This is a genomic window from Pseudonocardia kunmingensis (assembly GCF_006716445.1).
GTDB lineage: Bacteria > Actinomycetota > Actinomycetes > Mycobacteriales > Pseudonocardiaceae > Pseudonocardia > Pseudonocardia kunmingensis.
In genome coordinates this window covers 57,672-114,461 of the sequence record NZ_VFPA01000001.1, presented here as the reverse complement: position 1 = coordinate 114,461, position 56,790 = coordinate 57,672, and the positions used below count along the sequence as shown (strand labels likewise).

The window sequence follows — 56,790 nt, the reverse complement described above, 5'->3', positions numbered from 1 at the left end:
TAGACCCAATACTTCTCGCCGTTCAGCCCGCTGTACGCGATGACCTTGAGGTTGCCGACGCCCGCCGAGACGCGGTCGCCGCAGATGGGGGACAGGGCGTGCATCAGGGTGTCGGCGACGACGTTGCCGGGACAGAACCGGGCGATCGTCGCGGCGGGGAAGACCGGGTTGGCCATGCTGCCGCGCTCGGCGACGATCCGGACCGGCCGGACGAGCCCGGAGTTCTGCGGCATGTCCTCGTGAGTGGCCTGGTCGAGCAGGATCGAACGCAGCGTCACGTAGACGGCGATGTCCACGGTGCCGACGAAGGGCATGTTGATGGCCTTCTCCGCGACCTGCGGTGCGGTGCCGGTCAGGTCGACGGTCAGCGTGTCGCCCTCGATGGTGACGGCCACCTTCACCGGCAGCAGCCTGCGCTCCGGGTCCGGGTCGTCGGCGAACCCGTCGACGTACCCGGTGGCGCGGTAGACGCCGTCGGGCAGCCCGGCGATCTGGTCGCGCAGGACGCGCTCGGAGTAGTTCATCAACTCCTCGCACGCGTCCTCGACGGTCGCCCTGCCGTACTGCTCGAGCAGTTCCACGTAGCGTCGGGCGCCGACGCGTGCGGCCGCGATCTGCGCCTCCATGTCGCCGACCACCATGTCGGCGCTGCGGATGTTGTCGCGCAGCAGCTGCCAGATGCCCGCGTTCGGCTCGCCGCGCTCGTAGACCTTCACGGCGCGGAACTGCAGCCCTTCGGCGTAGGCGTCGGTGGCGTCGACGATGCCCACCGAACCCGGCACGAGCGCGCCGAGGTCGAGGTGGTGCGCGGTCGTGACGCTGTACCCGACGAGTGCGCCCTCGTGGAAGATCGGCACGCAGAAGGCCACGTCCGGCTGGTGCGAGGCGCCGTGGAACGACGAGTTGTGCATGATCACGTCGCCCTCGTGCCAGGTCTGGCCCCGCTCGGCGAGGATCTGCTCGATCCCGCGCACGTAGCCGGGGATCGGCCCGAGCTGCAGCGGCGTCGACAGCGGGCACTCGCAGACCTGCCTGCCCCGCGCGTCGAGGATCGCGGCGCCGAAGTCCTCGGACTCCCGGATCACCGACGAGTACGCCATCCTGCTGAGCTTGTGCCCGACCTCGAGCACGATGCTCTCCAGGGCGCCCGCGATGACCCGGGTGGTGATCGGGTCGAGGGCCCGCTCCAGTGCGGTGCCGCGCGGGTACTCGATGACGTCGACCTGCTTCGCGCTCACCGCTCACCTCCGACGTGGATCAGGATGTCGCCGGTGCCGAGCACTTCGGCGTGTGCGCCCGGCGGGACGACCGTGGTCGAGTCCATCTGCAGCACCACGGCGGGTCCCTCCAGGACCGCGCCCGCGCCGAGCTTCGAGCGCTCGTAGAACGTGGTCGGGAGTGGCCGCAGCTCGCCGTCGACCGTGAACAGCGCCGGGTCGGTGGCGACCACCGCCGTGCTCGCGTCGGGGTCCGCGGCGACGGAGAAGGCCGGCAGCTTGGGCAGCCTGCCCCGCGCGATGACCCGCACGTTGATCAGCTCGATCGGGCTGTCTGGGAACGCGTGGCCGTACTCCTCGGCGTGCAGCTCGTGGAAGCGCTTCCAGCAGCGGTGCACCGCCTCCTCGTCCAGCGCCCCGTCGTCGAACGGGACCCGCAGCTCGTAGCCCTGGCCGAGGTAGCGGCAGTCGGCGTAGCGCTCGAAGGACATGTCCTCGGCGGCGACCCCGTCGGTGACGAGGTGGGTCCGCGCCTCCGCGGTCAGCTCGGTGAGGACGGCGTCGAGCTCGGTGCCGCGTACGTCGTCGCCGAGCAGGAACATCGTGCGCAGCAGGTCGTACTTGAGGTCGCCGGCGAGCAGACCCATCGCCGAGGTGATCCCGGGATAGCGGGGCACGAGGACCTCGGGCAGCCCGAGCGACGCCGCGACCTCCGCCGCGTGCAGCGGCCCGGCGCCCCCGAAGGCGACCAGCGTGAACGCGCGCGGGTCCTTGCCCTTCTGGATCGTGCGGGTGCGGATCGCGTTGGCCATGTTGTGGTTGACGATCGTCAGCACGCCCGCGGCGGTCCGCTCCGGCGTCATGCCCAGCGGCTCGCCGAGCGCCCGCAGCGCCTCGATCGCCGGCTCGGGGCGCAGTGCGGTCGACCCGGCCAGTGTGCGGTCGGTCCGCAGCCTGCCGAGAACGAGGTTGGCGTCGGTGACCGTCGGCTCCGTGCCGCCCTGCCCGTAGCAGGCCGGGCCGGGGACGGCGCCCGCGCTGCGCGGGCCGACCCGGAACGCGCCGCCCCTGTCCACGTGGGCGACGCTGCCGCCGCCCGCGCCGACGGTGTGGACGTCGATCATCGGCACCACGATCGGCAGCCCCGCGATCCAGGTGTCCCGCGGTGCGGACTCCATGATGCTGCGGCCGGTCACGATGCCGATGTCGGCGCTGGTGCCCCCGACGTCGAAGGTCACCAGGTTGTCGCGGCCGCACGCGCTGCCCACGTGGGCACCGGCAAGGACCCCCGCAGCGGGCCCGCTCATCAGCAGCGTCACCGGGTACTCGGCGGCGAAGCGCGGGGTGGCGGCACCGCCGTTGGAGCGCATAATGCGCAGCTCCGCGTCGAGCCCGGCGTCGGCGAGGCGCGAGCCGAGCCTGCCGATGTAGCGCTGCACCGTCGGGCCGACGAACCCGTTCACGGCGGCCGCGGTGAAGCGCTCGTACTCGCGGAACTGCGGCGAGACTCCCGAGGAGGTCGTGACGAAGGCGGCGGGGAACACCTCCCGGACCAGCTCGGCGGCGCGCCGCTCGTGCTCGGGGTTGCGGTAGCTGTTGAGGAAGGCGATGACCACCGACTCGACGCCCTGGTCGGCGAGCTCCGCGGCGGCCCTGCGCACCTCGTCCTCGTCGAGGGATGTGATCACCTCGCCGCGGGCGTCGATCCGCTCGTGCACGACCTTGCGGTGCCTGCGCCGGATGAGCGCCTGGTCCTGCCACGGGATCTGCTGGCGGATCGAGTAGTGCAGGGGTCGCTGGTGGCGGGCGATGTGCAGGACGTCGCGGAACCCGGCGGTGGTGATCAGCCCGGTCGACGCGCCGTCGTGCTGGAGCAGTGCGTTGGTGGCGATCGTGGTGCCGTGCGCGAGGAAGTCGAGGCGGGCGCCGGCCACCGCGGCGGACACCCCGTCGACGAGCCCCACGGAGTGGTCGTGCGGCGTGCTCGGGACCTTGTGGACGGCGATGTCGCCGCTGGCGGTGTCGAAGGCGATGATGTCGGTGTGGGTCCCGCCCACGTCGACGCCGGTGATCTTCATGCACGCGTCCCTTCCGGCCGATCTTTCGCCCAGGCTAGGAAGGCGGACGGCGCTCACCTATGGCCCTCGGGCCAGGACGGACCCCGATTCGTTGGCACATGGGCCAACGCTCAGCGGATCTCGGTGCCGGTTCCCGAAGGTGTTCACCGCTGAGGGCCGCGCGTGTCCTGTGCTCATGCAGGGGCGGGATGGAGGGTGGGGCCTCGTGCGGCCGACGGTGCGGGCCCACGTGTGCTGCGGTCGATCGGCGTGACCCCCACCCGCACCGACCTCGTTGTCGCGGCGCTCCGCGAGATGATCAACGGCGAGCGTTCCCTCCTCCGGGGGCGTGCGCAGCACTACCCGGGCAACGACTCGGACTCGCGCCGCAAGATATCGAGCACGCCCGCGGGCTGCACGAGCGGATCGGCTCGCCGATCTTGGTGCCGGGCAGCTGCAACTGGACCGCTGCGGAGCTCGACCCGCAGTGGACGATGGACGGGGTTTCGACCAGGCCGCGGTCGCAGCACTACATCGACACCTTCACCGAGCTGCTGTGTGAACCATGGCTACTCGTGAAGTACTCGGCGGGCATGCACCGGCGCGGCCTCGTCTGCAGGTGTCTGTCCGGCGCTCGAGTTCACACGTCAGACCTCAAAGTGAAGGCCGAGTGCGTGCATGCTCGCGTCAAGCAGATCGGACATTGCCGCCGACTCGTCGTCGAGCCACACGTCGTGGGCGGCGAGCCCGATGGCGAGCGCCGCCCGCGCGACGGTCCTGGGGAGCAGGTCGTCCGGTCGCTCACCGGCGCCCGCGTTCACGTCCGGGGTCAGGGCGGGCGCCGGTGGCGGGGTCGAGCTCGCTGGACCGGACCACCGACCCGTCCTCGCGCATGTGGAGGTCGAGCACCCGCTGGGTGTGCGCCCTGGCGATGTCCGCGTACCGCGCTTCGCCGGTCACCCCGTGAGCCCACAGCAGGAGCGGGGTGGCCTGCAGGGAGTCGATGCTCGCCGCCGCGGAACCGACAGCATGCGACTCCTCGGCCTGCGGGCCGAGCGCCACGCTGCGAAAGAAGCCGAAGCCCTTGAAAGCCGTGGTCCGGTCAGCCCGTTCCGACGTGCGCGCGCACCAGGCGCGGGCCGCGTCCCGGTAGCGGTCGTCCCCGGTCTGCGCCGCAGCAGACCAGAGCATCCCGGGCCACGCGCCGCCGGTCCAGTCGCCGTCCTCGGTGCAGAACCACTCACCCGTCGTGGGGTCGGCCCAGTGCGGGAAGCCGGGGAGCTCCGACCCGAGCATGTCGTCGACCCGGGCGAGCATCTGCGCGCGGGCCTCGCCCCAGTCGACCGCCGGCACCTCCGTCCGACCGCGGCTCACGTGACCGCACCGACCTTCCGCAGAGCGTCGACCTGCTCGCGGGAGTAGCCGGCCTGGCCGAGCACCTCGTCGGTGTGCTCGCCGTGACCCGGCGGCACCTGGCGGGTTCCGGCCGCTCCGGAGCTGTATCGGATGGGGTGCTTCAGCAGCCGCACCGTCCCGGCCTCCGGGTGGTCGATCTCCTCGACGGGGTCCAGGTGGGTCACGAGCGGGTCGTGGTCCACCTCGTCGTAGTCGTTGACCGGGGCGCACCAGACGCCGTGCGCGCGCAGCAGGTCGAGCAGCTCGGCCCGGCGGAAGGAGCGGAGCAGGGGGGCGAGCGCGCTGTGGATCTCGTTGCGTTTCGTGAGCGCGACCTGCGGGTCCAGGTGGTCCGCGAGCTCCTGGGGGTCGCCGAGTGCCTGGCTGACGGCGCCGACCGGCGACACCGACAGCGCCACGTACCCGTCCTCGACCTCGTAGAAGCCGTAGGGGGCCTGGTGGAACGACGACGCGAGGTCCGTCGACGGGCGCTCCACCGTTCCGCCGTTGAGGTGGTAGGTGTACGGCTCGAGCTGCAGGTCGAGAGCGGCCTGCACCATCGTCACCTCCACCCGCTGGCCCTCTCCGGTCGCGCTGCGGTGGTGCAGCGCGGCGAGGATGCCCATGGCGAGCAGCGAGGCGCCGTGCTGGTCGACGATCGCGGATCCCGCGGCGACGGGCGGCCCGTCGCTGCGGCCGGTCGCCGCGGCGAGGCCGGTGGTGGCCTGCAGCAGCAGGTCCTGCCCCGGCAGGTCCCGGTACGGGCTGTCCGACCCGTAGCCGGAGGCGCAGGCGTACACCAGGTCCGGCTTCAACCGGCTCAGCTCCGGGTGGTCGAGCCCGAGCTTCTCCATGACCCGCGGTCGGAAGTTCGACACGACCACGTCGGCATTCCGGCAGAGCTCGCGGGCCACCTCGAGCCCTTCCGGCCGCTTCAGGTCGAGGCTGACGCTGCGCACGTTGCGGTGGGCCAGCATGAAGAAGCTGCTGACCCCGTTGACGTAGGCGTCCGCGCCCGCCCACCGCCGCTCGTACGGTCCGGCAGGCGGTTCGATCTTGACGACGTCGGCGCCCATGTCGGCGAGGTACTGCACCGCTGCCGGCCCGAGCAGGAACTGCGTGAAGGCGATGATGCGCACGCCCTCGAGCAGCTTCAGGGACTGGTCCACTGGTCCTCCTCAGGAGCTGACGGTCGGTCGGTCGGCGGCAGGGCTGGGTCGGCGGGCCCCGAGGGCGTCGCGCGCGATGATGACGCGCTGGATCTGGTTGGTGCCCTCGTAGATCTGGGTCAGCTTGGAGTCGCGGTAGATCCGCTCGACCGTGGACTCCTTCGTGTAGCCGAACCCCCCGTGCACCTGGACGGCGTTGCTCGCGGTGCGGACGGCGACGTCGGAGGCGAAGAGCTTGGCCATCGACGCCTCGGCGGCGAAGGGCAGGCCCTGGTCCTTGAGCCGGGCGGCGTGGTGGACGAGCAGGCGGGCGGCCCCGGTCTCGGTCGCCATGTCCGCCAGCATCATCTGCACGGCCTGCTGGTCGCCGATCGGCCGCCCGAAGGCCTCCCGCTCCTGCGCGTACGCGAGGGAGGCCTGCATCGCCCCGGTCGCGAGGCCGAGCGCGAGGGACGCGATGACGATCCGCCCGTTGCTGAACGAGCGCAGCACGCTGGGGAGGCCTTCCCCGGGGACGCCCAGCACGGCGGACTCCGGGACGCGCGTCCCGTCGAGGACGATGCCGGCGGTGGCGAGGCCCCGCATCCCCATCAGCTCGTCCTTGTGCCCGACGACGAACCCCCGGGAGGGGTCGCCGTCGGGGCTCTTCTCCACGAGGAAGGTGGTGAAGCCGCGCTTGCCCGCCGCGGGGTCGGTCCTGGCGAGCACGACCGCCACGTCGCCGACCGCGCCCGCGGTCATGAAGGCCTTCGTCCCGCTGATCACCCAGCCGTCGCCGTCGCGCTCGGCCCCCGTCCCGATCCCGCTCACGTCGGTGCCGGCGTTCGGCTCGGTCACCGCGATGAGGCAGATGCGCCTGCCCGCGGCGATCGCGGGCACGAGCCTGCGACGCTGCTCGTCGTCGCCGGCGCGCGTGATCAGCTCGCTCTGCAGCTTCGCCAGCAGCACCGCGTTGGCCACTGTGCCCGAGGCCGCGGCGAGCTCCTCGAGCACGAGGCACATCGAGACCTCGTCCATGGCCGCGCCGCCGAACTCCTCGGGCAGGGTGATGCCGAGCAGGCCGATCTCGGCCATCTCGCCGTAGAGGTCCCACGGGAAGGCGTCGTCCCGGTCGATCTCGGCGGCCCGCGCCGCGACGCGCTCGGTGGCGAACCGCCTGGCGAGGTCGCGCGCGCTGCGCTGGTCCTCGGTCAGGAACACCGACGATGCCACGTCAGACCCGCTTCAGGATGTGGGTGGCGGCGGAGACGAGCTCCCCGTCCTGGTTGAACACCTTGACGTCGGACGTGCACCGCTGCTCCTGCTCGTCGACGTCGGCGACGGTGTAGCGCACGGTCAGGGTGTCGCCGATGAACACCGGCTTGATGAAGCGCACCCGGTCGTAGCCGTAGGAGACGGTCGGGGGGTTGCCCAGGCTCTCGATGAGCTTCGACGAGCACGTCGACATGAAGGCGATCGACAGCACGCCGTGTGCGATGCGCTTCCCGTACCGGGTGCCGCTCATGTACTGCTCGTCGACGTGGTTGGGGCTGAGGTCGCCGCTGATCCCGGCGAAGCCGTAGACGTCGGCCTCTCCGACGGTCTTGCTGAAGGTCGTTTCCATTCCGACGGTCGGCTGCTGCACGTTGTGCTCCTTTTTCTCCGTAGCTGGGCAGACGTCACCCGTCGGGCGACGTGAAATGACGGTGGGGCGGGACGCCCGGCCTCAGGGACGCCGGCTGCTCTCCCGCACCTCGAGGTGGTAGGCGAACTGCCGGACGGGCGCGGCGACCTCTCCGGTCGCCATCTCGAGGATGACCTCCATCGCCGCGCGCCCGAACTCGTACTGGGGGAAGCTGACGGAGGTCAGCCGCGGCGAGACCAGCGACGAGATGGGGATGTCGTCGCAGCCGACCACCACCACGTCCTCGGGCACCCGCCGCCCGTGCTCGGTCACCGCCTGCACCGCCCCGATCGCGGTGTAGTCGTTGAAGGCCATCACCCCGTCGAACTCCACGCCCTCGCCGAGGGCGGCCCGGGCCGAGGAGTAGCCGGCCTCGACCGAGAAGTCACCCGTCCGCACGAGCCGCGGGTCGAGCGCCAGCCCGTGCCGCTCGACGGCCTGCCGGTACCCGCGCAGGCGCTCCTTGTTGATGAGCCAGGTGGGCCGCCCGGCGAGGCACAGGATCCGGGTGCTGCCCTGCTCGACGAGGTGGTCGACGGCCAGCTCGATCGTGCCGGCGTCGTCGACGCGGACCGACGGGCAGTCCAGGCGGTGCGGGCCGATCGCGACGACGTGGATGCCGTGCCAGGGGAAGTCGGTGAGGTGGGCGTCCTCGTCGATCCCGCCGCCGGCAAACACGATCGCCTCCACCTGCTGGTCGGCCAGCAGCTCGACGTAGGAGCGTTCCTTCGCCGGCTGGCGGTCGGTGTTGCACAGCACGACGGTGTAGCCGGCCTCCTGCGCCGCGTCCTCCAGACCGCGGGCGAGCTGGTGGAAGTAGGCATCGGCGATGTCGGGCACCAGCAGGCCGATCGCCCGCGTGTGGCCCTTGCGCAGCGCCACGGCGAGCGAGTTCGGGCGATACCGCAGGTCCTTCGCCGCCGCCAGCACGCGCTGCTTCGTGGCCTCGGAGATCGCGACGTCCTGACCGCGCAGCACCCGGGAGACGGTGGTGACCGACACCCCGGCCCGCTGCGCGACCGCCTTGGCGCCCTTCGCGGGGGCGTCCGGTGCGGGATCGGTCACGACCGGGCACCGGCCGGGAGCAGACCGGCTTCGGAGAGCGCGCGCCGCAGGTCGGCACGTTCGGCCTCGGTGACCGGGACCAGCGGCGCCCGCACGGTGGGCGTGAGCTCGGCGCCGAGCATGACGAGCTGCTCCTTCATGCGCGCGTACATGTTGGGCATCGGGTCCCGGTAGACCACTGCGGTGAGCGTCTGGAGCGGACCGTAGACCTCCCGCGCGCCGGCGAGGTCACCTGCGGCGACCCTCTCGTACAGCTGCGCCTGCAGCCCGGCGACCACGCTGCCGTGACCGGACAGGATGCCGTCCGCGCCGAGCGCCAGCGTCGGCAGCAGGTTCGTGCTGAAGCTGCTCAGCATGGTGACCTCGTGGCCCGCCGACCGCGCGATCCCGAGGTTGCGCTCGTACACGCGGATGTCCAGGCTCCACTCCTTGATCGCCACCACGGCGTCGAGGGTGCAGATCCGCTCCAGCAGCTGCGCGCCGTACTGCATCCCCGTGAAGTCGGGGTAGACGAAGGCGACCAGCGGCAGCGGGACCGTGCTCGCGACGTGCTCGAAGTGGCGCAGCGCTGCCGCCGGATCGGCGTCGTGCGCGAGCGAGTCCGGGGGGAGCACCAGCAGCGCGTCGGCCCCCGCTGCGCGGGCGTCGCCCGCGTACGCCGCCGCCTCGCGGTGGTCGCGGGCGTGGATGCCGCAGATGACGGGCACCCGCCCGGCCACCGTCGCGACGGCGATGTCCACGGCCCGCCGCCGCTCCTCCCGGCTCAGGGTCGAGACCTCCGCCGCGTGCCCGTTGCAGGTCAGCCCGCGGACGCCGGGCGTGGAGACGAGCTGCTCCAGGTGGGCGGCGTAGGCCGTCTCGTCGATGCTCCCGTCGGGGTGCATCGGCAGGATGCACGCCGGGATGACTCCGCTCAGCTTCATGTGTTCCTCACTACCGTTCGCTCCCTGTCGTCGACGTCAAGGGCAGATGAAGCCATCGCCGCCCGGTGCGGGGAAGCAGCCCGCGGCCTGCGGGGTGAGCAGGCGCGGCAGCCACAGCGAGATCTCCGGGAAGAACACCAGCAGTGCGATGACGCCGAAGAAGATGCCGTACAGCGGCACCGATCGCCGCACCCCGGAGTAGAAGCTGACCTTCGCGAAGTACGTGGACAGCAGCAGCGAGAGGCCGTAGGGCGGGGTGATCAGGCCCAGTGCGAGTGTGACGATGACGACCACGCCCATGTGGATCGGGTTGACGTCGCCCTGTTCCTGCAGCGTCGCGATGATCGGCATCAGCACGATGATCGCGGGGATGGCGTCGACGAACTGCCCGATGACGACGAGCATCACCACGACCGTGAGCAGGATGCCGACCGCCTCCTCGCCCGCGACAGCGAGCACGACGTCGGACACGGCCTCGGCACCGCCGAGGTAGGTGAACAGCCAGGCGAACGCGGACGCTGCGGCGACCGCGATGAGCGGGAGCGCGTAGAGGACGGCGGCGTTGACGAAGTCCCGCGGGAGCCGGGGGAGGTGGTTGCGCGCGGTCAGCGGGACCAGCACGATGATCACGAAGACGGCGGCGATCATGCCGGCCTCGGTGGGGGTGAAGGCCCCGCCCAGGATGCCGCCCATGATGATCAGCGGGATCATCATCGGCAGCGCGCTGCCCTTCGCCGCACCCGCGATCTCACGGAACGACGCCCGTGGCCGGGGCTCGCCCGCGTGCACGAAGAAGTAGGCGTAGAGCATCAGGCCGGCACCGATCATGAGCCCGGGAACGGCGCCACCGAGGAACAGGCCGGCGATGGACACACCGCCCGCCGCGCCGTAGACGACCGCGAGGATGCTCGGCGGGATCATGTTGGCGATCGTCGACGAGGCAGCGATCAGCGCCGCCGCGCTCGCCATGTCGTAGCCCTCCTTGCGCATGGCAGGCAGGAGGACCTTCGCGTTGGCGGCGACGTCGGCGGTCGAGGAGCCCGACACCCCGGCGAACAGGATGCTGAACAGGGAGTCCACCTGGGCGAGGCTGCTGCGGATGTGGCCCACCAGGGACTGCACGAACCGGATGATCTTCGTCGTGACGTCCGTGGAGTGCATCAGCTCGGCCACGAGCAGGAAGAAGGGCAGCGCCAGGAGCGGGACGCTGTTGACGCCGTTGAACAGCTGCGAGACGACGGCCTCGAAGCCCGCCCCGGACAGCGCGGTGCCGACGAGGACCGCCCCGATCAGCGCGAACGCGACGGGCGTGCCGAGGAAGGACAGGCCGAGGAAGAGCCCCAGCATCACGAGGATGACCACGTCGTTGCTCATGAGACCGGCCCGTCGAGTTCGGCGGCGCGCAGCGCCTGCTCGCGGGGATCGTGGGTGGCGCCTTCGAAGCCCGTGCGCCAGCCCTTCACGAGTCGCTCGACGGCGAAGACCGCGGACAGGACGGCGAAGACCGGGACGGCCCCCGTGAGGTACGCCAGCGGCAGCCCGGTGACCGGGAGCAGGTTGCCGAAACCCTGCTGGAAGACGCGGAACCCGGTGACGGCCACGGTCACCGTGATGCCGATCATCACCAGGCTGTTGAACGTCTCCATGGCGAGCCTGCGGCGTCCGGCCATCGAGGTCGTGACGGACGTGAGGTAGATGTGCTCGTTGCGGCGCAGGGCCACGGCGGCGCCGAGGAACAGGCCCCACACGAAGGCGATGAGCGTGGCCTCCTGCAGCCACAACCACGGTGCGCCGAGCGTGCGGGTGAGCACGTCGAGCAGGACGGTGCAGGTGAACGTGAACAGGAGCAGCCCGCACACGCACAGGAGGACGAGCTCGACCGCGTCGAGCGCGCGCACCTTGAGGTGGCGCTCCTCCTGGGAGATCAGGCTGTTGCCGGCGAGGAACTCCGCGACGGTAGCCACCTGTGTCACCCCCGCCCTGCTGCGTCGGCGGGTGCGGTGCACCGGTCGGCCCGCCCTCCGAGCACCGTGGCCAGGGGCAGCGCCCCGTGCGCCACGGCCATCGCCAAGGCGTAGTAGAAGTCGCCCCACGCCGTGGCGCCGTCGACGCCCCGGCCGTGCGGCACCGAGTAGCACGAGTGCAGCAGCACGCCGTCGACGTCGTCCTGCCGGTTCAGGGCGGATCGGGTGAGGGTGGCGAGCAGCTGCCGTGCGGAGGTGTCGAACCGGTCGCGGGCCGCCGGGTCCGGGTGGTGGGTGCCGAGGATCAGGTACCCGAGGGCGACGGCGGCGCCCGCGCTCGCGTCCGGAGGCGCCTCGGCCGAGCGGTCGGCGAAGTCCCACGGGGGAACGGCGTCGAGCGGGCTCATCCGCTCGTAGTAGGCGGCGGCACGCTCCGCGGCGGCCAGCAGCTCCGGCTCGCCGCAGGCCGCGTAGGCCCAGGCCAGCCCGCCGATCGCCCAGCCGGAGCCGCGCGACCACGCGGAGGCCGGCGACGCGCCCTGCAGCGTCGACTCGGCCAGGAAAGCGCCGGAGACCGGGTCGAGATCCATGAGGTGCACGGTCGAGCCGTCGGGCCGCACGAGCAGGCGGGCCGAGGTGCGGGCGTGCTGCCGGGCGACCTCGAGGAGGCGGGGGTCCCCCGTCAGGTCGTGGGCCCACCACAGCAGCGGCAGGTTCATCAGCGTGTCGATGGTGCTGGTCCCGGCCCCGCGCAGCTCGCCGACCGGACCGAAGGCCTGGATGTAGCGGCCGGGCTCGTTGAACCGTCGCACCGTCATCCGCGCGGCGTCGAGGGCGGGTGCGACGTCCTTCTCGTCCAGGAAGCCGCACTGGTAGCCGAGGGCGAGGCTGGGGTGGAAGAGGAACCCGAGGTCGTGCGTGGTGTGGTCGCACGCGCGCTCGCGCAGGTCGATCAGCTTGGCCCGGGCGCGGTCGGCGGGCGCGTCGTCCTGCAGCCCGCGAGCCGCGAGCCACATCGTCCCGAACCAGAATCCGGCGGTCCAGTTGCCGTGTTCGTAGCTCGCGCCGTCCCACGAACTGACCGCCGAGGCGTCGAGCAGCTCCCATGCGCCCTTCTCGCTGCAGTGGGGGTAGTGCCGATCGGGGTGCCGGCGGGTCCGTCGCTCTTCGCGTCGGGCTGCCGCCAGGTAGTCGGACCAGTCCTGGTTCACCGGTGGGGTCCTTCCGCGTCGGGGTCTCGTGGGGTCATCGGTGCGCGAACCGGGGTGGGCGGGAGTCGAGGAAGGCGCGGACCCCCTCCTGCGCGTCCGCGGTGCCGAACAGCCCGGCGATGAGCTCCGCCTCCAGCTCCTGCCCGGCGCGGGCGCCGTGGGCGAGCCCGTGGTCCACGGCCCGTTTGATCGCCTGGACCGCCATGGCGGGCAGCTGCGCGATCCGCCCGGCCAGCTGCAGGGCGACGTCCTCGGCGGTGCCGGCCGGCGCGACCTCGTCGACGAGCCCGAGCGCTGCCGCCCGCTCGGCGTCGACGGTCTCGCCGAGGAGCATCAGGCGTTTGGCCTGGGACGGGGCGATGAGGCGGGGGAGCCGGGAGGTTCCGCCGCCCGAGGGGAACACACCCAGCTTGACCTCGGGGAGGCCGAGCCGGGCGCCGGCGTCGGCCACCCGCAGGTCGCACGCGAGGGCCAGCTCGAGCCCGCCGCCGAGCACGTGGCCGGTCAGGGCCGCCACGACGGGCTGGGGGAGGCCGGCGATCGCGTCGTAGCAGGCGTGCTCGTGCTGCGCGCGGCGCCGGCCCGCGGCCGCGTCGACGGGGAACTCGCGGATGTCCGACCCCACCGAGAACGCGCGCTCGCCGGCGCCGGTGAGCACCACCGCGCGCACCGACCGGTCGTCGCGGATGGCGTCGGCGATCCTGTGCAGATCGCCGCGCAGCTGCGAGGTGAGCAGGTTCAACGGCGGGTTCGAGACCCGGACGACCGCGACCGGGCCGTGCGACGAGACGTCGACCGACGGTGTCGTCGCCGGGGTTCCTTCCGCGCCGGTCACCGGGCCCGCCATCCGCCGTCGATGACGAGCACCTGGCCGGTGATGTAGTCGGAGGCAGGGCTGGCGAGGAACACGAACAGCCCTTCGAGGTCCTCGGGCTTCGCGAAGCGTCCGAGCGGGATCCGCCCGAGCAGCTCCTCGGTCCTGGCCGGCTCGCCCCAGATGTAGGGGCCGGTCATCGCCGTGTCGACGTAACCCGGGGCGACGACGTTCGCGCGGATCCCGTGGACGCCGACCTCCGAGGCCAGGCTGACGGTGTACTGGGACACCGCGCCCTTCGTCGTGGCGTAGGCCGTGCGCCGCTCCAGGCCGGTGACCGAGCCGAGCGACCCGACGTTGATGACCTTGCCGTAGCGCTGCTCGATCATCGTGGGCAGGAACCGCTGGGTGACGCCGACGGTGCCGCCGACGTTCACGTCCCACATGACCTGCAGGTCCGCGAGCGTCAGCTCGTCGATCGGGGCGCGGCGGATGACGCCGGCGCAGTTCGCGACCACGGAGACGGGTCCGCGGTCGGTGGCCTCCTCGACGAGCCGGTCGAGGTCGGCCTCGTCGGTGACGCTGCCGGCGACCGCGACGACCTCGCTGCCGTCGGCGCGGATCGCGGTGGCAGCGTCCTCGAGCTCGGCGGCGAGCAGGTCGAACATCACGACGACCGCTCCCCGCCGGGCCATGGCGCGGGACGCCGCGAACCCGATGCCGCGGGCCGCGCCGGTGACGACTGCGACGGCGCCGTCCAGGTCGAACACGTCGCCGCGCCGTGCGTCAGCCATTGCGCGTCACCGAGCGGACCGCGTCGAGGATGGTGACGGCGTGCGGGCCGAGGCCCTCGGCCACCTGGTCCTGGAGGGGGACCGAGCGCTGGCGGAAGCTCTCCTTGTCGACGTCCTCGACGAACTGCACGCCGAGCTCGCGGTACTCCGTCTGGAGCTCCTGCTGGAGCTCGAAGGCCGCCCGCGGCTGCTCGTCGCGCACCCGCATGGCCGCCTCCGTGACCGCGGTCTGCTGTTCGGGCGTGAACCCGTCCCACGTGCGCTGCGAGACCCAGAGGACCTGCACGTTGCCGGCGTGCTCCGTCATCGACATGACCGGCGCCACCTCGTAGTGCCGGTTGAGCCCGTAGTAGGTCACGGCGTTCTCGGCCGCGTCGACGGTGCCCGTCTGCAGCGCGGTGTAGAGCTCGGGGAACGCCATGTGCACCGGCTGCGCCCCGTACGCGCTGAAGATGGTGTCCTCCGTGGCGGTGGCCTGGACCCGGACCGCGCTGCCCTGGAGGTCCTGCACGGAGCGCACCGGGGAGTCGCCGTACATGTTGCGCAGGTCGAGGGTGAAGAGCGTCAGCGGCCGCGCGCCCTGGACGCGCTCCGCGGCCATGGCCTGGTACGCCTCGTTGACCTCGGGGCTGCCGACGGTCGCGATCACGTCGTCCGGTCCGTCGAAGAGGTAGTGCAGCGAGAGCACGCCCGACTCGGGAGCGATCGCCGCGGCGTTCGCCGTCGAGGAGAGGACGAAGTCGATGTCTCCGCTGCGGACGGACTCCAGCAGCGCCGGTTCGCCGCCGAGCTGCGCAGCCGGGAACATCTGCAGCTCGAAGGCGCCGTTCGACACCTCGTCGAGGCTGTCCTCGAAGATCTCGGCGGCGAGCTCGTGCCCCGTGCCGAGCGGGCCCTCGTAGGCGAACGTCAGCTCTGCGGTGCCGCCGCCGGCCGGGCCCTGTCCTCCGCACGCGGCAACGGCCAGCAGTGCGGTGGCGAGAGCTCCGGTTGCGAACACCCGTGTCCTGAGGGGCATGTGGGTTTCCTCCCTGCGCCGCGCCAGTGCGAGTGGGGGGTGGGTGTTGAGGACGCGTCCTGCAACTTCGGACGGTTACGCAATCGATAGCGCAACCGATTGCGCAGCGAACTGTAAGGAGCCGCTGCGTCTGAGTCAAGGGTCGGTGGCGGCCGCTCCAGGCCCGGCCGGAGGCGGGTTCAGCGCGGCGGCAGTGGACCGCGGATCGGACCAAGGAGATCGTCCTGACGAGCGGCGACGATCTCCTGCATCAGCACCTCCACCGCTCGGACCCGGGTGAGCCGCGCGTGCTCGCGGCGCAGCGCGAGCCAGTAGGTGCCGCGGAACTGGAGCTCGGGGAGCACCGGGACCAGGCGCGGGTCGTGTGCGGCGATGTACTGGGGTAGGGGTGCGATGCCCACACCCGCCGCGGCGGCCTGCCAGTGCGCGACGAGGTTGGTGGACTGAATGGCGATCTGCGACGGCAACAGCGCGTGCAGTGCGCTCAGTGGCGGCACGTCCAGCATGTCGTCGATGTGCCAGATGACGACGTGGTCGGCGAGGTCCGCGGCCGAGCGCACCCTCGGGTGGCTGCTCAGGTAGTCGGGGGTGGCGTAGAGGCGCAGGTAGAAGTCCGTGAGGTGCTGCCGGACCACCCTGCGCGAGCTGGGTACGCGTTGGATCACCGCCAGGTCGAACTCCTGCAGCGTGTGCGCGACGTGCGGGCTGGCGGTGATGAGCTCCACGGTCAATGCAGGATGGTCCCGTTGCAGCGCACCGAGTGCAGGGGCGAGGAGGAAGGCCCCGAAGCCGTCGGGGCACACGATGCGGACCGCGCCGGTCAGCGACTGGCCCCGTCCCCCCAGGAGCTCTTCGGCGGATGCGACTGCGGTGGCGACCAGCTCTGCCGGACCGAGCAGCCGGTGCCCGCTCTCCGTGAGCTGCCAGCCGTGCGCTGCGCGGTCGAACAGCCGCTGTCCGAGCGCGCGCTCGAGGGCGACGACCCGGCGGCCCACGGTGGTGTGGTCCACGCCCAGCTGGGCAGCGGCCAGCGTCAACCGACCGCGCCTCGCGACGGCGAGGAAGTACCGGAGATCGTCAGCAGACACCACGCGTGCGATTGTGCACAGGGCCGTGGAGATCTGCGCCTTGCGTGTGCAGATCTGCTGCTCGCATGGTGAGCGTCACCGGGTCGGCGGAAGTCGACTGCGCCAGATTCGAACGCTCAGTGAGGAGCGCAACCATGGCAGCCACCATTCCGGCCGCCGGCCGGGGCGAGGGCGGACGGTCGGTGGCATGAGGCTGGAATGGCTCACGAGTTTCGTCGCGGTCGTCGACAACGGCGGCTTCGCCGCCGCGGCGAACGCCACCTACCGGTCGCAGCCGCGGGTGAGCACGCACGTCGCCGAGCTCGAGCGACGGCTCGGAGCCACCGTGATCGACCGGCACGAGCGTCCGGTGAAACTCACGGCGGCGGGCGCCGCCTTCCTGACGCACGCGCGCGCGGTGCTCCGGCACCTCGAAGCAGGCGGACTCGAGGTCGCCGCGGTCCTCGACCTCCTGCGCGGCAGCGTCAGCCTGGGTTTCTACCCGAGTGTCGGCGCAGCGTTCGTGCCTCGGCTCCTGCGCGAGTTCACCCGGAAGCACCCGGACGTCACGGTCTCGCTACTGGAAGCGCCGACGACGCTGCTGGGGCGGGCGCTGCGCGAGGGCAAGGTCGAACTCGCGCTCCGTCCGGTCCTCCCGGCCCCCGTCGAACCGCTGTCGTCCCACGTGCTGTGGGAGGAGCCCCTTGTGGCGGTCGTACCGGCACAGGGACACCCGTTGAGTGGGCGGGACCGGGTGGGCCTCGCCGAGGTCGCTGCACATCGGATCATCACGATCGGCAGCACCACGGAGGGGAACCAGCAGTTCGAGACCCAGGAGGCGTTCCGGCGCGCAGGCCTGGATCCCGACATCGTCCTGCAGACCAACGAGCCGCAGACCCTGGTGGCACTGACGCGGGCCGGCTTCGGCGTGGGCGTGACCAACGCGCTCGCAATGTCGATCTCCAAGCTGCAGGGCATCGCCGCCGTGCCGATCCGCGATGCCCTCTGCATGCGTCAGGTCGCGCTCTTCTGGGACGATCGCCGCGATCTGCAACCGGCGGCGCGTGTTCTCATCGAGTCCATCCGGTCTGCGCCGCCTCCCGAGGCAACGGCGGCAGTGCCGGCCCAGATCGGGAGCTGCTGAATATCCCCACAGCGGATATCCACTATCCGCGGCACGTTCTGGTGATTCGCATCCGCGCTCAGTAGCGTCGTTCGCACACAAGGTCCAACAATGCGAGGTGGTCAATCCGATGTCGACCGTGGAAACCCGTTCGGTCACCGACCTGCTGGTGCAGACGGAACAGATTCCGTGGGTCCCGCAGGGCGAGAACATCTGGTTCAAGCCCGTGCGCCTGTCGCCTAGCAGCTCGACATGGGTGAACCTGCTCAAGGTGACGAAGTCCGGGCGGATCTCGCGGCATCGTCACCTCGGTGCCGTGGAGGCCTGGGTGATCAAGGGGAGCTGGCGGTACCTCGAGCACGACTGGGTGGCTCACGCCGGGGACTTCGTCTTCGAAGGCCGCGGGGACGTGCACACCCTCGTCACGGACGGCGCCGACGAGATGATCACATTGTTCAACATCCACGGGCCGATCGAGTACCTCGATGACGACGACCGCGTCCTGCGGACGGAGACGCCGGAGACCAAGCTGGCGTTGTACGAGGACTTCTGCAGGCGGGAGGGCTTGAAGCTCGCGCCGGTGGTCTTCTCTCGTGACTAGGATCGCGGCGCGCCGGATCTACGAGACGGCCCGGGCGGTCGCTCCGAAGCCCCTCCCGATGTTCTCGCTGCGCGGGCGCCGGGCCCTCGTGACCGGAGCCGGGAGCGGCATCGGGTCCGCGATCGCCGCCGGCCTCGCGGCCGCCGGGGCCGACGTCGTGCTCGGCTCGGATTCGGCCAACCTCGCCGCGATCGCCGGCCGGGTGCGCGAGCACGGAGTGCAGGCCGTTGAACTCGTGACGGACCTCGCTGATCGTGCCGCCACCGACCGAGCGATATCGGAACTGCTGGCGAACCGGGCGGTGGACATCCTCGTCAATAATGCCGGGGTTATGCGGCGCGCGCCCAGTGAGCGGTTTCCGGATGGCGATTGGGATGCGGTGCTGGAGGTCAACGCCACTGCCGCTTTCCGCCTCGCGAAGGCGGTCGGCGGGCCGATGCTGGATCGCGGCCAGGGAAAGATCATCAATATTGCTTCGATGCTGAGTTTCCAAGGTGGATGGCACGTGCCGGCGTACGCCGCGAGCAAGCACGCGATTCTCGGACTGACCCGCTCGTTGGCCAACGAATGGGCAGGTCGGGGCGTGCAGGTCAATGCGATCGCGCCCGGCTACATCAGCACGGCGACGACGGCGGCACTGCGCGCGGACACCGATCGCGAGCGGGAGGTGCGGGGGCGGATCCCGGCCGGCCGGTGGGGCACGCCGGACGACCTGGTGGGAGCGGCGGTGTTCCTCGCCTCGGCGGCCTCGGACTACGTGTCGGGTGCCGTCGTCGCGGTGGACGGGGGCTGGCTTACCCGGTGAGCGGTCCCGATCAGGAGGGCACATCGATGCGGGCAGTGCAATGGGGCGGCGCGGGCGTGGTCTCGGTCGCCGAGAAACCGGCCCCCGCGGCGTCTCCGGGCTGGGCCGTGGTGGACGTCGCCTACGCGGGCATCTGCGGAACGGACCTGCACATCTGGCAGGGCCTGCATCCGCGTGCGAAGCCGGGTGTCGTGCTCGGCCACGAGATCGTCGGCTGGACCGCGGCCGAGACCGGCGGCATCGCGGCCGGGACCCCGGTGTTCGTCAACCCCTCCCTCTCCTGCGGGGAGTGCGTCCCGTGCCGCACGGACCTGAGCCATATCTGCGATCGGCTGGGGCTCCTGGGCATTGACGTTCCCGGCGGGTTGGCGACGCAATTGGCGGCTCCCGAAGGAGGGTTGGTAGCACTGCCTCCCGGTCTGGACCTGCACACGGCTGCGTTGATCGAGCCGACGGCGGTGGCCTCCCGCGCGCTCCGCCGGAGCGGGGTGCGCCCCGAGGACGCCGTGCACGTCGTGGGCGCCGGGCCGATCGGCCTGCTCGTCGGCCTGCTGGCCCAGGCGACCGGGTGCTCGGCGATCACGTTCAGCGAGCCGATCGAACATCGGGCGGAGGCGGCGCGGCAGCTCGGGTTCGAGGTGCCGGCGCGGCCCCCGCAGGCCCCGGTGGTGTTCGACTGCACGGGACACCCCGCCGTGTCGCCTGGGGTCACGGGGGCGGTGGCGACGGGCGGGACCCTGGTGGTCGTCGGGATCTACCCGGGCAGTACCCCGTTCGATCTGCAGGACGTCGCCTTCCGCGAGCTGGATGTGGTCGGCACGCGGACCTACGAGCGTCCCGACATCGATGCGGCGGTCGTGGCGCTGGCATCCGGATGCATCGATCCCCACGTGTTGATCACGTCCACGGTGCCGCTCGGCGATGCCGCGGCGGCCTTCGAACGACTCGGGTCCGGACTCGAACTGAAAGTCATCATCGATGCACGAAAGGGCTGACAGGTGAGCGAACAGAACCTCGAGAGCGTGGTCAAGCGGGTCCTCACGTACACGATCACGATCGACCGGCAGCGTGACGACTGGCAGCGCGCGTCGGCGATGAGCGGTGTACTGGCCTGCGGGGACGACCAGGAGGTCGCCGTCGTCAAGGGCTGGCTCGATCGGGCCGTCGCCACCCAGAACTCGCAGGGCAACCTGTCGTTCAGCGAACCCGAGTACTTCCCTGCGGGCAGCCACGTGGGGCGCGCGACCCCGCACGGCCCGCTCAGCTCGAGCTTCGGGTACCCGCTGCTGGAGCTGCACCAGCGGACCGGCGACGCCCGCTACCTCGAGGCTGCCGAACGCCAGGTCGCAGCGCTGATGCGGGCACCGCGCACCAGCGACGGCGGCATCTGGTCGCACAAGGACGGCCCTGAGCTCTGGGTGGACTTCGTCTACATGATGTGCCCCTTCCTCGCCCGCTTCGGCACGGTGACCGGGGACACCGCCTACGTCGACGAGGCGTTCCACCAGTTCGACGTGCATGTCCAGCACCTGGTCGACCCGCAGGCGCACCTCGCGCGGCACGCCTGGCGCGAGACACCGAACTCGTTCCCCCAGTCCACCTTCTGGTCCCGCGGCAACGGATGGCTGGTGGCCGCAGCCGTGCAGCTGCTGGAGCTGTGCCCGGACCACGAGAAGAGCCGGTGGCTGGCGGATGCGGCGGTCCGCACCCTGAGCGCGATGGCGCGTCACCAGGACCGCACCGGGTACCTCCGCAACATCCTCGACGACCCGGACTCGCCGCTGGAGTCGTCGGGCAGCGTGATGTTCGCCTACGCCGCGGCGAAGGCGGTGGAGCAGGGACTGGTCGACCCCGAGCTGATCGACGCCGCGGTGCGCGCCGTCCGCGTCGTGAGCGGTGAGGTGAGCGAGGACGGAGCGGTCCGCGGCGTCTCGGTGCCGCCCGGTGGCCCCGGGGTCCCGTTCGGTGTGACCCCGTTCGGGCAGGGCTTCTTCCTGCTCGCCTGCGACGCGCTCCGCAAGCCCCTCGGGCTGCCCGGCTGACGCCGGCCGGAGAAGGAGACAACGGTGTCGACATTCGTCGAATTCCTCATCCACGGGGTCCTGGTCGGGGTGACCTACGGCCTGTTGGCCATTCCGCTCACGCTGGTCTACACAACCACCGACACGGTGGACCTCGCCGTCGGCGGGTACGCCGTGCTCTCCGGCGCGCTGGCCTCCGTCGTCGGCGGCGTCACCGGTGTGCTTGTCGGACTCGGCGCCGGCGTGCTCGCCGCCGCGACCGTCGGCACGCTCTTCGTGATCCTCGCCCGCGCCGGTGCGCCGGACCCGGTCACGGTGGTCCTCGCGACGTTCGGGTTCAGCATCGCGCTCGCCTCGGTGGTGCTGTGGAGCATGGGCTCCGACCCGTTCGTCGCGCGTGCGTTCACGGAGTTCTGGCAGGTCGGGACGATCCGGGTGAGCCCGCAGGGCGCGATCAACCTGGGGTTGGCGGTCGGCATGCTCGTCGGGCTGCTCCTGCTGCTGTACCGGACGTCGCTGGGACGCGCGATGCGCGCGAGCGCGGTCAACGCGGTGGGTGCTGGGCTCGCCGGAATTCCGGTGCGCCGGGTCCAGTTCCTCACCTTCGTCTCCGGGGGCCTGATGGCGGCGGCGGCCGGCGTCCTCGTCCTCTACACGACCGGCATGGACTACACGAGCGTGCTGCAGCTCGGACTGCTGGCCATCGGCTCGGCGCTGGTCTTCGGGATGCGTCCGATGCGGGCGTTCGCCGGCGGGATCGCGATCGGCGTCGTGGAGGCACTCGCCGGTGGCTACATCTCGGGCGGATGGTCCGCGGCGATCCCGCTGCTGTTCATCCTGGCCATGCTCGCCTCCGGGCGCCTCGGCCGGCTGTCCGCGGCGGAGGTGCGGCCATGACCGACCTGCTCCACCGGCAGCGACCGGCGCTGGTCCTGCTGGTCGCCGTGGCGCTGGCGAGCACCGTCGTGCCGCTGTCCGCCGTGGCGACCGACACCTCGGTGACCATCGCGATCTACGCACTGATCGCACTGTCGGTCGGCCTGAGTTGGGGACAGGCCGGGATCCTGTCGATCGCCCAGGCCGCCTTCGCGGCGATGGGCGCCTACGCCACCAGCATCGTCACCATCAGGTGGGACCTCTCGCCGTACCTGGGTCTGCTGCTGGCGATCGTGGTACCGGCCGCCGTCGCCTACCCGCTCGCCCGCGTGGTCACCCGGCTCGCGGCGCTCTCGCTCTCCATCGCGACGTTCGCGTTCGGGGAGATCTTCTACACGGCGGTCCGGCAGGGCGGCGACCTCACCGGGGGGTACATCGGGCTGTCCGGGGCACCGGAGGTCTCGATCGCGCCCACCTTCGTCTCGTTCCACTACCTCGGCTGGGCCTGTGTCGTCGTCGTGGTCGCGCTGTACTCGAACCTGCGGGCGTCGGCACGGGGGCGAGCCCTGCGCACGATCCGGCACGACCGGATCCGGGCCGCCGCCGACGGGGTGAACGTGCCGCACACGCTGGGCTCGCTGTTCGCCCTGTCCGCCGCCGTCACCGGCCTCGCGGGCTGGCTGTACGCCCACTACATCACCTACGTCGGGCCCGAGTCGCTGGACACCAACCTGTCCATCTCGGTGCTGCTCATGGCGGTGATCGGCGGGGCCGCAACGGTGCTGGGGCCGGTGGTGGGCGCAGCACTGCTCACCGTCGCCGACCAGTTCCTCCCGGCTGAGGAGGCCAAGGGCCTGTTCTACGGCGCCGTCCTCATCCTCGCCCTCCTCGTCCTGCCGAAGGGCCTGCTGGGGATGGGTTGGCCGCTTCGCTCCCGTCGCCGCAACGGGCGCGGGGAGCAGGGCCCAGCCGCCCCGGTGCGGGACGAGACGCGGCCGCTGGTCGCTGCGCCGACCAGGAAGGGGGCCGGCGGGTGATCGACGTCAGGAGTGCCACCGTGCAGTTCGGCGGGGTCACCGCGCTGAAGGAGGTCGACCTGGCGGTCGACCGCGGCCGGGTCTGCGCGGTGATCGGCCCCAACGGTTCCGGGAAGACCACGCTGTTCAACACGATCTCGGGGTTCGTCTCTCCGACTGCGGGCAGCGTTCTTGTGGACGGGCGCGACGTCACCCGGGTGGCCGCCGACGGGCGCGCCCGCCTCGGCCTCGCCCGCACCTTCCAAACTCCCCGCGTCGACGTGGAGGCGACGGTGCGGGAGACCGTGCTGTGCGGGTTCCTGCCCTCGACCCGGTCCGGGCTGCTGGCCGCGCTGATCCGGACACCCCGGGTGCAGCGGGAGGAACGCCGTCTCGCCACCGAGGTCGACGAGCTGCTGGAGCGGTTCGGTCTCGAGGGTCACGCCGGCCACCGGCTCTCGGAGCTGCCGATGGGGCTCGTCCGGATCGTCGACGTGGCCCGGGCGATGGCGATGCGCCCGAAGTACCTGCTGCTGGACGAACCGGCGGCCGGCCTGACCACCGACGAGCAGCAGCTGCTGGTCAGCGAGATCCGCCGGGTGGCCGGGGAGGGAGTCGGCGTGCTGCTCGTCGAGCACAACTTCGTCCTCGTCCAGGACGTGAGCGAGCACGTGGTGGTGCTGGAGCGCGGCGCGGTCCTGGCCGAGGGCGCGCCCGGCGTCGTCGCCGAGGACCCGCGGGTGGTCGACGTCTACCTGGGCGTGACCGACGAGGACAGCGCACTGGAGACGACATGACGACCGCTGACGAGAGCGCCGCGCGCATCCGCGCTGCCAGCGCCACGATGGAACCGGCGCTGACGTGCGAGGGCGTGTCCGCGCGGTACGGGCGGATCGAGGTCTGCCGGAACATCAGCCTCACCGTCGCGGAGCGCGAGGTCGTCACCGTGCTCGGCCCCAACGGCGCAGGGAAGAGCAGCCTGCTGGGCGCGCTCGGCGGCCAGGTGCGCGGTGGCGGGGCCATCCGGGTCGGTGGTCACCGGATCGAGGCGCTGCCCGCTCACCGGCGTGCTGCCGCGGGTCTGGCCCTCGTCCCGGAGGGGCGGGGGAACTGCTTCGGCTCGCTCACGGTGCGGGAGAACCTCCTCCTCGGTGCGCGACTGGCCCCGCGGAACGAGCGCGACACGGTCTACGCCGAGGTCCTGGACCTGTTCCCCAGCCTGCGGTCCCGGTTGTCGCAACCCGCCTCCGCGTTGAGCGGAGGCGAGCAACAGATGCTCGCCATCGGGATGGCGCTGGCGGGGCGGCCGAAGCTGCTCGCGCTGGACGAACCGTCCCAGGGGCTCGCCCCCACGATCTTGCGGGACCTCACCCGGCTGTTCGCACTGCTCCGTGGGCGCGGCATCGGACTGCTGATCGCCGAGCAGAACCACGCGTTCGCGGCCGCGATGGCCGACCGGTTCGTGGTGATCGTCGGAGGCGAGCTGGTCGCCGAGGGGACCCGCGACGAACTGCGGCGCGACGTGATCGCCGCCGCCTACCTCTCGAAGGACGGGGAGCGATCGTGACACCACCGCCCGCCGGCGCCCTGCACGGCATCCGGGTGATCGATATGAGCCGGCTGGCCCCCGGCCCGTTGTGCTCCATGATGCTGGCCGACCTCGGCGCAGAGGTGATCGTCGTGGGCGGCGGCCGGTCGGGGCTGCCGCTGACCGCGCTCAGCCGGGGCAAGAGGTTCATCAGCCTGGATCTGAAGCGGGACGGCGGTCGGGCCGCGCTGCGCCGGCTGGTGTCCGAGGCGGACGTCCTGCTCGAAGGCTTCCGCCCGGGGGTGGCCGACCGGCTCGGTGCCGGATACGCGGAGCTGTCCGCGGTGAACCCGCGCCTGGTGTACTGCTCGCTCACCGGCTACGGGCAGGACGGCCCGCTGGCGACGACCGCCGGTCACGACATCAACTACCTGGCGCTGTCCGGCCTGCTGGGGGCGGTGGGGCCGGTCGACAGACCGCCGTTGCCCCCGCTCAACCTGCTCGCCGACTACGGGGGTGGCGGGATGCTGGCGGCGTTCGGGATCGTCTCGGCGTTGCTGGAGCGGGAACGCTCCGGACGGGGCCAGCACGTCGACGCCGCGATGGTCGACGGCGTCGTCGCGATGATGGTCCAGCACTACTCCGTGTGGGGGCAGCCGACCCTGCCGGACCGGGGGCGCGGCCTGCTCGGCGGTGAGGCGCCCTTCTACCGCTGCTACGAGTGCGCCGACGGCCGGTACGTCGCGGTGGGAGCGTTGGAGGACGCATTCTTCCGCGCGCTGTGGGACGGGCTCGGCCTCGGCGACTGCCCGCAGCACATGTCGCCGTCCGCCTGGCCGCAGATCGAGAAGGTGCTGAGCCAGAAGTTCCTGGAACGGACGCGGGACGAGTGGGCCGAGCACTTGGAGGGCACCGACGCCTGCGTGACGGCGGTGCTGGCGCCGGACGAGGTGCACGGCCACCCGCAGATCCGCGCTCGGCACGGCGCGCTCGCGTTCCCGGAAGGGCCGCCGGTACCGCTGCTGTCGCGGACGCCCGGGGTGGCGGCGCCGGCCGAGCCGGCGGACCAGACCGAGGCGGTGCTGGGCGAGCTCGGGCTGGACGCCGACCAGATCGCTGCGGCCCTGCCGGACGAACCCCGAGCCGTGCAGGGGCTGACCTGGCCCCCCATCTGAGTGCCCCCGCCACCCCCTTCTGAGCTTCGAAGAGGAGCCCCCATGAACTCGCACACCACAGCACTGGCAACCGAAGACGACGAGCTTGCGGAGTTCCGCGCGCAGGTCCGCGAGATCGCCGTGGAGAAGATCGCCCCGCACGCCGCGGAGACCGACGCCACCGGGATGTTCCCGCAGGCGTCCTGGGACGCGATGCGTTCGGCCAGCCTGACGGGGCTGCCCTTCCCGGAGGAGTACGGCGGCCAGGGCGCCGACCTGATGGCGCAGGTGATCTGCATCGAGGAGATCGCTCGCGTCTGTTCCACCTCGGCGCTCACGCTCCTCGGGTCCTGGGTGGGCCTGCACGCCGCCCTCGCGCACGGCGCGCCGGAGCTGCTCCAAGAGATCGTTCCGGGCGCCGCGTCCGGCGTCAGCGGGGTGTCCTTCAGCCTCACGGAACCGCATTCGGGTTCGGACCTGGCCAGCCTGAGCACGCGGGCTCAGCCGGACGGCGACGGCTGGATGCTCGACGGCCGCAAGTGCTTCATCACCAACGCCGGTTGGTCGGACTGGTACGCGGTACTGGCCAGGACGGGGGAGAAGGGCTACGCGGTGTTCATGGTCCACCGGGACGACCCGGGTGTCTCCTTCGGACGGCCGGAGAAGAAGATGGGCCACCGGGGGAGCCCGACCGCCGACGTGCTGCTGGAGAGTTGCCGGATCCCGGGCTGGCGCGTGGTGGGGGACCCGGGCCGGGGCTACGACTACATCATGGGCTCGCTCGTCTACAGCCGCCCCATCATCGCCGCCCAGGCCCTCGGCATCGCGCAGGGTGGCCTCGACGAGTCGATCCGGTACACCGCCGAGCGCGACGCGTTCGGCCAGAAGGTGTCCCGCTTCCAGCTGGTGCGCGGCATGGTCGCGGACATGGCGGTCCGGGTGGAGTCGTCGCGGGCGCTGCTCTACCACACGGTCCGGACGATCATGCGCGGCGGTGCGCACGCGCGGGCGGAGGCGGCCATGGCGAAGCTGTTGTGCACGGACACGGCGATGGCCGTCACCACCGACGCGGTGCAGCTGCACGGCGGATACGGCTACCTGAGCGACTTCCCGGTGGAGCGCATGATGCGCGACGCCAAGATCACGCAGATCTACGAGGGCACCAACCAGATCCAGCGGTTGCTCATCGCGAAGTCGCTCTACGCGCGGGCCGGGGGCGAATGACCGTGGCCGCGCTCGACGGCATCACCGTGCTGGAGATCAGCGAGGTCATGCAGGCCCCGCTGGCCGCACAGGCACTCGCCGACTTCGGTGCGGACGTGATCAAGGTGGAGCGCCCGGGTCGGGGCGACGCCATCCGCGGGCAGGACCGGCACGCCACCGCGAACGGCCTCGTGAGCAGCTACTTCACTGCGCTCAACAGGAACAAGCGGTGCATCTGCCTTGACCTGAAGCACCCGGCCGCGCGCGGCGTCCTGCACCGGATCGTCCCCCGGGTCGACGTCCTCATCCACAACTTCCGGCCGGGAGTCATGGAACGCCTCGCCCTTGGCTACGAGGAGCTGCGCGAGATCCACCCGGGTCTGGTCTACGCGGCCGCGTCGGGTTTCGGGGAGACCGGCCCGCTCGCCACGATGGGTGGGCAGGACATGGTGGCCCAGTCGCTCAGTGGCATCGCGGTGCACTCGGGAGGGCCGGGGGGCCGGCCGCACCTGTGCCCGACCCCGTTCGTGGACTACGCGAGCGGGATGTCGTTGGCGCAGGGGATCTTGCTGGCGCTGATGGAGCGGCAACGCTCCGGACAGGGCCAGAAGGTCAGCATCTCGCTGCTGGAAGTCGCGATGGGGATGCAGACGCTGGAAGCCACGTCGCAGTTGATGTACGGCGTTGAAACCAACTGGGTGGCCGACTGGTTCCCGAACGCCGTCTTCGCCACGGCCGACGGCTGGATCACGGTGCTCGGGTTCTACCGGGACGACGTGTTCACGCGCATCTGCCGGGTTCTCGAGATCGACGACTCGGCCGGCGCGGCGTATCCGACGCCGGAGGCGATGGCGGCAGGCAAGCAGGAGCTGAACGCGATCCTGGAGCCCGAGTTCGGCAAGCGGCCCACGGCGGACTGCATCGAGCGGCTCGGCTCGGTGGACGTGCTCTGCGCGCCGGCCCTCACGCTGGCCGAGGCGCTCGAGCACACGCAGGTGCGGCACAACGAGACGGTGCTCACCGTGCCCGTCTCGCAGCAACCGCCCGCGCGCACGATCGCCCACCCCGTGACGCTGTCCCGTTCCCCCGCGACCGTCCGGCACGGGGTGGGCAGGCTCGGGGAGCACACACGGCCGGTCCTGCGGCGGTTCGAGTTCGCCGCCGACGAGATCGACCGGCTCGCCGCGGCGGGTGTCCTCGGGGACGCCGGGGACGAGGTCGGGTCATGAGGTCGATCGTCCCCGGGCGGCGGTTCGGCCCGGCCCCCGCACTCGTCCCTGCACTCGTGGCTGCTCTGATCGCCGCGATCGGCCTCACCGGCTGCGGGACCGGCGTCGGGCCGGGCTCGGCCAGCGCCGAGGGCCCACTGCGGATCGGCCTGCTGCTCGAGCTTTCCGGGCCCGCCGCGTCGTTCGGTGTACCCGAGCGGGACGGGGCCCAGATCCTCGCCGACGAGATCAACAGAGAAGGCGGCGTCCGCGGCCGGCAGCTCGAGCTCTCGGTGTATGACACCGCGGGCAACACGACCCGGTGCGCGCGCGGCGCATCGGATTTGATCCGGCGCGAGCAGGTCGTCGCGATCATCGGCGGAACCACTGGTTCCTGCACCCTCGCGGCCGCCCCGGTCGCCGAGCGCAACAAGATCCCGATGCTGGCGCCGAACGGGACGATCCAGGTCACAGACCCGGCGAACTCGTTCTTCCCGTGGGTGTTCCGCTCCCAGGTCAGCGACCTCGAGACGACCAAGGCCATGTTCGACGGCGCGGCCGGTGCCCACTCCCGCCTGGGACTGTTCTTCCAGCAGGACGCCTACGGGAAGGACACCGCCGACTACGTCCGCAACGTGCTCGCGCAGCCAACCGTCACCATCGCAGGCGAGGCGAGCGCACCGCTCACCGTCACCGACGTCGCCTCCCAGGCCACCCAGCTGCGCAACGCCGCGCCGGACGCCGTCCTGCTCCAGCTGTCGAGCGCGAAGCTGGGTGCCGCGTTCACGCACGCCGCCCAGCAGGTCGGGCTGGAGGCTGAGCAGTGGGTGGGGAACGGGATCGGCACGCGCGTTCGTCGATGCCGCCGGGTCGTCGGCCGACGGCCTGCACGTGATGGCCGTCGCGAACCCGTACGACCCGGGGGAGCGCCTGGCGCGGCTCGGAGCGCTGTTCGCCGAGCGCGGCTTGCGACTGGAAGGCTTCGGCGAGGCGCTGGCGGCGACCGCCGTCGTCGCGATCGTCGAAGCGATCGAGCAGTCGCCGGAGATGGTCGGCGGCCAGGAGATCCGTGACGCTCTGGAACGGGTCTGCATGGATGCTCCGTACACCGAGGGGCAGCTCTGCTTCGGTCCGGACGACCACGACGCCCTGGACGCGGCCGCGATCGTCGAGGTCGTGGTGCGTGACGGGGCGTTCGTCACCGTCGATGAGCGCTAGGGGAGGGGGCGTGCCCGACATGCGCGGGTGGACCGTGCCGGCCGTCCTCGAGGCGCGGGCGCGGGATTCGGGGGACGAGGTGTTCCTGCGCATGGTGGGAGGAGGTCGGACCACCTACGCGCAGACGTTCCAGCGTGCCCGGACCATCGGCGGGGCGCTGATCGAGCTCGGGGTCGAGCCGGCCGAGAACGTCGTCGTGCTCGCGCCCAACTCGATCGACACCGTGCACGCCTGGCTGGGTATCAACCTGGCCGGGGCTGTCGAGGTTCCCCTGCACCCCGGGGCGCGTGGCACGGCACTGCAGCACCTGCTCGCCGACTGCGACGCCCGGGTCGTCCTGATCGACGAGGAGTTCCTCCCCCGGCTCCTCGAGGTGTCCGGGCGGCTGCCGGCGCTGCGCACCGTGGTGGTCATGGGGAACGGGGGAGCGCCGCTGCCGCGACCGGCCGGGCTGCGGGTCGTGGAGTTCGCGCGGCTCGTGGCGGGTCAGCCCCCGGCGACCCTGCCGACCGTGGCCGCCTCCCATGCGGCGTCGATCATCTACACCTCGGGTACCAGCGGCCCGCCGAAGGGCGTGATCATGCCGCACGGCCAGGCGCACGTGCTGGCCCGCACCGCGGTCGAGGGCCTGCGCATGACCGGCCGGGACGTGTACTACTGCTACCACCCCCTGCATCACATGGCCGGCAAGTTCATGGCGATCTTCGCCAGCATCCTCGCCGGCGGCTCCGTGGCCCTGGACGTGAGGTTCTCCGCGGACACCTGGCTGGAGCGGATCCGGGATTTCGGCGCCACGGTGACGGTCGCGCACGGCCCGATGCTCGAGATGGTCCACCGCCTGCCGGCGCGGGCCGACGACGCCGACAACCCGCTGACGAGGGTGCAGGCGTCGCCGTTCCCAGCCCGGATCGCGGAGGCGTTCGAGGCGCGGTTCGCGGTCCGGGGGATCGAGGTGTACGGGATGACCGAGATCAACGTGCCGTGCTGGCGCCCGTACGACGAACCGCTGCGGGTGGGCTCGTGCGGTCGGATCCGGCAGGACCTCTTCGAGATGGCGGTGGTGGACCCGGACACCGACGAGCAGTTGCCTCCTGGCCAGGTCGGCGAGTTCGTCGTCCGTCCGCGGTTGCCGTGGACGGGCATGCAGGGCTACCTGAACCAGCCCGCCGCGACGGTCCGAGCCTGGCGCAACTCCTGGTTCCACACCGGCGACCGCGGCCGGATCGACGCGGACGGGTACGTCTACTTCGTCGATCGGGCCAGCGAGCGGATCCGGCGGCGGGCCGAGAACGTGTCCGCCGAGGAGATCGAAGCGGCGGCGCTGACACACCGGGGCGTGGTCGACTGCGCGGCGGTGGGTGTCCCGTCGGAGTTCGAGGCGGACGACGACATCAAGCTCACCGTCGTCTGCGGGGAGCCGGCGGTGGCCCCTGAGGTGCTGCTTGCGCACCTGGCCTCGCGGCTGGCGCACCACATGGTTCCGCGGTACGTGGAGTTCCGCGACGCCCTGCCCCGCACGCCGACCCAGAAGGTGCAGAAGGCGGCCCTGCGCGCCGACGGCGTCGCGCGGGCATGGGACCGGTACGCCGCCGGGATCTCGGTCCGCACCCTCGTCGAGGACGCGCGGAGCGGCATCGACGGGATGGCGGGGGAGCCTGCGACGTGAGGAGTCCGGCAGGCCCGGGACCCCGAGGTCTCCGGGCCGGCCGGGTGGTCACAGCGCGGTGAAGCGCTCGACGACGAGCTGCACCACGCGCTCGGGATCCTCGGCCGCCCAGCGTTCGCTGATCACCTCGACCTCGATCGGGCCGAGATAGCCGTTCTCCTTGGCGCGGTGCACGAACCCGCTCAGGTCGATGCACCCGTCGCCGGGCATGCCCCGCGCGGCCGTGTGGTTCCGGATCGGCACCACCCAGTCCGCGAGCTGGAGTCCGACGCAGGGCGAACGCATCATCTCGTCGTCGAGATCGGGGTCGAACCAGACGTTGTAGGCGTCGATCACCACCCCCAGGTTCGGGTGGTCGATGCTCCCGCAGATCCCGTTCGCCTCAGCGAGCGAGGTGATGATCGACCGGTCGCCGGCGAGCATCGGGTGCAGGGGCTCGATCCCCAGCACGACCGATGCCTGCGCGGCGTGCTCGATGATCCGCTCGATCCCGTCGCGGATCATCGCCCGCGAACCGCGGGGGTTCTTGTCGACCACGGGCCCGCACACCAGGGGCAGGACCGGGGCCCCGAGCTCGTGCGCCTCGTCGATCGCCAGCCGGCAGTCGTCGACGGCCTCCTGCCGGCCCGCGGCCGTCTCACTGGTGAACATGCCGGCCCGGCACAGGCTCGTGACCGCCAGGCCGGCTCGCTCCACCAGGTCCCGAGCGCGCCGGATCCCGTAGGCGCGGGTGACCTCCCGCCACGGCGCGATGGCCGGGATACCGGCCCGCGCCGCGACCTCGACCAGCTGCTCGAAGTCCAGCCGGGGCACGGTCATCGAGTTCAGACTGCACCGCGAGAGCTCCATGGAGCGCCCCTCATTGTCCGATGTGGACGTGGCCCCGGCGCCGTGCCGCCTCGTACAGCAGCACGCTCACGAGGCAGAGGGCCGCCCCGTACACGGGGAACACCCAGAACGCGCCCTGCTGCTGCAGCCACACGAGCACGTAGGACGCGGTGCCGCCGAAGACGGTCATCGCGAGCCCGTACCCGACCGCGACGCCCGTGGTGCGGCAGCTGTCGGGCATCAGGGTGGAGATGATGTAGTTGAACAGCACCTGGTTCAACGACACCAGGATCCCGCCGACCAGCACCACCACGGCGAAGGTCCAGATGCCGGGCTGCTGGTAGAGCAGCACCATGAACAGCGTCGGGACCAGGCCGAGCCGGAACAGCGTGAAGATCTTCGAGTTCGTGTAGCGGTCGCACAGGCTGCCCGCGAGCGGCCCGACCGCCACCATGACGCAGCCAAGGCCCGTCATCACCGCGAACACCTGGGTGGGGTCCTCGCCGAAGACGGAGCGGGCCATGTTGGGCATCCCGACGGTCCACGCGTAGTTGGCCACCTGCGTGCCCGCCACCACGAAGACGACGGCGAGCAGGCCAAGGCGGTGGCGCCACAGCTCGCTCCAGACATCGGCGGAGCTCCTCGGTGCGGCTTCGGCCTTGGCGTTCGCGCCGGTCTCCGGGAGGGACCGGCGGAGGTAGAAGATCACCAGCCCGGAGAGCCCGCCGATGATGAACGGGACGCGCCAGCCCCAGTCCGCCATCGCCTCGCCGCCGAGGACCGCGCTGACCAGGAAGCAGACGAGCGCGGCCAGCAGGATCCCGGCCTGCAGGATGGATCCGGAGACGGTGGTGGCGAACTTCCCGCGGTTGCGCGGGCCGGCCAGCTCCAGGGCGGCCGCGTTCCCGACGGCCTGCTCGATGCCGGTGGACAGGCCCTGGATGAGCCGGGCCGCCACCAGCGCCACGCCCGCCCACACACCGATCTGGTCGTACGTGGGCAGCAGGCCCATCATCAGCGTGCTCGCCGCCATCGCGGTGATCGACGCCAGGAGCACCTTCTTGTGCCCGATGCGGTCCGCCAGCGGACCGAAGAAGACCGCCGCGAGCGGGCGGGCGACGAACCCGACCGCGAACACCGCCAGCGCCGACAGGGTCGAGGCGACCGGGTCGTCACCGGGGAAGAAATGGGGTGCCAGCAGCGCCGCGACGAGCCCATAGACGCTGAAGTCGAACCACTCGACCGCCATCCCGCCGCCGAGCGCGACGACGTACCTCTTGTTGATCTTCTGGTCGGCGTCCGGCTCCGTGCCGTCCCCGGACCGGGTGTCCGCCGCGGGCTTCACAGCGTCTGTCCGCCGTCGACGGTCCAGTTCTGGCCGGTGACGAACCCGGTGCGGTCCGACGCGAGCATGACCGCCACGTCGGCGATGTCCTCCGGCTGCGCCAGCCTGCCGAGCGGGATGCCGGTCCGGAACGTGCTCGGGTCGCCGTTGATCTGGCGCTCCGGGCCCACGCCCAGCTCGGCCCACTGCCGCCGCTGCATCTCGGTTTCACAGGAGCCGGGGTTGACGGTGTTGACCCTGATCTGCCGTCGCGCCAGCTCGAGCGCGAGGCACTCGGCCATCATCTCGGAGGCGGCCTTCGAGGCGCAGTAGGCGCCGAGGTCCATGCGCGGCGCGTGGGCGCAGTTGGACGTCACCACGACGATCGAGCCGCCGGCGTCGGCGGCCACCATCCGGCGCGCCGCCGCGGTGCAGCACAGGTACGCGGCCCGCGCGTTCACCGCGAACTGCCGGTCCCACACCTCCACGCCGTCGGTGAGCAGGCTCCCCGTGCTGCAGACCCCCGCGTTGTTGACGAAGGCATCGAGCCCGCCGAGCGCCGACACGGCGTCCTCGACCGCGCTCTCGACGGCGGCCGGGTCGGTGAGGTCGGCCGAGAACCCGTACCCGCCGATCCGCTCCGCCGTGCTGCGCGCGGAGTCGCCGTCGATGTCGAGCACGGCGACTGTCGCGCCCTCCTGGGCAAACGCGGTGGCGATCGCTGCGCCGATCCCCCGGCCGGCGCCGGTGACGATCGCGGTCTTCCCCTTGAGCAACGAGCTCACGTGCATCTCCTTTGATGATCTTCCATCGCGTTTGTTCGAGTGCGGCCGCGCTCGGCCGCTGGGAGCTAGGAGCGCGCTGAAGCACCCTCCTAGCGGCGGAACTCGACCTTGGTGTCCAGGGCGGCGGCGAAGGCGCTGCCGATGGCCTCGCGCGCCTTGCCCGGCGCGGCGGCGTCCCCGATCACGATCACCTCGCGCCGGTCGTCGGACGCCAGTCCGAGTTCGCGCCGCACGGATGCTCCCGTTGCGGCGCGGGCGCGGTAGTAGAACAGGTCGCGCAGCCTCGGGTCGGCGAAGACCTTCCGGCCGGTCGCGGACTTGAGACGGCCGGAGCGCAGGACCGCCCGCACCAACGGCCCGGTGCGCCCGCGGTAGCGCGCGCCTGTCGCCAGCACGACGGTGTCGGCGTCGGCCAGCAGGGGTGAGTCGCGGGTGAGCCGGGTGCCGAACCGGAAGTCGACGCCCAGCCGGCGGCACTCGCTCTCCAGCTCGCCGATGTAGGCGTCGAAGGTGCCGTCCGCGGCCCCGACGTCGTTGAAGAGCGGCGCCTTCCCGGTCCAGCGGAACGCGCCGCCGGCCCGGCCCTCGCTCTCGACGACCGTGACCTCGTTCTGCCCGGCGACCAGTGCCGCGTACGACAGGCCGGCCGGGCCGGCGCCGATCACGAGGATCCGCCTGCCGCGCGGGCCGGACTCCTCCCGGAAGTCGTTCTCGTGACCGGTCAGCGGGTTCACCACGCAGCTGAGCACGTTGCCGCCGCGCATGTTGTTGACGCAGTGGTTGCACGCCAGGCAGCGACGCACCGGGCGACCGGCCCGGACCTTGGCCGGCCAGCTCGCGTCGGCGATCAGCGGGCGGCCGATCGCGACCAGGTCGAGCTTCTCCTCGGCCAGTGCAGCCGTCGCCACCGCGGGGTTCCCGAGCCGCCCCACGCCGATGACCGGGACGTGCACCTCCTTCTTCACCGCGGCGGCGAAGTCGAGGAACGCCCCGTCCGGATACGCCATCGGCGGGATCATCCGTTCCGCGCCCGGCACAGAGCGGTAGTGGCCTGCGGTGACGCTGATGGCGTCGGCGCCGGCCTCCGCCGCCCAGATCGCGACCTGCAGGCCCTCGGCGAAGGGCAGGCCCTCGGGGAAGAGGTCGTCCACGGTGATACGGAAGATCACCGGGAGGTCCGGCACCGCAGCCTTGATAGCGGTCAGGATGCGCAGGCCGAACCGGGCCCGGTTCTCCAGCGAGCCCCCGTAGGCGTCGGTGCGGTCGTTCTCCGCCGGACACAGGAACTGGGAGATGAGGTAGCCGTGGGAGGCGTGCAGCTCGACGACGTCGAACCCGGCGGCGCGGGCGCGCTGCGCCGCTTCCACGAAGGAGCGGACGGCCTCGTCGATGCGGCTCTCCGTCATCGCTTCCGGGCGCGCGATCTCGTGCTCGATCTCGAAGACCGGGACGGGCATCGAGGACGCGGACACGGGCTGGGTCCCCGACACCGCCCGGCGGGCCCGGCTGCCGCCGTGACCGAGCTGGATCGACGCGCGCGCCCCCTCCGCGTGGATCGCCTCGACGATGCGAGTCAGGCCGGGAAGGAACTTGTCGTCGTAGATGCCGAGCTCGTGGAACCGGTGCCGGCCGGCGACCTCCGGCGCCGCCATCTCGACCGTGACCAGGCCGACGCCACCGCGGGCCCTGGCCCGGTAGTAGCCGACGGTCTCGTCGGTCGCGAACCCCTCTCGCGTGGCGTACCGGGTGGTCATCGAGGGCAGCACGATCCGGTTCGGGATCTCCACGGTCCCGATCCGGATCGGGCGGAACATCAGGTCAGCGGGTTGCATCGCCGAGCCCCGACTCGTCGAACGCCGTCGCGAGCTGCACGCGCTCCTCGGCGCCGAGCGGCCGCAGCGGAGGCCGCACGAACGCCTCGTCGATGCGCCCGAGGTGCTCGAGGGCGAACTTCATGCGGTTGTGCCCGTCCAGGAACGGGTCGCGGTAGCAGGCCTCGGCGAGCGGCCAGATGCGGTCCCAGACCGCGCGGGCTCCGTCGAGGTCGTTCGCCTCGACGGCGTTCCACAGCTGCACGTGCAGGTCCGCCACCACGCTGCCGTGCCCGGAGAGGATGCCGTCCGCGCCGACGCAGAGCGATGCGAACAGCGACCGGCTGAAGCTCGACAGCACGGTGATCTCCTTGCCGAGCGCCTTGAGCGCCCGCCAGGTGCGTTCGTAGACGACGATGTCGTTCGACCATTCCTTGATCGCGACGACGTTGTCGATCGTGGTGCAGAGTTCGAGGATCCCGTCGAGCTGGATGCGCAGCGGGGACGTCGTCGGGTAGATGAAGGCGATCATGGGCAGCCGGGTGGCGGCCGCGATCTCGGCGTAGTGCCCCGTCGCCATCTCGGTGCGCAGGTGGCCGCCGTCGCTGAACACGTTCGACGGGAAGACGAGCAGGCCGTCGGCGCCGTCCTCCTCGCGCCGGGCGGCGATCCGTGCGGCCTCCGCGGTGCCGTCCTGGTAGACGCCCGCGATCACCGGCACCTTCCCGTCCACCTCCTCGAGCACGATGGCGAGGACGCGGCGCTGCTCGTCGGCGGTCAGGGTCGCGACCTCGGAGGCGTGTGCGGTGGTCGTGATCCCGCCGAGGCCGTCGGTCTCCAACAGCCACCGCAGGTGCTTGCGGAGATTGGCCTCGTCGATCTGCAGGTCCGCGGTGAAGGGCAGCAGATGCGCCGGGATGACTCCGCGGAAGCGGGTGAGCTCGTCTGGCATGGCGGGAGGTTACGAACCCGCTCGTCATCCCTGCCAATGCCACTTGAGGAGGCCTAATACGTGCTATGCATAACGGCGATGGCTGAACAGCGTGGTTCGCACGGCATCGAGCTCCGGCTCCTCCGGGCGTTCATCGTGGTGGCTGAGGAGCGGAGCTTCACCAGGGCGGCGCAGCGGCTGCTCCTGACCCAGCCCTCGCTCAGCCGGGCCGTCGTGGCGCTCGAGCAGGCGCTGGGCACCCGGCTGCTCTCCCGTGACCGGCACTCGGTGGCGCTGACCGCGGCCGGCGCCCGGTTCCTGGTGCACGCCCACCGCGTGCTCGCCGTCCTCGACGAGGCCGTCGACTCGGCTCGCCGGGCCACCTCCGTTCTGCGCGTCGGCTTCACGTCGGGGGCCACCGCGGAGATCACCAGCCCGGTCGTGCGCACGTTCGAGGCCGAGCACGCCGAGGTCACGGTCGATCTGCGGCGCTACGACGACGCCGGCGCGAGCCTGGCCGAGGGCAAGTGCCACGTCGCGTTCATGGTGGGCGGGGCCCGGGACCCGTCGTGGGGCACGCTGCTGCTCTGCGAGGAGCCCCGGATCGCCGCGCTACCGGCCCAGCACCCGCTCACCAGCAGGGACGTGCTCACCCTGGACGACCTGCGGGAGCACCCCGTCGTGGTCAACGTGCTCGCCGGGACCACCCACCCCGACCTGTGGCGGCCGGGGTTGCGGCCCCGGCGGTTCGTCCGCGTGCAGAACATCGAGGAGTGGCTCGAGGCCATTGCGACCGGGCGCGGGTTCGGCCTCACCCCGGCCGCCACCGGCCGCGTCTACCGCCATCCACAGATCGCCTACCGGGCCGTCTCCGACGCGCCGCCGGTCCCGATCTCGCTGGCGTGGAAGACCGTCGGCGGTCACCCGCTGATCGCGGACTTCGTCGCGGTGGCGGCACGGTCGGCGCAGGACCACCCGCCGGACGAGCTCATCGCCCACGGCTCCTCCGACAGTGCAGCCCGGCTGGAACACCCGCCCGGGGCCGATCGGCCTGACCCTGGGCAGGCGGAGCGGTAGAGGCGCTCCGGATCAAGAGGGCGGGGCGGCGCTGCTGGTCGAGGACATCAGTAGAGGGGGAGTACTTCCTGTGAGATGACCTTGCCCTGGAGGCTCGCCAGGGCGCCGAGATCGAGAAGCTGGAGAGCGCGGACGAGCTCCTTGCGCGAGGAGTGGACCACGATCATCGCGGTATGCATGCGCGCGACCGCCTCGAGTGCTGCAGGCTGCTGCAACGGTCGTGTGCGGATGCCTACCGCGGCGAGGGGAATGGCCAGTGAGGATTGGTGCCACGCCATCGCGTCGATCTCTCCGACCGCGAGCTTCTCCGTCATGAACGGGAAATTCCCCTCGACGTACTCGTATCCCGACTCGAGCGGGAACTCGGCCTCGGTGATCATCGCATGATCGTGTGAAGACGGGTCGATACCGATCCTGCGGATGCTGTTCGTTGCCAGCGGATCGAGGCCTCGGCGCGTGAGTATGAACCAGCTGTTCTCGTAATAGAAGCTCGTGGGTGCGAGCGAGAGAGTCTGCCAGGTCGGATCGTTGTCGCACAGATCCTGGGCCGCTGCTCCGGACAGGACCGTGAAATCCGCTTCCCCGCGCTCGATCAGTTCGAGTCGGCGGCCGGAGCCGTAGGTGTACAACACCTGCAGCGGGATCTGCAGCCGCTTGAACTCCTCGCGCAATGCTGTCGCGAGCCCCATGAGTTCGGGCGACGTCGCCAACGGCAGGACGGCGGTCGGTGCGCCGATCGAGGCGAACGACCACAGCTGTGCGATGGCCACGTCGACGAGGAACGTGCCGGTGTGGCCACGTGGATGGAGCTTCACGGCGCCGATGCTCTGCAGAGTGCGAAGGGCCTTCTGGACGGTGCCCGATCCCACCCCGATGAGCTGCTGGTACTGGAGTGCGGTCGGTATCCGCTCCCCAGGGACTCTGGTCAGCAGGTCGCGCGCCAGGAGTTGGACGGCGATCAGGGTCTTGGACAGGCCGACATCGTCGGGGCTCACGTGACTGCTCGGCGACGAGCCGGACCTCATGGATCTCATGCTAGTCGCCCTCCCGCCGCCCTCTCGGGCCCCGACAGCCGGCCGGGGGCCCGGCTTGCCGCGGATCACCGCCGCCAACCGCCTGGCTGCGTCGGTCCCGGCTGCGTCGGGGCGCGCGACCCACGATGTGGGTCTTGACACAGGCCGGCGCGCTTCCTAGGCTCGAATAAGCAGTTATCCGCATATTGCCTGTTCAGGGCTATCGCCAGCTCAGGGGTGCCATGTCCGACCAACCATCCATCATTCGCTTCGACGAGTACGACCGCCCGTCGACCGAGCTGCTCGGTGGGAAGGTGGCCGGCCTCGTCGAGATGACCCGCTCGGGCCTGCACGTTCCGCCGGGCTTCGCGGTCACCACCGCGGCGCACTCGCGACTCCTCCAGGACCCCGGGATGCGGGGAGCGCTGGAGCGCGCCGGCTCGTTCGCCGCCGACGGTGCAACTTCTGAGCACGTGGCCCGAGGGCTACGGGAGGCGGTGGCGGCAACAGCCGAGGCTGAATCGCTCTGTCGCCGGATCGAAGCGGAGTACACGGTGCTCGGAGAGCGGCTCGGCCTGCAGGACCCGCCCGTGGCCGTCCGGTCGAGCGGTCAGGTCGAGGACAGTGCCGAGGCGAGTTTCGCCGGGCAGTTCGACACCTACCTGTGGGTCAGCGGGGCGACGTCGGTGGTCGACCACGTCCTGCGGGTGTGGGCAGGCTCGTTGGCGAGCCACGCGCTGTCCTACCGCGAGCACCGATCGCTCGGCTCCGGGTTCTCGCCGATGTGTGTAGCGGTGCAGCTGATGGTCGAGGCCCGGACAGCAGGAGTGATGTTCACGCTGAACCCGTTGACCGGAGATCGGTCGCAGGTGGTCATCGAGGGCAGCTGGGGTCTGGGCGAGGCCGTCGTGCGTGGTGATGTCAATCCTGATCGGTGGTCGGTCAGCAAGGTCACCGGCACTGTCACCTCGCAGGAGCTCGGCGACAAAGCGCACGAATATCGATTCGACACCCTGTCCGGTGGCGTGGCTGCACTTCCGGTTGACGAGGCCCGACGGACCGAGGCGTGCCTCGACGCCGACGAGATCGCCGACCTGGTCACGCTGGGCAAGCAGATCGAGGGCCTGCGGGGAGCGCCGCAGGACATCGAGTGGGCCATCGACGGCGCGGGCCGTCTCCTTCTCCTGCAGGTCCGGCCCGAAACGGTGTGGGCCGGTCGCGTCCGTGACTCCCTCAAAGCGGTGACGAAGGAGAACGACGCGGTCTCCTCTGTGATCTCCCAGTTCATCGGTAGTGGAGGGGTGCGATGAAGGCAGGAGCTTTCTCCTACTGTCGCCCCACCACGGTCGATGACGTGCTGAAGCTGCTGCAGGAGCACGGGTACGGCGCCCGGATCCTGGCCGGCGGCCAGAGCCTGGTCCCGATGCTGAACATGCGGCTGGTCCGCCCCGAGATCATCGTCGACATCGGAGCGGTCGAGGGTCTTGGCCGGCTGCGCGCCACCGAGACGGGCATCGCGGCGGGCGCGTGCGTGACGTACCGGCAGCTCGAGGACGCGGCGCTGGTGCGCGAGCGGGCGCCGTTGATGTCAACCGTGTTGCGGCATGTGGGTGACATCCAGGTGCGCAACCGCGGAACCATCGGTGGCAGTCTCGCCCAGGGCGAGCCGACGGCCGAGGTCCCACTCGCCTGCCTGGTCCTGGGTGCGACGGTCGTGGCGGCGAGCGCGCGTGGAACCCGTGCGATACCGATGTCGGAACTCCTGCTCGGTCCTTACGAGACCCACCTGGAGCCGGATGAGTTGATCGTCGAGGTCGACCTCCCACCGGGTGGGAACCGCGTCGCCTTCGCCGAAGCGACCCGACGTCACAACGACTTCGCCATCGTCAGCGCCGCAGCGACGGCATCGATCGCCGATGACGGCAGCGTCGTCGACCTGAGCATCGGGTTCGGCGGTGTTGCGGACACGGCGATCCTGGCTCCCGCGGCGGCACAGGCTCTGATCGGCCAGCATCCGACCCCCGAACGGATCCACGCCGCGGTCGAGGCGTGCATGAACGAGATCGACCCCTCGAGCGACGCGAGATCGTCGGCGGACTATCGACGGCACCTCGCCGGCCAATACCTCCGCAAGCTCATCGACCAACTACTTCCCCGGCTGGAGGCCGTCGCATGAGCGCCGACCCCTCGAACAACTGCTCCGTCTGCATCCAGGTCAACGGACGGGAGTACACGCGAACGGTCGAGCCACGCGTGCACCTGGCCGACTTCCTGCGTCAGGAACTGGGGCTCACGGGCACGCACCTCGGTTGCGAGCAGGGCGTGTGCGGGATGTGCACCGTCCTCGTCGACGGCGAACCGGTGAAGAGCTGCCTCGTTCTCACCCCTCAGGTCGAGGGCAGAGAGGTCCGGACGGTCGAGTCACTCGACCAGGACGGCGAGCTCAGCGCCCTGCAGAAGGCGTTTCACGACAAGCACGCCCTGCAGTGCGGCTTCTGCACACCGGCCTTCCTCATGGTCGCGCAATCGCTGGAGGGCATGTCGGCCGACACCGAACGCGGTGAGCTGCGGGAAGCGCTCGCCGGAGTGCTGTGCCGTTGCACCGGCTACAAGAAGATCGTCGACGCCGTCGAGGAGTGGCTCGGGGCACAGGAAGGCGCACGCAATGGTTGAGGTCATGCCGCCGCAGCTCCGCCGGGAAGCCCAGCTCGGGCAGCGGGTCGGCAGGCACGAGGACGCTCAGCTGCTCCGTGGCTATGCGCGTTTTCTGGACGACATCGAACCCGCGCACGCATTGCACATGGCGGTCGGCCGGTCACCCTTTCCGCACGCCCGGATCGTGTCGGTGGACGTCTCCGAGGCAGCCGCGCTCGACGGTGTCGAGCACATCCTGGTGGGTTCCGAGGTCGCACGGTGCACGAAGCCGCTGACGCGCCTGCGGCCCATCAAGGAGGTGCCGCTCCTGTCGTACTGGGCCATGGCGCCCGACGTCGCGCTGTTCGAGGGGCAGCCGGTCGTCAGCGTGGCGGCGACCAGCCGGCGCGTGGCCGAGGACGCGCTGGAACTGATCGACATCGACTACGAACCGATCGAGCAGCGCGTCGACGTCCGCGGCGCGGTCTCCGCCGACGCCCCTGGCCTCCACGATGGAGTCGAGGGCAACCTGCTGGCCACGACGACGCGCAGGACCGGTGATCCCGAACTCGCTCTCGCCCTCTCCGACGTCGTCATCGAGGACACGTTCGAGATCAACCGCGTGATCGCGCTGCCGATGGAGGGCCGCGGGATCATCGCCGAGTTCGTCCCCGGCTCCGGCGAACTGCTCGTGCACGTCTCGTCGCAGGTCCCGCACCTGGTCCGCAAGCAGCTGGCCGAGATCCTCGACCTCGACGAGGGCAAGGTCCGAGTGCAGTCGCCGAACGTGGGTGGTGGGTTCGGCCTGAAGCTCGGGGTGTACCCGGAGGACCTCATCGCCAGCCTGCACTCGATGGCGACCCGTCGGCCGGTCAAGTGGGTAGAAGATCGGATCGAGCACTTCCGCTCCAGCACCCATGCCCGCGAGGCGCGACACGTCGCCAAGCTCGGCGCGACGCGGGACGGAACAGTGCGGGTTCTCACCGACACCCTCACCATCGACATGGGTGCCTACCACTCGCCGTTCGGCCCGCCGAGCAGCGCCACGGTCACGCTCACCGGGCCCTACCTGGTCGAGTCCTGCTACGCAGAACGCCAGATCGTCGCGACCAACAAGGCACCGGTGGGGGCCTACCGCGGCTACGGTGCTCCCGAATCGAACTTCGTCTGTGAGCTCCTGATGGAGCGCATGGCGCGGGAGCTCGGTATCGACCCGCTGCAGTTCCGGCTCCAGAACATGATCCGGCCGGAGCAGCTGCCGTTCGAGACTCCCAGCGGCGCGATCTACGACGGGGGTGACTACCCGGCCTGCCTGCAGCTGGCCGCCGACGCGATCGACTACGACCGACTGCGGACCCGCGATCGTGTGCCCGATGGGAACGGCAGGCTGCGCGGGGTCGGTCTCGCGGCGTTCATCGAGAAGACCGGGTATCCCAGCTCGAAATGGCTGGGTAAGGAGGGCGCTGCATTCGGCGCCTACGAGAGCGTCACGCTGCGCGGCACGCGATCGGGCACCATCGACTGCTACACCGGGATCACGCACTTCGGGCAGGGCGGGGCGACCGCACTCGCGCAGGTGGTCGCCGAAGTCATGGGGGTCGAACACAGCCAGGTCCACGTCCATGCCGGTGACACCGGGGCCAGCCCGGGCGGCAGCGGTTCGTTCTCATCGCGCACCATGATCGCGAACGCCGGCGCCGGGCAGCAGGCCGCGCAGCAGTTGTCGCAGCAGGTCCTCGCGATCGCAGCGCACCTCATGGGGGTCGAGTCGGCCCAGAACCTGGTGATCAGCGGCCAGGAGGTTGTCGACCTGGTCGGGTCGGTCGAGCCGATCCCGCTGGCCACCGTGTTCCAGAACGCGATCTCGGGTCACGATCTGCCCGACGGAATGGAACCGGGTGTGGAGGCGACCGCGTACTTCGATCCGCAAGCCTCGGCGTACGGGTCCGGCGCGGCGGCCTGCGTGGTTGCCGTCGACCCCACCACCGGTGAGTTCGAGATCGAACGTTTCGTCCTCACGCACGACTGCGGTACGCAGGTCAATCCCACACTCGTCGACGGGCAGGTCGACGGTGGCCTGGCCCAGGCGTTCGGGGCCGCGCTCATGGAGGAGTTGCTCTACGACCCGGACTCCGGGCAGCTGATCAACGGCACGATGATGGACTACTTCGCGCCGTCCGCGGCAGATCTGCCCGATTGGGAGCTCGAGCACCTGGAGACGCCGTCCCCTGTCACGCCACTGGGTGTCCGTGGCGTCGGCGAGGCAGGAACCATCCCACCCGCAGCCGCGATCGCCAACGCGATCTCTGACGCACTGCGGGATTACAACGTGTCGATCAGTCGGCTGCCGATCACGCCTGAGCGGGTGTGGCAGGCGATCGTCGACGGCCAGGAGAGCGGAAAGTGAGATTCGAGGAGCAATTCTCGGTCGAGGCGACGCCTGAGCAGCTCTGGGAGCTGTTCCTTGACATCCCCGTCATGGCTCGGTGTATCCCCGGCGTCGACGACGTCGAGGTGATCGACGACGACAACGTCAGCGCGATCATGACGCAGTCGGTCGGTCCGGTGTCCGCGACGTTCTCGGTCAGGCTGGAGATCACCGGTCGGGAACCGGGTTCCCGCCTCGACTTCGCGGCGGTCGGGAAGACGGCGCGTGGAGCCAAGAGTTACCTGCGGACCGTGGGTTCGATGGATCTCCGGGGCGAAGGCGAGTCAACGCTGGTCACGCTCACCGCGGACGCGTCGCTCGGCGGCATGCTGGGGACAGTGGGCCAGAAAGTGCTGGCCAAGCACTCGCACAAGATCACCGAGCAGCTCGCGGCCGCGGTGCGGAAGGAGTTGTCGGGGGGAACGGACGAGCTGCAGCCCGCCGGGATCGTGCAGGCCCGCACGCCTGTCGACGCTCCTACGGCCGAGGGCACGTCGCTGCGCGAGCAACCGGCGCCCTCGAGTGCGGTACCCGTCGCGCCGTCCTTGCCGGAACGTCTGTCCGCGGTCCCGACGCCCGTTGTCGTCACCGCGGCGTTCGTGGGGGGCTGGCTTCTCAACGCCGCGGTGAGGGGGCGCCGACGTGGACGCTGAGTGGTTCGGACGATATGCGGACCCTTCCCTGACTCCGTTGGAGCTGCACGCCATCCAGTGGCTGGAGGGCTTCTACGAACTCGAGCACCTCCTGGTCACGCGTCGGTGGGCGCGATGCCTGCGGGCCGATGCCAGCCCCGCCCTGCTGTTCGCCGCGCTCGTGCACGACGCGGAGCGGCACTTTCCTGGTGGGCCGTCGAGCACGCCGAGCGTTCCCTTCGACGATCCCGACTATCTCTTCGCGCATTCGTTGCGCTCGGCCGACGTGGTCGAGGAGTTCCTCCGGTCTGAGGCCCGGGTGAGCGACGAGGCCTTCATCCGACAGGTGCGGGCCCTCGTGCTCCGTCACGAGATCGGGGGCGGGACCGAGGCCGACGTCCTCCAGGCCGCCGATTCGTTGTCCTTCCTCGAAGCTCTCAGCTGGCTGGCGGCCGAGTGGGTGAGGTCGGGCAGGTACAGCAAAGAGCGCTCGGTCGAGAAGTTGCGGTGGTCGCTGGAGCGCATTCGTGTGCCCGAGGCTCTCGTCGCAGGTCTACCGCTCTACGACCATGCGGTTCGCGAGCTCGACACCACGTCAGCGGTGGACGGTGCAGAACGACGTCGCATCGCGGGTGATTTCCGACTCCTGCTCGGCCTGACCGGCGAGCCCTCCGAATGTGGGGTAACACCATGACTGACAGCAAGCCGCGAGCGTTTCTGAGCCCGTTCGAACTCCCGACACCGGACGGCGCCGAGGGCTGGGAGCGCATGTACCCGTACTACGCGACGTTCAGCGAGGATCGCCGCGAGACGGAGGAGGAGAAGTTCTGGTTCTTCGACTCCATGCACTACCCGGAGCCGGTTTACCCCTTCGACCTGCTCATGCCCGAACACACCTGGGTCGTGCTCAGCCAGAACACGACGCGGGTCTTCTCGATCCCGACCGCGCTCGGCCTGGACCACCGGGTCGTCAACGGTTACGTGTACGTGAGTCCGACGGTCATCACCGATCCCGACGAGATCGCGCGACGAGCTGCCGTCTTCGGAGAGCGGGCCGGTCACTACTTCCAAAACTGGCAGGACCTCTACGACAACTGGGTCGAGAAGGCGCTCGACACCACGGCACGCCTGAAAGCCATCACCTTCGAACCGCTCGCCGACCTCGAGCCGCTCGAGTCGGTCAAGGAGGGCAAGCACCTGGGCAGTGGCTACAGACTGTACGAGGCCTACAACCAGCTGCTCGCGAACCACCAGGAGATGGACTACCTCCACTTCGAGATGCTGGGCCTGGGGTACGGCGCATACCTCACCCTCCTGGAGTTCTGTCGCGCCGCGTTCCCGAGCATCGAGGACCAGTCCGTTGCGAAGATGGTCATGGGCATCGATTCGCTCATCTTCCGGCCGGACGAGGAGCTGCGTCGGCTGTCGCGGCTCGCGGTCGAGCTCCAGCTCACGTCCGCGTTCGCGAACGGTCCCGACCCGGACGCCGTCCTCGCGGCCATTGCCGCGCTCCCGAACGGTGCGGAGTGGCTGAAGGACTACGAGCAGACCAAGGAGAAGTGGTTCTGGTTCTCCACGGGCCACGGCGTCTCCCACAACCACCCGGCGTGGATGGAGGACCTCACGGTCCCCTTCACGGCCATGAAGGGTTACGTCGAGAGCCTCGTCCGCGGGGAGCCGATCGATCGGCCACTCGAGCAGGTCCGCGCCGAACGCGACCGGATCACCAGCGAGTACCGCAGCCTGCTGCCGGGGCCGGACGAACAGGCCAGCTTCGACGAGCTGGTGGAACTGGCGCGAACGGTCTACGTCTTCGTCGAGGACCACGGCTTCTACTGCGAACACCAGCACTACTCGATCTTCTGGACCAAGGTCCGCGAACTCGGTGCGGTCTTCGCGGCGCACGGCTTCCTGCACGACGCCAACGACATCTTCTACATGCACCGTTGGGAGGTCTACCCCGCGCTCTGGGACCTGGAGACCGGCTGGGGCACCGCGAGCCCGGACCGTCGCGCCTACTGGCAGCGTGAGGTGGTCGCGCGTAAGAAGATCATGGAGTCCCTCCGGCGTTGGACGCCACCGCCGGCGATCGGTACTCCACCCGAGACCATCACGGAGCCGTTCACGATCATGCTCTGGGGGATCACCAAGGAGACCATCGAGCGGTGGCAGATCCCGGGCGAGGATTCGAGAGACGTCCTGCAGGGGGTCGCGGCATCCGCAGGCGTCGCTGAGGGTCCGGCCCGCGTCATCCTGACCCCGAACGACCTCAGTCTGGTGCAGGACGGCGAGATCCTCGTCTGTCCGATCACCAATCCGAGCTGGGCGCCCGTGTTCAAGCGCATCGCCGGTGCCGTCTCCGACTCGGGCGGAATCATGGCGCACGCCGCGATCGTCGCCCGCGAGTACGGACTCCCTGCCGTCGTCGGCACCGGTTATGGCACGCAGGTCATCAAGACCGGGCAGATGGTGCGGGTCGACGGCGTGCACGGCGTCGTGACGCTGCTCGACAGCGACAGCTCACCCGGCTGATCAGAAGCCTCGATCGCGTCGTCGTGGCTCGGGGCACATCCATCAGCCGTCCCCACCTCGTCAGGAGGACCAACCTTGCTGTGCAGACCAGCGGACTCCGCTGCCGCTGACGTGTATCGCCTGCTGGTGGGCGCGATCGTGCCACGCCCCATCGCGTGGGTCACGACGGTCGACGCCGGCGGCGTCGTGAACCTCGCGCCCTTCAGCTTCTTCACCGTGGCCTCCCGCGATCCAGCGATGCTCGCGATCTCGATCGGCCGCACCGAGCTGGAGGGCAAGGTCGCCAAGGACACGCTCAGCAACATCCGCGACAATCGGCAGCTGGTCGTCAACATCGCCACTGAGACCCACGCCCGGGAGCTGGAGATCAGCAGTCTCGGCTGGCCCACCGGCGTCAGCGAGATCGAGCGCGCCGGTTTGACGAGTAGGCCCTCCGAGCGGGTGGACGTGCCGCGGGTTGCGGAAGCACCCATCGCCTTCGAATGTCGTCTCGAACAGGAAGTGGTCCTGGGAAGGGACACGCTCGTCATCGCTCGTGTCGAGTTGATCGTTGTCGACGACGGTGTCCTCGACGAACGCGGCCGAATCTCACTGGCCGGTCTGAAACCGCTCGGTCGCATGTCCGGCCCTCGCTTCTGCGTGGACCTGGCCGCTCGCACCGTTGCCGCTCCGTCGGTAGACCTCGACTCGGTGGTCGGATCATGACCGACGTGCGGGTGACGGGGCTTTCTGCGGCGAACTCCGTCGCCGCACAGCGAATGGCGCAGGCCGATCCGGTACTGGTCGATGTCCGACCCGCGCTGGCGGCGCTGCCGGGCATGCAACCCCACATGATTCTGACGTCGGGCGCGCCCATGCCGTGGTCGGCGTATACCGGTGGGCAGCGCCGGGCGATCATCGGCGCCGCACAGTACGAGGGTCTGGCGTCGTCCGCGCAGGACGCCGACGCCAGGATCGCGGCCGGCGACATCCTGGTCCGGGCTTGCCATGATCATGGGTGCGTCGGCTCCGTCACCGGGGTCACCTCGGCGTCGATGCCGGTGCTCGTGGTCGAGGACAGGAACTCCGGGACTTGTGGTCACTGCCTGGTCTACGAGGGCCCAGCGCGTCAGCGGCTCACCTACGGGGTGTGGAACGACGCCGTCCGCGACCAACTGCTGCACGTCCGCGACGTCATCGGCCCCGCACTCGGCGCGGCTGTCCGGGCCATCGGAGGGCTCGCGCTCAAGCCGATCATGCGACGTGCGCTCGGCATGGGGGACGACCTCCACAGCCGCAACGTGGCCGCAACGTCGATCTTCTACCAGCGGATGGCCGTGCCCCTGCTGACCACGCCCGGATCATCGGACGTCGCGCTGGAGGTGTTGCGGTTCCTCGAGAAATCGGAGCTGTTCTTCCTCCACGTCGGCATGGCGTCCGGCAAAGCCACCGCCGACACCGCCCGCGACGTCGCCGGCAGCAGCATCGTGACGGCGATGGTGGTGAGCGAGCGTGAGTTCGCCATCCGTGTCGGAGGAACCGGCGACACCTGGTTCCGAGCGCCGCTCCCACCGCTGGAAGCGAAGCTGTTCGAGGGGTTCACGCCCGACGACCTGGCCTTCATGGGCGGCGAGAGCCTGATCATGGAGACGATCGGGCTCGGCGGTATGGCAGCCGCCGCGGCGTTCTCGTTGCAGGACTACAGCGGTGGCACACCAGCGGCGATGATCGCCACGAACGAGCAGATGTACACGATCACCGAGACCGAACATCCCGAATTCAAGATCCCCTTCCTGGGCTTCCGAGGCACGCCCCTCGGAATCGACGTGGCCAAGGTCGTGACCACCGGCGTGACACCGGCGATCCACATGGGGGCCGCGCACCGGGACGGGGGCCACATCGGCGCCGGCCTGCTCAGGGCGCCGCTCGAGCCCTTCCAGGAAGCGGTGGCAGCACTGCACGACGCCGCTGTCGCATGACGATCACCACGATGCGAATCAACTCCCGCGTATCTGCGCGACGTGGGATTCCGGACCGACACCATCCAGCCGCGTCATAGGAGGAGCCACACCATGTTCGAGCTAGCAGGTGCAGAGGTTGGAGAGCTCTTCGCGAAGGAGTTCGAACTCTGCGCTCTGAACAGCAAGGAAAATGTCGTGGTCCTGGCCGAATCCGCAAGCCGGCCCGACTACGTGGCGGCGGCGTTCGGCGCTGCGCAGCGTCATGGCGCTGCGGTCGCCACCGTCACACTGCCCGCCGGCTCCCCCGTACCGCTGCCGTCGGTGCGCACCGGCACCGGCTACGGCCTGGTGTCGCTCGACAGCAATCGGCCTGTCCTGGATCTGCTGAAGGCCGCGGACTTCGTCATGGACCTCACGATGGAGGGCTTCATCCACGCGCCCGTCATGAGTGAGATCCTGAGCGCGGGTACGCGGATTCTCTACGCTTGCGAACCGCCGGAGATCCTCGCACGGAACATGTCCACTCCGGACGACAAGCGGGAGGCGCAGGCGGCGGTCCGGCGGATTGCCGATGCATCGACCATGACGGTGACCTCCGCCGCAGGTACGCACCTGACCGCCGATCTCACCGATTCGCACCCGGGCTACCAGTGTGGGTTCACCGACGATCCCGGCCGTTGGGACCACTGGCCTTCCAAGATGGTTCTGTGCTGGCCCGACAACGAGCATGTCAGCGGGAAACTCGTGCTCGAGCCGAACGACATCATCTTCCCGTTCAAGTCCTATGTCGAATCAGCGGTCGAACTGACGATCGAGGCCGGTCGAATCGTCTCCATCCACGGAGGCCGGGAGGCGTCCATGTTGGAGGGCTTCTTCGCGGACAGCGCCGACCCGGATGCACGCTTCACCTCACACATGGGTTGGGGCCTGCAGAAGAGTGCCGACTGGTGGTCGATGGCCATGTACGACAAGGAAAGCGTGATGGGCATGGATGGCCGATGCGCCGCAGGCAACTTCCTGATCTCGACCGGACCGCACCCGTTCAAGGACCGGCACACCCCCTACCATCTCGACATTCCGCTGCGCGGGTGCTCGGTGAGCCTTGACGGTGTGCCGGTCACCGTCGACGGGAAGCTCGCCGGCGCAGACGCCTCATAGGCGCCGCGGCACCTCGGCCGAAATGATGCTGTTTCGCTGCCGCGAACTTGCCGGGGTGCCAGGACCCACCAGCGCGCCGCCACGACCCCCGTCCAGAGGTGCCCCGGGCCGGTCTTCGATCAGCTCCGCCGCCTGGCGAACCACCCGCGGTCGGGGAGTGGCGCCGCCGCAGCGCAGTTCCTCGGAGTCGTGCCGGCGCCGAGCAGCAGTGCCCCAGCAGCTTCTCCAGCTCCGGCCCCGGATCTCGGGCTCGTACCGCAGGTGCCCGGCCGTGACTGCGCTCAGCCGTAGCGCGTCGAGGAGCGCGTCCAGCTCGGTCACACGCTCGAGCACCTCGATCCGGTGCAGCAGGAACACCACGCAGACTTCCGCGTGCGTCTCGTCGAGATCGGCAGTGCGGACCACGCAGCGTCCGGGGAACCGCCCTTCCAGCACGCCTGTTCTCCCTCGTCGCCCCCGTGAAGTCCCCTGGCTCGACGGCGCACCCCCCCCGTCGCGGCGCAGTGATGGACTCCCCCAGCGCGGGTGCTCAGCGAGGTTCGGCGCTCGGTTCACCCTCCGAGGCGGTGCAGCTCGCGCTGCACGGTCACCACGTGTGCGCGTGCAAGATCTCCGGCCTGCGTGGGGTCGCGGTCGAGGATCGCCTCCGCGATACCGTGGTGGTCACTGTGCGCACGCTCGCGTCGCCCTGGCATGCCTACGACTCGTAGGGAGTACTCCCGGAACTGTGACTGGATCAAATCCCACAGGTGCAGCAGCAGCGGGTTCTCCGCAGCCGCCGCGATCTGGCGGTGGAAGCGGGCGTCGAGCGCGACGAACTCGTCGTGGTCGACGCCGGGGTGCTCGGCGGCCTCGAGCACGGCCAGCAGTGCCGACCGGTCGGCGTCGGAGTACCGCTGTGCGGCCAGCTCGGCCGTCTTGCCCTCGATCGCGACGCGGGTCTCGAAGAGATCGCGCATCGTGTACCCGTCGCGCAGGGCCTGGTCGACGGGGTCGGGGCGTGGGCGGTCGTTGACGACGAAGGTCCCGACGCCCTGGGTGCTGCGCAGGTACCCCGCTGCCTGCAGCGTGCGGACCGCCTCCCGCATCGAGCTGCGGCCGACCCCGAACTGGCTCGCAAGCAGGTCACCGGAGGGCAGCTTCGAACCGACCCGGTAGCTACCGGAAAGGATCAGGGTGGTCAGCTGCTGGGCGACCGTGTCGGCGAGCTTGCTGCGCGGGCCCCTGTTCTCCGTCATCGTGATCTCCCGCGGACTCAGGCCGTACGGTAGCGCTCCAGCTGGTCGAGATCGATCTCGATCCCCAGCCCCGCCCCGGTGGGGACGTCCAGGTGGCCGTCCCGGAGCCGGAAGGGCTCGACCAGCAGCTCGTCCCGCAGCGGGTTGGGGGTGCGGTCGAACTCGATGACCGGCTCGTTCTGCAGCGGGATCGGGCGCAGGGTGTAGGGGGAGAGCGGGAGAACGCTGCACATCTGCAGGGCGGCCGCGAGCGCCACCGCCGAGCCCCACACGTGCGGCACGGTGCGGGCGCCGTGCGTCGAGGCGAGCGTGGCGATGCGCTGGGTCTCGGTGAAGCCACCGCAGACGCACAGGTCGGGCTGGACGATGTCCACGCGCGCCTGCTCGATGAAGTCGCGGAAGCCGTACCGCGTGAACTCGGCCTCGCCACCGGAGATCGGGACGTCCACCGCGGAGCGCACCCGCGAGTACCCGGCGCGGTCCTCCGGGACCACGGGCTCCTCGAAGCAGGCGAACCCGTGTTCGTCGAGCACCCGACCCACCCGTATCGCGGTCGCGGCGTTGTAGGCGTGGTTGGCATCGGCGAGCAGGACGACGTCGTCGCCCACAGCCTCGCGGACCGTACGGATGCGCGCCGCGTCCTGCGCGATCGGGAGCAGACCGATCTTCATCTTCAGCATGTCGAACCCGTCTGCGACGTGGCCGATGACGGCCTCGGCCAGGCCCGGCAGGTCACGGTCGGCGCGGAACTCGGGGTCGGTGTAGTACCCGCTCGTGCCGTAGGCCTTGACCCGCTCGCGGAACCGGCCGCCGAGGAGGGTCGAGACCGGGGCGCCGAGGGTCCGACCCAGGAGGTCCCACAGGGCGATGTCGATCGCGCTGATCGCCTCCACATAGGTGCCCTTCTGCCCGAAGTCGCGGGTGCGGGCGTAGAGGGTCTCGGCGACGACGGCGGGCATGGCCTCGGGCATCGCGAGAACCTGCGGGGCGAGCACCTCGTCGATGCAGGCCTTCACCGGTTCGGCTGGGCCGTACTGGCCGCCCTCACCCCACCCGACGACCCCGTCGGTGGAGGTGACCCGCACCAGCATGCTGGTGCGCTCCGGGAACGCGGCCTGCGACGAGTAGAACCGCCGCGCTCCCAGCGGCACCCGCAGCACGAACGTGTCGATGCACTCGATCTTCATCGGTCCTCCTAGTCTTCAGAAGACTATAGCAGCTGGCCAGCGTGTTGACGATGCGTCTCTACGGCTCCTAGTGTCATTCATCTGAAGAGTTCGCATGTGCCCCTGCGTTGCCCGGGTGCATCCGTCGAGATCGAGAGGACGGGGGTCGATGACGACCTGGTTGATCGTCGTGTACCTCGTGGTGTTCGTGGGGATCGCGCTGCTGATCGTGCGTGTGAAGATCAACCCATTGTTCGCCCTGCTGCTGGGGGCCATCGGGCTCGGGCTTGCGACCGGAGTGTCCCCGGCGGGCCTGGTCGATGGTCTCAACGAGGGCTTCGGCCAGCTGATGGCCGAGGTCGGCCTGCTGATCACCCTCGGGGTGATCATGGGAATGCTCATGTCGAGCTACGGAGCCGTCGAACGGATCGTCGAGTCGATCCTGTCTCTGTTCGGCCGGCGCGGGTCGCCGTACGCCTTCGGGATCACGCTCTCGGCCGTCACCCCATCGATCTACTACGACGTGCTGCTGGTCGTCGTCGCGCCGATCGCCCGACGCGTCGCCTTGCTAGCCGGCCGCCCCGTCGCGGCACTGGCAGGTCCGGTCGCACTCGGGCTCGCCGCGGGGAACGCGCTCGTCATCCCGGGCTCGGCCATGCTGGCCTACCTCGGGCAGCTGTCGCTGAACCCCGGCGACCTCCTCCTCCCGGGCTTCGCCCTGGCGATCCCCTGCGCGGTCCTCACCGTCTGGCTGTACGTCCTGGCCATCGAACGGCTCGGCTGGTGGTCGCCGGAGCGCGACGAGGAGCCGGCTGCAGCCGCCGGCGGGACCGCCTCCGCGACTGCCGCCACCCCCGACCGGGAGGTCAGCGGGGCAGGATCGACCGCCGCGACTACCACGGAGGTCCGCCAACGAGAGCTCCCCTCGCTGTTCGTCGCGATCGCCCCACTGCTGGTGGTGCTGATCCTCGTCGTCGCGGGGATCGTCCTGCCGAACCTGGGCGTGACCTCGCCCGTCCTGGACCTGCTCGGTGCGCCGGTGATCGCGCTGCTCGCGGGCGCACTCGCCGCTCTGGCCATCGCGGTGCGGCGCAAGGGTCTCGACGGGCAGGCCAGGATCGTCGAGGAGGCACTGGAGACCGTCGGAACGATCCTGGCGGTCACAGCGGTCGCCGGCTCGCTCGGCGTGGTGATCGCCGCGACCGGCATCGAGGACGTCCTGTCCGGCCTGTTCGAGGCGAACCCGGCGATCCCCCTGCTCGTGATCTGGCTGGTCGCCGCGATCATGCGGGCCGCGATCGGCGGTCATACCGTCGCCGGCCTGACGGCGATCGGCATCATCGGACCGGTCGTCACCGACCTCGGCCTCAGCCCTGCGCTCGTCATCCTCGCGGCCGGCGCGGGCGGCTGCTTCGGCGGACAGTTCAGCGACAACGCGTTCTGGATGTTCCGCAGCCTGTTCGGGCTCTCCACCCGCGGCACGCTCAAGACCTACACCCTGGCCCAGTCGATGCTGTCCGTGATCGCACTCCTGCTGGTCATCGCGGCGGACGTAGTGGTCTGAACGAGGACGACCGCGAGCGACGGCGGGGCCACGTCGACCAACACCCTCTCGGCGGTCGGGCTCTCCATCCCCTGTAGTACCAGGAGTGCAGCGAACCGCGCGCCGGGCCGCGGCCGACCCATGCGGTCCACGTGGCCTGCTCGGCACTGGTGCGGTGAGGGGTGGGACCGTCACCATCGGCGCGCGACCGTCTCGAACGGACTATTGACACGACCTCGACGTCCCAGGTTAGTGTTCAGACCACCAGGTCACCTGAGAAGCCGCTGGAACCGGATGGGCCAAGGCCAGAGGATCTGACACGACAGCCGGTGCCGATTCCGGCTCCGCGCCGGCCCGGGGCCCCCGGAAGCCGTCACCAACATCACCGCGAAGGAGCAGCGATGTCCTCGCTCGACTACACCTACAAGCACATCGACGACTACATCGACCGCTCGAGGATGGTCGCGTCGACCATCGACATCGAGAAGACGATGTTGCTGGTCCTGGACATGCAGAAGGCGTGCGCGGAGCCGAGCGGCGCGATGTACATCCCGAGTGTCGGCGGTGCCCCCGAGGGCAAGGACGTCATCCAGCCCGTCGTCAACGTGCTGGAGGCCTGCCGGGCCAAGGGCATCCCGGTCGTCTGGTCGTTGTGGGGCTTGCGCCCCGACGGCAAGGACGCCGGGTACGCCGACGTCAAGTGGGGCCTCGAGGGCCAGCTGGCGACGTTCCCCGGAAGCTGGGGCAACGGCGGCGACGAGCTGGTCGACGAGCTCGAGCCGCTGCCCGACGAGCCGGTCATCCGCAAGCACCGCTTCAGCTCGTTCTACGGCAGCGCGCTGACCGAGTACATGCGCAGGGCGGGCTGCGACACCCTCGTAGTCGCCGGCCTCTCCACCGGCAACTGCCAGCTGGCCACCGCCATCGACGGGGCCAACCAGGACTTCAAGATGATCGTTCTTGCCGACACCACCGCGGCCATCCCGTCGGGCAAGGACGACCCGCTGGGCTACGGCCAGCACTGGGAGGCGCTGCGCCAGATCCAGGCCAACCACGGCGACGTCCGCACCAGCATCGAGTTCCTGGAGATGATCGGCGCCTGAGCGCGTCCCGGGGCCCCGCGCGCCCGTGCGGGGCCGTCGTTCCCCTCTCCCGCTCACCACGCCCGACGAAGAAGAAGGAGTTCCCGATGTCGCTCTCCGGCAAGCGAGTCGCCCTGCTGATCGAGGACGAGTACCAGATCCTCGAGGGCTGGTACCCCTACCTGCGCCTGCAGGAGGCCGGCGCCGATGTCAAGGTCGTCGGTAGCGGCACGAAGAGCAGCTACGACAGCAAGGAGCACTACCCGATGGAGGCGGACGCCTCCGCCGCCGAGGTGTCGGCTGCCGACTTCGACGCCGTGGTCATCCCCGGCGGGTTCGCGCCGGACAACATGCGCCTGCACCCCGAGATGGTCGACCTGGTCCGGGAGGCGTACGAGTCCGGCAAGCTCGTCGCCGCCATCTGCCATGGCGGCTGGATGCTCGCCTCGGCCGGCGCCACCAAGGGCCGCAAGATCACCGGCTACCTGCCGATCAAGGTCGACGTCGAGAACGCCGGCGGCACGTGGGTCGACCAGCCGGTCGTCGAGGACGGCAATGTCATCACCTCGCGCACGCCGGTCGACCTGCCCGACTTCGGCCGAGCGATCGTCAACTACCTCGAGCGCGCCTGACCCAGCGGGTCTGACGACGTCCCGCAGAGGAGAGGGAACGTGACTGATCTGAACTTGACCTCCCGCGACGAGCGCCCCCCGCTGGGCGGCTGGCTGCCGGGGGTCCGGCTGACGGAGCTGCAGACCGCGGTCCTGAACGCCGCGGCGGACGAACTCGTCCCGGGCGGCGACGGTTTCCCGGCACCGAGCGAGGTCGACGTGGTCTCGTTCATCGCCCGGTACGTGGCCCCGGCGGGTGTGGAGCCCAGATGGTTCCCGTTCTTCGGCGAGGACGACCTGCGTGCCCGGCTCGACGTGTTGGACCGGACATTCGCCGACGCCAACTCGGCGGAGCGGGTGACGGTCCTGGAAGGACTCGAGCGTGAGGACCCGGAGTTCTTCACACGCCTGCGGAACGTCGTCTACCACGCGTACTACTCTCGGCCCGAGGTCATCCGGGCCATGAACCGGCTCCTGCCCGCCGCCAAGGACTACCGCAACTCGCCGCAGCCCTACGGCTACTCCGACGTCATGGACGACTGGGACGACGAGCTGCTGGGTCGGGTGCGCGGCACCTACACCCGCACCGAGGATGTCCGGCGGACCGAGATCCCTGCCGACCTCCCACACAGCGACCGCGCCGTCCAGGCGCAGGTGCCGCTCGAGACCGTCGACCCGCTGCCCGCCCACTCGACCGGATGAGTTGGGCGGGCACCGCATCCAGGAAGCAGGAGATCGAAAGCTGATGGCGGCGTACACCGAGACCGACGTCCTGGTGATCGGGGCGGGTGCGAGCGGCGGCGCGATGAGCAAGCGGCTCAGCGACGGCGGGCTCACGGTCGTCTGCCTCGAGCAGGGCGACTGGATCCACGCGATGGACCACCCGCACACGTACGACGGGTGGGAGATCGAGCGCCAGCGGAGCTGGTCGTTCGAACCGAACGTCCGCCAGCTCCCGGAGGACTACCCGACCACCGGAAACACGACCCCCTACATCTACACCGGTGTTGGCGGCTCCACCCTGCACTACGCCGGAGCGTGGCCGCGGTTCAAGCCGGTGGACTTCCGCAAGGGCACCGAGCACGGGGTCGAGGGGACGATCGACTGGCCGATCTCCTACGAGGAGCTCGAGCCGTTCTACGCGATCAACGACGCCGAGATCGGCGTCGCGCGGCGCACCGGCGACCCGGGCAACCCGCGGCGTCCCGAGGGTTGGGGCCCGGCGAGCCGCGGAGGCAAGGTCGGGCACAAGATGGCGACCGGGTTCGACAAGCTCGGCTG

Annotated in this window: 56 protein-coding genes (2 of these 56 running past the window's edge); 31 read left to right on the top strand and 25 right to left on the bottom strand. The window is 70.5% G+C overall.

Going from position 1 to position 56,790, the window contains the following annotated elements:
* The 16 genes from FB558_RS00515 to FB558_RS00445 all read right to left on the bottom strand — a co-directional run.
* Window positions 1-1,238, bottom strand: the 5' portion of a protein-coding gene (locus tag FB558_RS00515) for a hydantoinase B/oxoprolinase family protein (RefSeq protein WP_211365925.1). It extends 631 nt beyond the left edge of the window; only the first 1,238 of its 1,869 coding nucleotides appear in the window; its start codon is at window positions 1,236-1,238; its stop codon lies beyond the left edge, outside the window.
* Window positions 1,235-3,295 (bottom strand): hydantoinase/oxoprolinase family protein, encoded by a 2,061-nt coding sequence (locus FB558_RS00510; protein WP_142047080.1) that lies wholly within the window; start codon window positions 3,293-3,295, stop codon window positions 1,235-1,237. The genes FB558_RS00515 and FB558_RS00510 overlap by 4 nt, the downstream gene beginning before the upstream one ends.
* A gap of 626 nt (window positions 3,296-3,921) precedes the next feature.
* Window positions 3,922-4,095, bottom strand: a complete 174-nt coding sequence (locus FB558_RS43015) for an acyl-CoA-like ligand-binding transcription factor (RefSeq protein WP_170231135.1) — start codon at window positions 4,093-4,095, stop codon at window positions 3,922-3,924.
* Window positions 4,076-4,648: a glycoside hydrolase family 88 protein gene (locus FB558_RS00505; protein ID WP_142047078.1), complete on the bottom strand. Its 573-nt coding sequence runs from the start codon at window positions 4,646-4,648 to the stop codon at window positions 4,076-4,078. Before FB558_RS00505 ends, FB558_RS43015 begins: the two co-directional genes overlap by 20 nt.
* Window positions 4,645-5,838 (bottom strand): CaiB/BaiF CoA transferase family protein, encoded by a 1,194-nt coding sequence (locus tag FB558_RS00500; RefSeq protein ID WP_246106180.1) that lies wholly within the window; start codon window positions 5,836-5,838, stop codon window positions 4,645-4,647. Before FB558_RS00500 ends, FB558_RS00505 begins: the two co-directional genes overlap by 4 nt.
* 9 nt (window positions 5,839-5,847) lie before the next feature.
* Window positions 5,848-7,050, bottom strand: a complete 1,203-nt coding sequence (locus FB558_RS00495; RefSeq protein WP_142047076.1) for an acyl-CoA dehydrogenase family protein — start codon at window positions 7,048-7,050, stop codon at window positions 5,848-5,850.
* A 1-nt stretch (window position 7,051) separates the two neighbouring features.
* Window positions 7,052-7,462, bottom strand: a complete 411-nt coding sequence (locus FB558_RS00490) for a MaoC family dehydratase (protein ID WP_233159929.1) — start codon at window positions 7,460-7,462, stop codon at window positions 7,052-7,054.
* Window positions 7,463-7,543: 81 nt separating this feature from the next.
* Window positions 7,544-8,566, bottom strand: coding sequence for a LacI family DNA-binding transcriptional regulator (locus FB558_RS00485; RefSeq protein ID WP_142047074.1), 1,023 nt, complete (start codon window positions 8,564-8,566; stop codon window positions 7,544-7,546).
* Entirely contained in the window at window positions 8,563-9,489 is a 927-nt protein-coding gene (locus tag FB558_RS00480; RefSeq protein WP_142047072.1) for a dihydrodipicolinate synthase family protein, read from the bottom strand. The genes FB558_RS00485 and FB558_RS00480 overlap by 4 nt, the downstream gene beginning before the upstream one ends.
* Before the next feature lie 36 nt (window positions 9,490-9,525).
* Window positions 9,526-10,863, bottom strand: a complete 1,338-nt coding sequence (locus FB558_RS00475; RefSeq protein ID WP_211365922.1) for a TRAP transporter large permease — start codon at window positions 10,861-10,863, stop codon at window positions 9,526-9,528.
* Entirely contained in the window at window positions 10,860-11,453 is a 594-nt protein-coding gene (locus FB558_RS43010; RefSeq protein WP_170231134.1) for a TRAP transporter small permease, read from the bottom strand. Before FB558_RS43010 ends, FB558_RS00475 begins: the two co-directional genes overlap by 4 nt.
* Window positions 11,454-11,458: 5 nt before the next feature.
* On the bottom strand, window positions 11,459-12,664 hold the full coding sequence (locus FB558_RS00465; protein ID WP_142047069.1) for a glycoside hydrolase family protein: 1,206 nt from the start codon (window positions 12,662-12,664) through the stop codon (window positions 11,459-11,461).
* 34 nt (window positions 12,665-12,698) lie between these two features.
* Window positions 12,699-13,511 carry an enoyl-CoA hydratase/isomerase family protein gene (locus FB558_RS00460; RefSeq protein WP_142047067.1) on the bottom strand — a complete coding sequence of 271 codons (813 nt, stop codon included), beginning with the start codon at window positions 13,509-13,511 and terminating at the stop codon, window positions 12,699-12,701.
* Entirely contained in the window at window positions 13,496-14,272 is a 777-nt protein-coding gene (locus FB558_RS00455) for an SDR family NAD(P)-dependent oxidoreductase (protein WP_142047065.1), read from the bottom strand. Before FB558_RS00455 ends, FB558_RS00460 begins: the two co-directional genes overlap by 16 nt.
* Window positions 14,265-15,290 (bottom strand): TRAP transporter substrate-binding protein, encoded by a 1,026-nt coding sequence (locus FB558_RS00450; RefSeq protein WP_142047063.1) that lies wholly within the window; start codon window positions 15,288-15,290, stop codon window positions 14,265-14,267. Before FB558_RS00450 ends, FB558_RS00455 begins: the two co-directional genes overlap by 8 nt.
* 179 nt (window positions 15,291-15,469) lie before the next feature.
* Entirely contained in the window at window positions 15,470-16,381 is a 912-nt protein-coding gene (locus FB558_RS00445) for a LysR family transcriptional regulator (protein ID WP_142047061.1), read from the bottom strand.
* A 22-nt stretch (window positions 16,382-16,403) separates the two neighbouring features.
* On the opposite strand from FB558_RS00445, the gene FB558_RS00440 reads away from it, so the two are divergent.
* The 15 genes from FB558_RS00440 (at window position 16,404) to FB558_RS00375 (ending at window position 30,776) form a co-directional block, all read left to right on the top strand.
* The gene (locus FB558_RS00440; protein WP_142047059.1) at window positions 16,404-17,501 is read left to right on the top strand and encodes a LysR family transcriptional regulator; all 1,098 of its coding nucleotides are present in this window, start codon (window positions 16,404-16,406) and stop codon (window positions 17,499-17,501) included.
* A gap of 109 nt (window positions 17,502-17,610) precedes the next feature.
* The gene (locus FB558_RS43005) at window positions 17,611-18,081 is read left to right on the top strand and encodes a 2,4'-dihydroxyacetophenone dioxygenase family protein (protein ID WP_158228303.1); all 471 of its coding nucleotides are present in this window, start codon (window positions 17,611-17,613) and stop codon (window positions 18,079-18,081) included.
* Complete coding sequence (locus FB558_RS00430; protein ID WP_246106179.1) at window positions 18,074-18,886, top strand: SDR family oxidoreductase; 813 nt, start codon at window positions 18,074-18,076, stop codon at window positions 18,884-18,886. The genes FB558_RS43005 and FB558_RS00430 overlap by 8 nt, the downstream gene beginning before the upstream one ends.
* On the top strand, window positions 18,883-19,881 hold the full coding sequence (locus tag FB558_RS00425) for a zinc-dependent alcohol dehydrogenase (RefSeq protein ID WP_142047057.1): 999 nt from the start codon (window positions 18,883-18,885) through the stop codon (window positions 19,879-19,881). The genes FB558_RS00430 and FB558_RS00425 overlap by 4 nt, the downstream gene beginning before the upstream one ends.
* Window positions 19,882-19,884: 3 nt before the next feature.
* On the top strand, window positions 19,885-20,928 hold the full coding sequence (locus FB558_RS00420) for a glycoside hydrolase family 88 protein (RefSeq protein WP_211365920.1): 1,044 nt from the start codon (window positions 19,885-19,887) through the stop codon (window positions 20,926-20,928).
* Window positions 20,929-20,952: 24 nt separating this feature from the next.
* Window positions 20,953-21,804, top strand: a complete 852-nt coding sequence (locus FB558_RS00415) for a branched-chain amino acid ABC transporter permease (RefSeq protein WP_142047054.1) — start codon at window positions 20,953-20,955, stop codon at window positions 21,802-21,804.
* On the top strand, window positions 21,801-22,820 hold the full coding sequence (locus FB558_RS00410; protein ID WP_142047052.1) for a branched-chain amino acid ABC transporter permease: 1,020 nt from the start codon (window positions 21,801-21,803) through the stop codon (window positions 22,818-22,820). Before FB558_RS00415 ends, FB558_RS00410 begins: the two co-directional genes overlap by 4 nt.
* Entirely contained in the window at window positions 22,817-23,596 is a 780-nt protein-coding gene (locus FB558_RS00405; RefSeq protein WP_142047050.1) for an ABC transporter ATP-binding protein, read from the top strand. Before FB558_RS00410 ends, FB558_RS00405 begins: the two co-directional genes overlap by 4 nt.
* A complete protein-coding gene (locus FB558_RS00400; protein WP_211365917.1) occupies window positions 23,593-24,366 on the top strand; it encodes an ABC transporter ATP-binding protein in 774 nt (257 codons plus the stop codon). The genes FB558_RS00405 and FB558_RS00400 overlap by 4 nt, the downstream gene beginning before the upstream one ends.
* Complete coding sequence (locus FB558_RS00395; RefSeq protein ID WP_246106178.1) at window positions 24,363-25,502, top strand: CaiB/BaiF CoA transferase family protein; 1,140 nt, start codon at window positions 24,363-24,365, stop codon at window positions 25,500-25,502. Before FB558_RS00400 ends, FB558_RS00395 begins: the two co-directional genes overlap by 4 nt.
* A 42-nt stretch (window positions 25,503-25,544) precedes the next feature.
* The gene (locus FB558_RS00390; protein ID WP_142047048.1) at window positions 25,545-26,705 is read left to right on the top strand and encodes an acyl-CoA dehydrogenase family protein; all 1,161 of its coding nucleotides are present in this window, start codon (window positions 25,545-25,547) and stop codon (window positions 26,703-26,705) included.
* A gap of 2 nt (window positions 26,706-26,707) precedes the next feature.
* On the top strand, window positions 26,708-27,913 hold the full coding sequence (locus FB558_RS00385; protein ID WP_246106177.1) for a CaiB/BaiF CoA transferase family protein: 1,206 nt from the start codon (window positions 26,708-26,710) through the stop codon (window positions 27,911-27,913).
* Complete coding sequence (locus tag FB558_RS00380) at window positions 27,910-28,965, top strand: ABC transporter substrate-binding protein (protein WP_142047044.1); 1,056 nt, start codon at window positions 27,910-27,912, stop codon at window positions 28,963-28,965. The genes FB558_RS00385 and FB558_RS00380 overlap by 4 nt, the downstream gene beginning before the upstream one ends.
* Before the next feature lie 19 nt (window positions 28,966-28,984).
* Window positions 28,985-29,110, top strand: a complete 126-nt coding sequence (locus FB558_RS45115) for a hypothetical protein (RefSeq protein ID WP_281288542.1) — start codon at window positions 28,985-28,987, stop codon at window positions 29,108-29,110.
* A gap of 19 nt (window positions 29,111-29,129) precedes the next feature.
* Window positions 29,130-30,776, top strand: coding sequence for an AMP-binding protein (locus FB558_RS00375; RefSeq protein ID WP_142053453.1), 1,647 nt, complete (start codon window positions 29,130-29,132; stop codon window positions 30,774-30,776).
* 48 nt (window positions 30,777-30,824) lie between these two features.
* Here FB558_RS00375 and FB558_RS00370 read toward each other — a convergent pair whose 3' ends face one another.
* The 5 genes from FB558_RS00370 to FB558_RS00350 form a co-directional block, all read right to left on the bottom strand.
* Complete coding sequence (locus tag FB558_RS00370; protein WP_170231133.1) at window positions 30,825-31,595, bottom strand: sugar phosphate isomerase/epimerase family protein; 771 nt, start codon at window positions 31,593-31,595, stop codon at window positions 30,825-30,827.
* Window positions 31,596-31,635: 40 nt separating this feature from the next.
* Complete coding sequence (locus FB558_RS00365; protein WP_211365913.1) at window positions 31,636-32,949, bottom strand: MFS transporter; 1,314 nt, start codon at window positions 32,947-32,949, stop codon at window positions 31,636-31,638.
* Window positions 32,946-33,713, bottom strand: coding sequence for an SDR family NAD(P)-dependent oxidoreductase (locus FB558_RS00360; protein ID WP_211365911.1), 768 nt, complete (start codon window positions 33,711-33,713; stop codon window positions 32,946-32,948). The genes FB558_RS00365 and FB558_RS00360 overlap by 4 nt, the downstream gene beginning before the upstream one ends.
* An 89-nt stretch (window positions 33,714-33,802) precedes the next feature.
* The gene (locus FB558_RS00355) at window positions 33,803-35,545 is read right to left on the bottom strand and encodes an NADH:flavin oxidoreductase (RefSeq protein WP_142047038.1); all 1,743 of its coding nucleotides are present in this window, start codon (window positions 35,543-35,545) and stop codon (window positions 33,803-33,805) included.
* Window positions 35,532-36,476, bottom strand: a complete 945-nt coding sequence (locus FB558_RS00350; RefSeq protein WP_142047036.1) for a dihydrodipicolinate synthase family protein — start codon at window positions 36,474-36,476, stop codon at window positions 35,532-35,534. Before FB558_RS00350 ends, FB558_RS00355 begins: the two co-directional genes overlap by 14 nt.
* 78 nt (window positions 36,477-36,554) lie before the next feature.
* Between FB558_RS00350 and FB558_RS00345 the strand changes: the two genes are divergently transcribed.
* Window positions 36,555-37,532, top strand: a complete 978-nt coding sequence (locus FB558_RS00345; protein ID WP_142047034.1) for a LysR family transcriptional regulator — start codon at window positions 36,555-36,557, stop codon at window positions 37,530-37,532.
* A 47-nt stretch (window positions 37,533-37,579) separates the two neighbouring features.
* Here FB558_RS00345 and FB558_RS00340 read toward each other — a convergent pair whose 3' ends face one another.
* Window positions 37,580-38,557 (bottom strand): YhfZ family protein, encoded by a 978-nt coding sequence (locus tag FB558_RS00340; protein ID WP_170231132.1) that lies wholly within the window; start codon window positions 38,555-38,557, stop codon window positions 37,580-37,582.
* 194 nt (window positions 38,558-38,751) lie between these two features.
* Between FB558_RS00340 and FB558_RS00335 the strand changes: the two genes are divergently transcribed.
* The 10 genes from FB558_RS00335 (at window position 38,752) to FB558_RS00290 (ending at window position 49,869) form a co-directional block, all read left to right on the top strand.
* The gene (locus FB558_RS00335) at window positions 38,752-39,855 is read left to right on the top strand and encodes a PEP/pyruvate-binding domain-containing protein (protein WP_142047029.1); all 1,104 of its coding nucleotides are present in this window, start codon (window positions 38,752-38,754) and stop codon (window positions 39,853-39,855) included.
* Window positions 39,852-40,721 (top strand): FAD binding domain-containing protein, encoded by an 870-nt coding sequence (locus FB558_RS00330; RefSeq protein WP_142047027.1) that lies wholly within the window; start codon window positions 39,852-39,854, stop codon window positions 40,719-40,721. The genes FB558_RS00335 and FB558_RS00330 overlap by 4 nt, the downstream gene beginning before the upstream one ends.
* Window positions 40,718-41,218 carry a (2Fe-2S)-binding protein gene (locus FB558_RS00325; RefSeq protein ID WP_142047025.1) on the top strand — a complete coding sequence of 167 codons (501 nt, stop codon included), beginning with the start codon at window positions 40,718-40,720 and terminating at the stop codon, window positions 41,216-41,218. The genes FB558_RS00330 and FB558_RS00325 overlap by 4 nt, the downstream gene beginning before the upstream one ends.
* On the top strand, window positions 41,106-43,586 hold the full coding sequence (locus tag FB558_RS00320; RefSeq protein ID WP_211365909.1) for a xanthine dehydrogenase family protein molybdopterin-binding subunit: 2,481 nt from the start codon (window positions 41,106-41,108) through the stop codon (window positions 43,584-43,586). The genes FB558_RS00325 and FB558_RS00320 overlap by 113 nt, the downstream gene beginning before the upstream one ends.
* A complete protein-coding gene (locus FB558_RS00315) occupies window positions 43,583-44,260 on the top strand; it encodes an SRPBCC family protein (RefSeq protein ID WP_170231130.1) in 678 nt (225 codons plus the stop codon). Before FB558_RS00320 ends, FB558_RS00315 begins: the two co-directional genes overlap by 4 nt.
* A gap of 37 nt (window positions 44,261-44,297) precedes the next feature.
* The gene (locus FB558_RS00310) at window positions 44,298-44,933 is read left to right on the top strand and encodes a hypothetical protein (protein WP_211365907.1); all 636 of its coding nucleotides are present in this window, start codon (window positions 44,298-44,300) and stop codon (window positions 44,931-44,933) included.
* On the top strand, window positions 44,930-46,771 hold the full coding sequence (locus FB558_RS00305; protein ID WP_142047019.1) for a PEP-utilizing enzyme: 1,842 nt from the start codon (window positions 44,930-44,932) through the stop codon (window positions 46,769-46,771). The genes FB558_RS00310 and FB558_RS00305 overlap by 4 nt, the downstream gene beginning before the upstream one ends.
* 111 nt (window positions 46,772-46,882) lie before the next feature.
* Window positions 46,883-47,476, top strand: coding sequence for a flavin reductase family protein (locus tag FB558_RS00300; RefSeq protein WP_170231129.1), 594 nt, complete (start codon window positions 46,883-46,885; stop codon window positions 47,474-47,476).
* Window positions 47,473-48,729, top strand: a complete 1,257-nt coding sequence (locus FB558_RS00295) for a YlbE family protein (RefSeq protein WP_142047015.1) — start codon at window positions 47,473-47,475, stop codon at window positions 48,727-48,729. The genes FB558_RS00300 and FB558_RS00295 overlap by 4 nt, the downstream gene beginning before the upstream one ends.
* 93 nt (window positions 48,730-48,822) lie before the next feature.
* Complete coding sequence (locus FB558_RS00290; RefSeq protein WP_142047013.1) at window positions 48,823-49,869, top strand: 2,5-dihydroxypyridine 5,6-dioxygenase NicX family protein; 1,047 nt, start codon at window positions 48,823-48,825, stop codon at window positions 49,867-49,869.
* Here FB558_RS00290 and FB558_RS00285 read toward each other — a convergent pair.
* The 3 genes from FB558_RS00285 to FB558_RS00275 all read right to left on the bottom strand — a co-directional run bounded on the left by FB558_RS00285 (window position 49,864) and on the right by FB558_RS00275 (window position 52,294).
* Entirely contained in the window at window positions 49,864-50,304 is a 441-nt protein-coding gene (locus FB558_RS00285; RefSeq protein WP_142047011.1) for a hypothetical protein, read from the bottom strand. The two genes, FB558_RS00290 and FB558_RS00285, sit on opposite strands and share 6 nt — an antisense overlap.
* A gap of 116 nt (window positions 50,305-50,420) precedes the next feature.
* On the bottom strand, window positions 50,421-51,107 hold the full coding sequence (locus FB558_RS00280; RefSeq protein ID WP_142047009.1) for a FadR/GntR family transcriptional regulator: 687 nt from the start codon (window positions 51,105-51,107) through the stop codon (window positions 50,421-50,423).
* Window positions 51,108-51,124: 17 nt separating this feature from the next.
* Window positions 51,125-52,294 carry a mandelate racemase/muconate lactonizing enzyme family protein gene (locus FB558_RS00275; RefSeq protein ID WP_142047007.1) on the bottom strand — a complete coding sequence of 390 codons (1,170 nt, stop codon included), beginning with the start codon at window positions 52,292-52,294 and terminating at the stop codon, window positions 51,125-51,127.
* A gap of 148 nt (window positions 52,295-52,442) precedes the next feature.
* On the opposite strand from FB558_RS00275, the gene FB558_RS00270 reads away from it, so the two are divergent.
* The 5 genes from FB558_RS00270 to FB558_RS00250 all read left to right on the top strand — a co-directional run.
* A complete protein-coding gene (locus FB558_RS00270) occupies window positions 52,443-53,837 on the top strand; it encodes a GntP family permease (protein ID WP_170231128.1) in 1,395 nt (464 codons plus the stop codon).
* Window positions 53,838-54,217: 380 nt separating this feature from the next.
* A complete protein-coding gene (locus tag FB558_RS00265) occupies window positions 54,218-54,919 on the top strand; it encodes a cysteine hydrolase family protein (RefSeq protein WP_142047003.1) in 702 nt (233 codons plus the stop codon).
* Window positions 54,920-55,005: 86 nt separating this feature from the next.
* Window positions 55,006-55,530, top strand: coding sequence for a type 1 glutamine amidotransferase domain-containing protein (locus FB558_RS00260; protein WP_142047001.1), 525 nt, complete (start codon window positions 55,006-55,008; stop codon window positions 55,528-55,530).
* 39 nt (window positions 55,531-55,569) lie between these two features.
* Window positions 55,570-56,211: a gluconate 2-dehydrogenase subunit 3 family protein gene (locus FB558_RS00255; protein WP_142046999.1), complete on the top strand. Its 642-nt coding sequence runs from the start codon at window positions 55,570-55,572 to the stop codon at window positions 56,209-56,211.
* Window positions 56,212-56,254: 43 nt separating this feature from the next.
* Window positions 56,255-56,790: the 5' end (the start) of a GMC family oxidoreductase gene (locus tag FB558_RS00250; RefSeq protein WP_142046997.1), read on the top strand. It continues 1,126 nt past the right edge of the window; 536 of the gene's 1,662 nt are visible here — the first part of the coding sequence; the start codon lies at window positions 56,255-56,257; the stop codon falls past the right edge of the window.

What these genes read in the sequence shown, in the direction of transcription:
- FB558_RS00460 (WP_142047067.1), bottom strand. Translation starts at nt 13,511, where the DNA reads ATGGCGGGCCCGGTGACCGGCGCGGAAGGAACCCCGGCGACGACACCG.
- FB558_RS00275 (WP_142047007.1), bottom strand. Translation starts at nt 52,294, where the DNA reads ATGAAGATCGAGTGCATCGACACGTTCGTGCTGCGGGTGCCGCTGGGA.
- FB558_RS00375 (WP_142053453.1), top strand. Translation starts at nt 29,130, where the DNA reads ATGCGCGGGTGGACCGTGCCGGCCGTCCTCGAGGCGCGGGCGCGGGAT.
- FB558_RS00355 (WP_142047038.1), bottom strand. Translation starts at nt 35,545, where the DNA reads ATGCAACCCGCTGACCTGATGTTCCGCCCGATCCGGATCGGGACCGTG.
- FB558_RS00290 (WP_142047013.1), top strand. Translation starts at nt 48,823, where the DNA reads ATGTTCGAGCTAGCAGGTGCAGAGGTTGGAGAGCTCTTCGCGAAGGAG.
- FB558_RS43005 (WP_158228303.1), top strand. Translation starts at nt 17,611, where the DNA reads ATGTCGACCGTGGAAACCCGTTCGGTCACCGACCTGCTGGTGCAGACG.
- FB558_RS00330 (WP_142047027.1), top strand. Translation starts at nt 39,852, where the DNA reads ATGAAGGCAGGAGCTTTCTCCTACTGTCGCCCCACCACGGTCGATGAC.
- FB558_RS00265 (WP_142047003.1), top strand. Translation starts at nt 54,218, where the DNA reads ATGTCCTCGCTCGACTACACCTACAAGCACATCGACGACTACATCGAC.
- FB558_RS00305 (WP_142047019.1), top strand. Translation starts at nt 44,930, where the DNA reads ATGACTGACAGCAAGCCGCGAGCGTTTCTGAGCCCGTTCGAACTCCCG.
- FB558_RS45115 (WP_281288542.1), top strand. Translation starts at nt 28,985, where the DNA reads ATGGATGCTCCGTACACCGAGGGGCAGCTCTGCTTCGGTCCGGACGAC.
- FB558_RS00370 (WP_170231133.1), bottom strand. Translation starts at nt 31,595, where the DNA reads ATGACCGTGCCCCGGCTGGACTTCGAGCAGCTGGTCGAGGTCGCGGCG.
- FB558_RS00390 (WP_142047048.1), top strand. Translation starts at nt 25,545, where the DNA reads ATGAACTCGCACACCACAGCACTGGCAACCGAAGACGACGAGCTTGCG.
- FB558_RS00340 (WP_170231132.1), bottom strand. Translation starts at nt 38,557, where the DNA reads ATGAGGTCCGGCTCGTCGCCGAGCAGTCACGTGAGCCCCGACGATGTC.
- FB558_RS00350 (WP_142047036.1), bottom strand. Translation starts at nt 36,476, where the DNA reads ATGCCAGACGAGCTCACCCGCTTCCGCGGAGTCATCCCGGCGCATCTG.
- FB558_RS00510 (WP_142047080.1), bottom strand. Translation starts at nt 3,295, where the DNA reads ATGAAGATCACCGGCGTCGACGTGGGCGGGACCCACACCGACATCATC.
- FB558_RS00480 (WP_142047072.1), bottom strand. Translation starts at nt 9,489, where the DNA reads ATGAAGCTGAGCGGAGTCATCCCGGCGTGCATCCTGCCGATGCACCCC.
- FB558_RS00400 (WP_211365917.1), top strand. Translation starts at nt 23,593, where the DNA reads ATGACGACCGCTGACGAGAGCGCCGCGCGCATCCGCGCTGCCAGCGCC.
- FB558_RS00380 (WP_142047044.1), top strand. Translation starts at nt 27,910, where the DNA reads ATGAGGTCGATCGTCCCCGGGCGGCGGTTCGGCCCGGCCCCCGCACTC.
- FB558_RS00260 (WP_142047001.1), top strand. Translation starts at nt 55,006, where the DNA reads ATGTCGCTCTCCGGCAAGCGAGTCGCCCTGCTGATCGAGGACGAGTAC.
- FB558_RS00325 (WP_142047025.1), top strand. Translation starts at nt 40,718, where the DNA reads ATGAGCGCCGACCCCTCGAACAACTGCTCCGTCTGCATCCAGGTCAAC.
- FB558_RS00345 (WP_142047034.1), top strand. Translation starts at nt 36,555, where the DNA reads ATGGCTGAACAGCGTGGTTCGCACGGCATCGAGCTCCGGCTCCTCCGG.
- FB558_RS00450 (WP_142047063.1), bottom strand. Translation starts at nt 15,290, where the DNA reads ATGCCCCTCAGGACACGGGTGTTCGCAACCGGAGCTCTCGCCACCGCA.
- FB558_RS00280 (WP_142047009.1), bottom strand. Translation starts at nt 51,107, where the DNA reads ATGACGGAGAACAGGGGCCCGCGCAGCAAGCTCGCCGACACGGTCGCC.
- FB558_RS00295 (WP_142047015.1), top strand. Translation starts at nt 47,473, where the DNA reads ATGACCGACGTGCGGGTGACGGGGCTTTCTGCGGCGAACTCCGTCGCC.
- FB558_RS00475 (WP_211365922.1), bottom strand. Translation starts at nt 10,863, where the DNA reads ATGAGCAACGACGTGGTCATCCTCGTGATGCTGGGGCTCTTCCTCGGC.
- FB558_RS00270 (WP_170231128.1), top strand. Translation starts at nt 52,443, where the DNA reads ATGACGACCTGGTTGATCGTCGTGTACCTCGTGGTGTTCGTGGGGATC.
- FB558_RS00410 (WP_142047052.1), top strand. Translation starts at nt 21,801, where the DNA reads ATGACCGACCTGCTCCACCGGCAGCGACCGGCGCTGGTCCTGCTGGTC.
- FB558_RS00455 (WP_142047065.1), bottom strand. Translation starts at nt 14,272, where the DNA reads ATGGCTGACGCACGGCGCGGCGACGTGTTCGACCTGGACGGCGCCGTC.